Origin of the sequence: Microcoleus sp. CAWBG640, from assembly GCF_020883015.1 — a bacterium.
GTDB classification, from domain to species: Bacteria; Cyanobacteriota; Cyanobacteriia; order Cyanobacteriales; family Microcoleaceae; genus Microcoleus; species Microcoleus anatoxicus.
The window spans coordinates 57,672-115,342 of the sequence record NZ_JAHRFC010000004.1 but is presented as its reverse complement, the minus strand read 5'-3'; the positions used below and the strand labels follow the sequence as shown (position 1 = coordinate 115,342).

Here is a 57,671-nt window from a genome sequence, read left to right as displayed (position 1 = left end):
CGCCGAGAAACAGTCACCGCACTAATACCCAAGCGTTCAGCCGTTTCCTTCTGTGTCAAATCATAAAGAAAAACAAACTCCAATATCTCACGAGTTCGTTGTTCCAACATAGACAAAGCTTGCTGTACGCGAATTTGGTCTTCTTGAGCCAACTGAAAGCTGCGATACTTGCTATCAGGAACTAATGCTCCCAGACAAGTAGTCCCCTCATTTTCATCTTGCACCGGCGCATCCAAGCTCAGAGGTTCGCGGTTGAGGTGGGCTAGCTTAATTTCTCGCCATTCTTCCACAGAAACTTCCAACACCGCGGCGATTTCCGCATCTGTAGGATTTCGGTTGAACTGCACTTGCAAATCCTTAATCACTGATACAGATTTGCGTTCCAGCGATAACCAGTGTCTCGGAACTCGCACCGAAGGGCTTTTATCCCGTAGATAGTGCTGAATTTCCCCCCGGATGTAGGGAATTGCAAAGGAACTAAAGGCGTGTCCCTTGGATAAATCAAACCGCTCAATGGCTCTGATCAAACCAATACACCCAACTTGCTGCAAGTCATCGTAGCTTTCCCCGCACTGGTTGAGCCAGTGGTGAACTTCTTTTCTCACCAATCCAATATTGAGTTTAACTAACTGATTGCGGACTTCGTTGGATGCAGAACTTTGGTACTCGCGCAACAATTGCAAGTTTTCGGTTTTTAGTTCGTTTGGGACTGTGGTAGACATAGTGGCATAGGGGCTGGTAGAGCAGAGCAGTGATTTGACCTTAGATTTGATACTCCCAGGCCTTTAGGCGTGGGGATTCTTACTTCGCAGGGATTCCAATAAATTTACCTTCCGCAAGCATCGTAGATTTCTAATCTAGTCTAAAAAATTCCTATTTAATTGGTGTAATCCTAGCACTTGATAGCTGTGACAGCCGACACATCTGTTTAGCTTGGGGAAGGTGCAGTGATTTGGTGGAGTCCTGCGCGGGTATGATTTTACCCGTAGGGTCTTACAAATATAATTTTTCGGATTTTTTACACTGGATATTGTAAGTCAAAATTTGTTTTAATGCAATACTTTAATTAATTAAAAAATAAAAGTTTACAACCCACAAACAATAATAATTAAATCATAAATTTATTGATTAGTCAACAGTCCTCAGTTACATTCCTTCCTACTGTTGGCTAATCAATAAAGAGTAGTATCTTTAGAGTAAGAAACTACTAAGCGTGCGATCGACCGTCCAGTCAAATTCTAGGATACAGAAGGCTCAATGCGAGCATAAAAGATGCCACGGATTTTTACATCCAAAGCAGGTCTAGCTCCCAAATCTGTATCAGAAGGCTGTATGCTTTCAAAAATACCGCCAACTTCTCCGGTGGTGTTGTCTACTTTAGCAACTTGGAGAGAAATTTTACCCGCCTTGGTGCTGGTATCAGCTAACTTAACATTAGCCCGCACACGCTTGGAATTGTCAGAAGCAGGAAGGGCTACAGCATTGTCATAGCCAGTGGCAACGCCACGACCTTTAGGGTCTAAAAAGCCAGCGCTGCGGTAAGAAGGAACGTTGAAAGTCCCTTGCAAATCTGTGGAAGTATTGATAGCAACTACTCCTGGGTCGGAACTAGCAACTAACTCTTTAATGGTGAACAAGAAAGGTACTTGTTCTCCACCTGGTAGCTGAATCGTAATTGCTTGAAAGTCCAAGCCGTCTTCTTCTGTAAAAGTCAGAGTGCCGTCAGTACCAACCTTGAGAGTACCTTGAACTTGGTCAATGCTAGACGTGAACCGTGTCAGCAATTTACCAGGTACAAATTCTGCCTCTTGGCGTTTATTTGCTGGTTCTTCCTTAACAAAATAAGTGGTGGGCTGCAAACACAAACCAGTGAGCTTATAGGTAGCACCCGCTTCAATGGCGATCGAGCCGCGAGAAGTTTCTGCCAAGCTAGGGCAGTTATTTGCCAATCCAGTACCTCTAATCTGGTCGTAGGTGAGTAACTCCGTAGTCGCTACCGTTGTATCAGGAGCAGAAGAACAAGCCACCAGTGCACTCATGCAAAATGCTAAAAGTGCCACAATTAAAGAACGATATTTCATTCCAAACCTCAATATCCAACATCGGATTATATTAAGAAAAAACCCTACTTCGAGCAAAATATAATTGCTCGCGAGCAGGCTATGCCAGTCCAACCATCCGAAAGCTCTCACCGGCTTTGACTCAAAAAGTCGAGCGAGTACGGCGAAATTAAGCCATAACTTAGGATTTCTCAAAATCTGCGGATCGTAGCACAATACACATGGTACGACGGGTTGTGCTCTTTTCTTGACTTAGACTACAAATTAATATTGCCTAGGTCAACCTACTTAAGTTACGTTGCTTATGACCCCGAATGGCGATCGCGACTAGCTCGATTTAGTCTGCTGATACTCAGGTTGGGCACAAACGCTTTGTAGATTTCAAAGGAAGCAGCGGTATGGACAACGGCAAAGATTTAGAGTCAGGAAAGTTGCAGTCTCAACTGCAATCCCTGACAGAGGCGATTCGGACTTTAGCCGAAAGTTGTCAGGAAGACAGTGTGCTGCTTTTGGCTTTGCTGCGGACACTGGAAAGTTCGCACCGAGAAATTCGGGACGGTTTGTTTCAAGCGTCTTTTCCCGAAAACCGCCAAGCACTGTATAAACTGCTCAGGAATATAGAGGCCAATGGTGGCTGGCCTTACATCCACCGGATGAAACTGCGCGAGCTCTTAGGCTACACGGAAGAACTATCTCTGCTAGAAGATTCTCCAGCCGAGTCTGATGGTGAATCGGCTGAGAATTCGCAAGCTCTTAAATAGTTTTGAGGGTATGAGTTATGAGTTTTAAATTAACTCATAACTCATAACTAGCTCCCGCGATCGCATCTCACCTAAAATCCGAAAGGTGTAGGAGGTACGGGTATCGGACTCGGCAGCATCGAGGGAAATATCGGTGTCTGGCCGGGTATTGGCAAAAGTCCGGGGGTAGGTGTTGGGGCGATCGAACTAATCGTCAGCAAAGGAGAATCGGGCAGGTTAATTGTCGGGGGAGAAGGAATCCTCGAAGCCGTCGGAGTGGGAGTTGTTGTCGTCGGAGTGGGAGTTGTCGTCGTCGGAGTCGGAGTTGTCGTCGTCGGAGTCGGAGTTGTCGCCGTTGTCGGAGTCGGAGTTGTCGCCGTTGTCGGAGTCGGAGTTGTCGTTGTTGTCGGAGTCGGAGTTGTCGCCGTTGTCGGAGTCGGAGTTGTCGGATCTGTAACTGTAGTTGTAACTGTAGTTGTAACTGTAGTTGTAGTTGGTCTGACAGGAACCGTCCCAGTCACAGATACAAAATCAGTAGCCTCAATTAAGCCCGCCGGAGTGTCTGTCAAAATTGCCAACAGCTTCCCGTCCTTCTTCGTCGTAATTACTGTATCCCTCCGGTTTGAACCGTTGCCTTGGGTAATTGCCAAGTCAGTAAAAGATAAATTAGTCGGCAGTCCAAAGAAATCTTCGGCCTCGTTGTAATCAGTAATTAAAGCCAGACTGCCAGGCCCTGCTCCCAGCACAAATATATCACTGCCACTTCCACCAGTCAGGGTATCTGAACCCTCACCTCCGCTCAAACAGTCATTACCCTCTGCCCCAAATAAATTGTCATTGCCAAAACCGCCCAAAAGTGTATCGTCACCCAGGCCACCAGCCAAGGAATCATCCCCAAAACCACCGTCAAGAATATCGCGACCTTTGCCACCAAACAGGAAATCATTATCTTCACCTCCCTGTAGCAAATCTTCGCCTTCATCGCCCCGCATGGTATCGGAACCAGTGCCGCCAACGACTGTATCGTTAGCCTTGCCGCCAAATATCTGGTCATTGCCACCGTCTCCGTAGAGCGAATCGGTACCGGCACCACCGTATAAAGTGTCGTTGCCATCTTCACCTCTGAAGTAGTCCTTGCCATCACCGCCAAATAATTGATCGCTACCACTACCGCCGTTGAGAGAATCATCGCCGGCATCTCCGTAGAGAAAGTCGTCATCACCATTCCCAAATACCGAATCGTCGCCATCACCGCCGGTGAGAGTGTCGTTGCCAGTACCGCCAGCAATCACATCCAAGCCTGCGTTGCCACGAACTAAGTCGTCGCCAGCGTCTCCGAACACGGTGTCGCTACCGTCGTTGCCATCGAGGATGTCGTTGCCCAAACCGCCGCGAATGGAGTCATCGCCGTTGCCACCGCTGACGGTATCACGGCCTTGGCTGCCAATGAGTTCATCGTTTCCTTCACCACCAAAGAGCGAATCGGCTCCATCGCCTCCAATGATTTGGTCGTTGCCACTATCGCCCTCTAGGGTGTCATCTCCTGCGGCACCCAAGAGCGTGTCATCGCCATCTAAGCCACGAATGCGATCGCCTTGGGGAGTTCCGAGCAGAAAATCATTGCTGTCTGTGCCGATTAGGTTTGCCATAGGGGATACACTGCTCCTCAATCAAATAATTTGTTGTGAACAAACCTGACGGTCAACTGAGTACAGTTAGACCGCAGGCTTCTTTTTCCTTTTTTGCAAAGGCTTTTTTGAGTGACGGAGTTCCCCCGCCACTTTCTTAAATTAGGTCGATCGCCTTTAACACCAAGCATTATCGCTTGCCTACGTTAGCATAGATAATTTTTGCCATTGTCGGGAAGTGCGATCGGCAAATACCCAAATCCTCAACTTCCCAGAAGTTGTCTGGGCCCTAAAAGAACATTAGACCTCTAGCAAAAACACTGTTTGTTAAGGGCTAGTTGGATGCCTCACCCCTACCCCCCACAATAATTATGGGATATGTCTATTCAAAACGGAATTTCCTCATCTTCATCTTCCACCGTCTTAGCCCTCATGCGCCAACTGGTAATATACTCAATTTGCACATCAATTTGATTAATAGCTTCCCCTAACCGTTTTTGGATATATTGAGTCAGCGTCACCCTAAAGTCCAACTCAATTCCCACAGATTGTACCAGTCTTGCCAAACTCGCAAAATCTACTTTCATCAAACAAGAACTCGACAGCTTAAAATGAGGAGTGTTTCCCTTGTTTTGCGCCATCATTGCTTTTTTAACACGCTCTTTTAAATGGTCAACTTCGGAATCCAAGAATTTCCATTCAGGTAAAATTTCCTTGTACCTTTCCCCCAACACTATTAAATCATCACTCACAGGTCGTGGCGCAATTTGATTAGTTGATTTTCTTCGCTGCTGTGCGTTAAAAAGCAACCGCCAACTCTGCACCTCTTCTACTTCCAAAGATGGATGCTCAATCAGTTGCCCTAACTGTCTTTGAATTTCCTTCGTCAGTGTCACCGGAAAATGCAACTCAATCCTCTCAGCTTGTGTCAGATTGGTCAGCGTCATAAAATCTACTTTCATCGCGATCGAACTGGATAGCTCAAAATAAGCACTGTCTTTCAGTTTTTGGGACACCATCCCAGTTTTAATTCGTTCTTTCACCTCAGCAAATTCTGAATCTAGCGGTTTCCACCGAGCTTCTATATTCTGATATTTCTCCCCCAATGCAGTCAAGTTTTCACTGGCTGGATCTGGATAAGATTTGTGAAATATTTCTAGCAGGTGGCAATGGACTCTCGCTAAATACACCACATCCATCTTGGCATATTCTACCTGCTTTTCTGTCAGGGGACGCTTTGCCCAATCACCGCCCTGTTCTGTTTTGTCTACATAATTAATATTACAAATCTTTTCTACTAAAGTCTTCAATTTGCGATCGGGCAATGGTAGAATATAATAAGGAATTTTTCTCGCCATATTTAAGGTGCAAGTGATATTTTGGGCATCATCATTTCCCAAAAATCTGATGTCATAGTTAGCATTGTGCATCACTTTTTCAATATTGGGATTGACCATGATTTTGTCTATGAATTCTTTGACTAATTCTGGTCTATCCAAGAGGTCGAGTAGAAAAGTAGCATCGCCAGTCAAGTCTCTGGAGTCAGCTAATACCTGAATCAGAGACAATTTGGGGTTAGATATATAATCTGCTATTTCTGTATCAATCCACAGGATTGTAGATTGGGCAAATTTAGCGATGAGCGCTTTGATGTCGTTAGCTACTGTTAAATAAGGCATTTTTAGAGATTTTAGCTATTAATTTGATGATATGATTATAATATCAAAAAGAGGTCTAATTATTTAGGAGGTGCGATCGTGGTGATTGCTTCAACCAAACCGCCCATTCTTCCAGAACCGACCAAGACTCGCTTCACTCTAGATGAATACCGGGCGATGGAGGAAACTGCTGAAGAACGTCACGAATACTGCAACGGGGAGATTATCACTATGTCAGGAGGTTCAGAAGTCCACAGCGCGATCGCTTGTAACTTGTTAATTTATTTGGGATTTTTGCTCAGAGACACAGATTTTCGCTTGTATAACAGTGATTTGCGGGTTTGGATTCCCGAATATCAGCGCGGAACTTACACTGATTTGATGGTAGTGAATGGCGAACCAGAATTCAATGCTGATCGCACGGATGAAATTCTCAACCCTTTACTGATTGTCGAAGTTCTTTCGCCCTCTACCGAAGCCTACGATCGAACTGAAAAGTTCAGAAAGTATCGCTCTATTCCCAGTTTTTGTGAATATCTGCTGGTTAGTCAGACTGAACCATATATTGAGCAGTATTACAATTGCGATCGCCCGTCGGGCGATCGCTGGCAATGGCAAGTCTATGATGGGCTCGATCGCGCGATCGTCCTGCACAGCTTAAATATAGAACTTCCGATGTCCGAAGTCTACCGCCGCATTAACTTTTAAGGGCGACTGGTTGAAATTTGAAATGAATGATGTTTAACTAGAAATAGAAGTTTAGGAGAAAGCTATGGTTACTCTAAACCAGCAATGCTTCCGCTATAGTCCTGCTTGACCTTCTCAAGTCAAGGCAAGAGACTTGGTTTAGTGAAGCTCAGCCACATTCCCAAAATTTTATCAGTAATTCTGTGCGACATCTTTTCCACGGTCATAAATTACCTCCTATTGGAGAACAGTGTTTGCAAGCAAGATACAGATCGAGTTTTACTTGTTGAAGGAGATAATGATTGCCATGTTGTTATGGCTTTATGCAAAGCTCATAATGTTCCTGAGACTTTTGGTATATATCAATGTGGTTCAGATATCGGGGTTTTGAAACGATTAAATGCGCTGATTATAGGTCCTAATCCTCCTCAAGTAATAGGAGTTATGCTTGATGCTGACAACCCTTCTGTTGAAGGCAGATGGCAAAGTATAAGAGGCAAGTTGCAACATTACAGCTATAGGTTTCCGAGCAAACCTGATGCTGATGGCACGGTAGTCGAGACTTCTTTAGATGAACCTAAACTGGGATTTTGACAGATGCCTAATAATCAAACTTCTGGTATGTTAGAAGACTTCTGCGCGGAACTTGCAGAACCAGAATCTTTGGCTTTTGCGAGAGGATGTGTTGCACAGGCAGAAGATAATCAAGTAACAACATTCAAAGAAGTGCATCGCAGTAAAGCAGTGATTCATACATATCTTGCTTGGCATGATGAACCAGGTTATCCTTTGGGAAAGGCAATTACAAGTCAAGCTCTGCGTCCTCACACAGATGTCGCAGTAAAGTTCACTAATTGGTTAATACGTTTATTTGTGGAAAAATCGCCCGATCAAGTCCATATTTGAAAATTGTGGCTAATTAGGTACTAATATAGATATAGCAATCCTTGCAGGAGTCGTAAAGTTTTTTACCCCACCCCAACCCTCCCCTTATTAAGGGGAGGGAGTCAGAAATTCACAAATGATTTAGGATTGCTATAGATCATAATCTCAAAGGTAAAAACCTATGGATAGACCACCACTACCACAACCTCAACTCGATCCGACACCAATCACCTTCGATCAGTACGATGCCTACACTCCCGAAAAGCTAGAACTATGGAATGGTTTCTATAACTATGGGGGACAAAATTTAACAGGTTTTCATCTCGCAGTATTGGCAAATATGGGCTTACGGAAAGCTGTTCGCAATGTACCGCTGTCATTATGGCTAGAGGCAATTCAAGAGTTAGCTTTGCAAAATTCTAAACTTAACTTTGATAGTGAAATGGGGGAAGCTATGCTTAACCGATTGAACCGAGGATTGGAAGATTTGCAAAGTGTTATAGAGTATTTGGAAGAAGAGAGTTAGTTAAGAGTATTGAATTGCCAATCATATTTTGAATCGTTTTTTAACCAGGGGGCCATTTCATATGTCGTCCGCCCAGAATATGAAGGTGCAAATGATCGACAGTTTGACCACCATCATTCCCATTATTAATCACAACTCGATAGCCATTACTAAGTCCGAGTTGTTCTGCTACCAGTTTGACAGTTAGCAGTAAGTGTCCCATGAGAGCATGATCTCCAGACTCTGCATCGGCTAATTTTGGAATAGGCTTTTTAGGAATTACCAAAATGTGCACCGGTGCTTGGGGATTCACATCTCGGAATGCCAGGGCTAAGTCGTCTTCATAAACGATGTCGGCGGGAATTTCTCGGCTGATGATTTTGCTGAAAATGGTTTCTTTAGTTGTCATGAGTTATGAAAGCAGTTGGTAATTGGCAGTTTGTAATTGACGTACCCTGAGCGAAGTCGAAGGGTCGAAGGGTCAGTTGGCAGTTGTTAGGAGTAAAAGAGAAAAGTTTTTTCTACTGTTCCGAGTTTCTTGCTCCATCATTAATGATAATAGAGAGTGGGGACAAGATAGCCGAACAAGGATAAAAAATAATGCTTGCTAGGGTTTGGAGTGCATCGATTGTTGGAATTGACGCGGTAAAGGTTGGTGTTGAGGCGGATGTGTCGGGAGGGCTACCAAAAATTGTGGTGGTGGGGTTGCCCGATTCTGCGGTCCAAGAAGCTAAGGAAAGAGTTAGGGCGACGCTGAAAAATTCGGGATATGCTTTTCCGATGCGGAGTATTGTGATTAATTTGACTCCGGCGGATTTGCGGAAGGAAGGGCCGAGTTTTGATTTGCCGATCGCCATTGGTATTTTAGCAGCATCGGAACAGGTCAGCGGTGAGCTTTTGGGAGATAATTTGTTTTTAGGAGAACTTTCTTTAGATGGAAGTTTGCGCCCTGTAGCTGGGGTTTTGCCGATCGCCGCTGCTGCTGCCAAAATGGGTATTTCAGGATTGATTGTACCCGCTGGTAATGCACAAGAAGCGGCATTGGTACAGGGAATATCTGTCTATGGTTTTGAGAATATTTTTGCAGTTACTGATTTTTTAAACAATCCTGAAGTTTATTCGCCTGTAGAAGTAAACGGTAGACAAGAGTTAGCAAAAACGCGGATTCCGGGTTTAGATTTAAAAGATGTAAAAGGACAAGTTCACGCGCGGCGGGCTTTGGAAATTGCGGCGGCGGGGGGACACAATTTGATTTTTGTCGGGCCGCCAGGGAGCGGTAAGACTATGTTAGCGAGACGTTTGCCTGGTATTTTGCCGCCGCTGACCTTTGAGGAGGCTTTGGATGTGACTCAAATTCATTCGGTGGCGGGGTTGCTGAAGGATAAGGGTAGTTTGGTGGGCGATCGACCTTTTCGCAGTCCTCACCATTCAGCATCGGGCCCTTCTCTGGTAGGTGGCGGCAGTTTTCCGCGTCCTGGTGAGATTTCTTTAGCACATCGTGGTATCCTTTTTTTGGATGAATTAACTGAGTTTAAAAGAGATGTTTTGGAGTTTTTGCGCCAACCGTTGGAAGATGGTTATGTGACAATTTCTCGAACTAGACAATCGGTGATGTTTCCGGCTCAATTTACTTTAGTTGCGAGTACAAATCCTTGTGCTTGCGGTTATTATGGTGACGCGATTCAACAGTGTACTTGTTCGCCACAAAAGAGGGAGCAATATTGGGCAAAACTTTCTGGACCTTTGATGGATCGGATTGATTTGCAAGTGGCGGTGAATCGTTTGAAGCCGGAGGAGATTACTCGACAGCCGACGGGGGAGGAGTCGGAACCGGTGCGGGTGAGGGTACAGCGCGCAAGGGCGATCGCAACTCACCGTTTTAGGTCAGAATCTAGTTTGCGGTGTAATGCGGAAATGCAAAGCAGCCACATTAACACCTGGTGTCAGTTGGATGATGCTTCTCGAAATTTATTGGAGATGGCGATTCGGAAATTGGGGCTTTCGGCTAGGGCTAGCGATCGCATTTTGAAGGTTGCTAGGACTATTGCGGATTTGTCGGGGGATGAAAGTTTGAAAACCAATCATGTGGCGGAGGCGGTGCAGTATCGGACGATCGATCGGATGCAGTAAGTGAGCTGATTGCTAGTCAACATCATTTGTTGCTAATTCTTGTTCTAAACGTTGAGCAAATATTTGGAATGATTTGACATCTTCTGATGATATATTACCCTTAACTTCCATATTTTGAACTCGCAGGATTTCGCCACGGCTATCTTTAGCAGTAATTGTTAGAGTTTGCCCTTTCATCCAGAGTCGATATCGATCTCCTTCATAAGATCGACCCCCTTCTACTGCTGGAGTTCCCAAGACAGTTAATGCTTGTTTCGCAGTGTCAATTACCAAATCGCAGTATTCGTATAAACGAACCCTACTAGCAAATTCTGGGACTCTATTATTTTTTTCTAATTTTTCAATAATTTCAGCAACAGTCTGAGGAGGGTTCTTTAGATCCTCAGCCTGCTGCCGAATTACCTCAACCATTGATTCTGGGTCATTATCAAAAAGTTGAGTCAGAAATACATCAGGGTGCTGGACTTCAATCCCATAAGGTTCTAAAGCCTCTTGCGGGAAGTGTTTGAGATTATCTGTGACGATGATATTGGCTTTTGCTATTATGGCAGCAGCTAAAACATGACGATCGCCTGGATGATTTGTCATTGCTTCCACCAAACTTGCAGGCACTTCGACCATTGCTTCAGGAAAGGTGTTTTTGATCATTTCCTGAAAACGAGCTGCTTTGAACTCTGTCATTCTTCCTTTTTTTACAAGATTGCGAGTAGCACCATCTAGAATTTCTTGTGAAAAATGAACGCAGTACAACTCAGCCTCAGCAGCACACAGCAACGTATCGCATAGAGGCATAGGGAAAATAACACAGGAGTCTACAATAACAGATAGAGTTTCCATTCTACTCCTGAGCTATTTCGCATACTCCTTCTTCGTAAAACCCCTCCTCTTGAAGAAATTGGCTTAATTCCTTCATTCCTTGGCGACGCTTCACTTGACGCTGTTCCTTGTAGGTAATTACATCTTGAAAAAGGACGCGCCGATGTTTTCCTACTTCGATATAAGGAATTGCTCCCTCCTTTAATAACTTGACAAAAAAGGGTCGCGATACCTTCAGTATCTCAGCAGCCTCCTGCGTTGTCAGTTCGGGATTATGAAGTTCTACCGAGACAGATTGACCTGATGCCATTGCATGCACAATTTGACGCAGAAGGCTGTAAACTGATTCGGGAATCAGTATCTCTTCTCCGTTACTTCCGACTAATTTCGGCTGTGCAGATTCTCTGCTCAGTATTTGCTCTAATTTGTCTATTGATGCTTTTTCGGGTTCTTTAACTAAAACTGACTCTGGCGACGCTTTTTGCCTCGACATAATAAATCTCTCTTTTGATGTGTTTTTCTGGGAGGTAGAAAACCAATCGGCTATAATCAGGAGTTTAAACCCTTGATTTTAGCCACTCACTCTACTGCTCAACACGTTGAGGCTGCAATCAGGCAAAACCTGTGCAGCATGACTGGCAAAGGTTTGTAAGTATTTGTTAGACATGATACTTGGCTTTTCAATTCAATATAACACTACACTTGTTGTAAGTGCAATATCCGCAATAAACGAAATATTCAAAATGTAAATAAAAATAAGTGTACAAATTAGATGCGCGCCAGTTTAGTCCCGGACGCACGGGTGGTCAGGGTTTCGACGCAGTTTATCCTGCGCAGCCGAAGGGTTCAACCACCGGGGGTTTTTTTACGAAAATACTCGGTTAAAACCCTCAGTCTTGGTTAAAAAACCCGGTTTCTCGGTTCGTAGGGCGTCAAAGCATCGATCGCCTTCTGACAATTGGATAACAAATGTATATTTCATGGTTCTGTGTCCTCTGCTTCGATTTGCTTAATTCACCTTGTATAGGGCTTACTCATAAATATTATTCAACATTATTCAACAAAATTATAGTAATCGAAAATCACCAAAATTATAAGTTGTCTTCCGCTTTTCAATGAGGAAAAAATGTGAAAGCATCCACTAGATAAATCCAGCTCAGTCAAACAAGGCGATCGCACTCGATCGCCTTATCTCAAATCATAAAAATTGCCATTTGTCAATAGCCAGTAGCTATTTTTTTTTCCGTTTAGCCTCATCTAACCGTCTGCGATCGCCCCACTCAACCGCAGTCAAATAGGCAACCCCGCCCGTAACCATCAGCAGCAGTAAAAAGGCGACTACAACCAGAACATTAGCAATAGAAAATTCCACAACCCCTCCGACAAACTTCTACTTCACATTAAACCTCTGCCAAAATTACTGTGAAACAGGCCTCAACAGTCTGTTCCAGACAAGCTTTTTAACAGAAGTCTCTTTTAGATTTTAGATCAACTCAGGTTAATTGCTCCTAAATCCCGTACCGGGGAGCGAAGCTGTGGGATCGGGCATCGAACCTGGGTTAGTTGTTATTTGTGATTAGTGATTATCACCAAAAAATAACAACTAACAGTTAACAGTTAACTAAAAACTTCAAATTGCTGGCAACTCTGACAAAATTGTAAACCTCACATGATTAATTGCCAGACTCCCCACAGAAACATTCTCTTTTTTCACAGGAAGACCCTCACTTGTCAGACTTTGAAAGCGAATTCCCTTGCCAATTTCGACATGGTACCAAGCTAAACCCATAAAAAAGCGCAAAGGATAAGGCCCTCTTTCTTGGATGTCATCAGGATTCGATTCCATCGGCACCCAGCCAAAGCCCGGAATGTAAAACTCCAGCCAAACGTGATTGAAATCCGGTTCCAGTGGCAAACCTTTTCTGTCAGCAAAAGCCGGACACTTGTACCGTCCAATTGTGCGACAAGCAATGCCATTTAACCGGGCTAAAGCCAACAAAACCCCCACGTATTCGCCACAGGAACCAATACCACGGCGCAGCACAATATCTGGTGTGTCGATATGTGGTCTAATTCCGTAAGCAAGTTGGTCATAAACAAAATTACGAATGCTCAGCAATTTTCTGAGAATGTTTGTTTCTGAGCCAATAGCAGCCGTTGCAGCCGATCGCACAATCTCCGTATCCATCGCCAAATTATCATTATCCACCAAATACTTAGCTTCAAACTCCGGCGACAGTTTAGGAATCTTTTCCACATCCCTAGGCGACAACTGATACTTAATTGCTCGAACTTCCAACAAAGCCTTCCAGCCAAAAATTCGCCGTTCTCCAGCATGAAGCCGATCGAACTTAAACACCGCTACCCGTTCCCCTTCCTGAATTTCCTCAGTAAAAGGCATCCCAATCGGGGTAATTTGCCTCACCTTTTGCCGATGAGTTTCCGAAGGTAAAGCAATCCGCCACTCCAAATTATCAATTGCTACCTCCTCCAGGGGAGACAGTTCCTCGACATAGGACATTTCCATCAAAAAACCGTTGGAAAGAGCGTAGCCTTCGGCTTGATTGTAGTGAAAATATAAAGGGTGAACAAAAGTGCGATCGCGCTTAGTCAACTGAAAAGGATCTGCCGAATTCGGGTCATCCCGGATATAAAGTTCATCTCCAGCATAGGCCACATAAAGAACTTCTTCCCCAGTTGCCGCATCCTGATGAAAAGCCAAGCCCGAAGGATTTTCAAAGGGTGTCAAAACGCTAAATTTAACATCCCCATTTGCCCGTTCTAAACAGTAAACAGTTTGCTCAGTCTTGTCGCAAACCCAAAGTTCCTCATTCCGCACAGTAATATTTTCCACCCCAATACCAGGAGCGTAAAATCGAGTAATTTCGCGCCCTGTATTGCAGTCAAAAACCAGAATATAGCCCAGTCTCTGACAGGTAACATAAAGTGTAGATTGCCACACAGCAATCCCGTCAGCCGGATAAGAAAGGGAAACAAAATGTTCCGGTTTCAGTTCCCCGACTTTTCCATCCCGAATGGCACCGCGACAGCAACAAATATCCTCATCGCTTGCAAACCAAAGAGTATCTTCCCAGATAGCCAGGCCAGTGGCACCGGCAAACTTAGCTGTTTGACAAGGATTTAAAACAGTAGTGTTGTCAGTTTCTCGATCGATCTCCAATAGTAGCCCTTCTGTCCGATCGACAGCGAACAATCTATTGCCTAAAAACGTAATGCCGTGCAGTGCGTAGACTCCGATGGGTCTGACCATCCGCAGTCGCGAAGGCTCTTGGTCACAGAGAATTGGTGAATCGAGATTCATGCTAAATATATTGCCGATACTTTACAGAAAACCAAAACAGAAAACTAAATTTGTTACTGGTAGCCAAACTCCGAGAGTCCATCTGCAAAATTGCTGACTAAGAGGAGGCCGAATTGCCATCAAAGCGATCGGACTCTGAGAGTTCCACTCCTGTTTAGTGACACCGCAGAGTGAGTTAAATTTGGGTTTAGCTCAGATGATGCCTGATATCAGATTTAACTCCCTCAACTCAACCTGTTGTGATGAATCCAACTCAGTATAAATACTAAGCTACCACGGTCGATCGCCACACAGGATTATATATGTGTCAGATCCTCAAAATTAATAGTATCTACCTGAAGATATAAATTAAGTACAACAGATTACTATATCTAGACAAACTTTGGGTAGAATAAAATCATACGATAAAGTTCCTAGGTTTATCAGAAGGCTGGTCAATCATGGCTTGGACAAAGTGTCATCTAAATACCGTGGCCCTTTCCTTAATTCTGTCTTTGGAGGCAGTTGCCACCGTTAATTTCTCTCTACCAGCAAAAGCTCTTAACAGTCCCACAAACAGCGTCAGTCGCCCTGAGATCCAAGATCAACCCTTACAGTGGCAAACAGTTCAATTATCTTCCCAAACCGGAACGAGACTCAACAGCCAGTCCATAGGAATGACTTGGAATAATTTTCAACCACCCGAACAGGGAGTACCTGGGCGGCGCGAAGGCGGAGGAACACGGGGTTCAAATTGCCCTTCTTCCACCACAGCCTTGATTCCAAAATCAACTATGGGGCGAACCCTTTCACCCAAACCGACTTTTTTTTACTATGTTCCGGTAGCTGTGGACAAAAAAGTCGAATTTGAGTTGGCTGACGAAAAAGACAAGACAATTTACAAAAAAAGTTTTCACATGGTAACTAGCCGTGCTGGTATCGTTAGTGTGAGCCTTGCCAAAGACGGCACTTCGCCAGTCTTGGAAGTGGGCAAAAACTATCATTGGTACTTTTCGATCAAATGCAACCCCCAAAACTCTCAAGAAGATGTTCTCGTTTCCGGGTGGATCAACCGTACTGCACTCGCCCCAAGTTTGAAAACCGAGTTGGATCGATCGTCCGGGCACGATCGTCTCAGCATTTTTACCCAACAAGGTATCTGGTACGAATACCTCGCAACTCTAGCCCAACTGCGCGTCTCCTCTCCCAGCGATGCCAACTTAGCACTCCAGTGGTCAGAAATGTTGAGTTCGGTAGAATTAGGCACAATTTCCCAAGCACCATTAGTCCCAACTAATTTAAATTTTGAAAAGCCAAAATAAACCCAACTTTTTGTTCAAAAGGTGAAACTTGTAGAACTCTCAAATAAGTCCTGACTGTGAGTTGCCAGATTGAAGTGAAATCCGAGCAGTTGCCCAAAATTGGTGCAACGCTATATTCCACCAGATCCTCCTCCCCAAGCACCTAAAGCCACTGACAAGATTTTAGGTGTAGACTTGGGGGTGAAAAGTGAGAACAGATATTTCAGTAACGTCTTTTTGAAAGATGGGCTGGTGCGATCTAGCAGCAAACAAAGTTATTTAACAGCAACAATTAATTATGCGTCGCACTGTCAATATTGTTATGTTTCGGGTTGGGGCCTCACTGCTAAGTGCAGTCTCGATAATTCCCTCCTATGCCCATCCAGCTAGATCCCAAACTGCCGATATTTCTCAGTTGCCCGCCATAAAACCACAGACTGACAATAATTTACCGCCCCAAAATCAGCCAAATTATAATTTTTTAGCCCAGAATTCACCGACAGAGCCAAGAAATCTGCCAGCGCCACCGACAGGGGCAGATCCAAATCGCGATCGCTTTCTGCAACCCACACAGCCACCTTCCCCAGAACCTCCCCCAGCACCGCCACAAATTCAGCCACCATCACCACAGCCACTTCCCCAGCCACTACCTTCGGATCTGATTCAAGTTCAAAAAATTCAAGTAGTTGGGAGTACGATTTTAAACGCCGACGAAATTAAAGCCTTAGTCAATCCGTTAGAGGGGCGTTCTGCCACCCTAGAACAACTCAAACAAGTCGCCGACAAAATTACTGAAATTTACCTGAATCGAGGCTACATCACATCCAGAGCGGTCTTACCGCCCCAAACTATCACCGCAGGGGTAGTCCAGATTCAAGTAATCGAAGGTAAACTCAGCAAAATTGAGGTAGAAGGAACTAAAAGATTGCATCCAGCTTACATCCGCAACCGGATTAGACTCGGTGCCGGAATGCCTTTAAGCACAGCTTCCTTAGAAGACCAACTGCGCCTGCTGCGAGTCGATCCTTTATTTGACAATGTAGAAGCTAGACTGCGGGCGGGTGATAATGAGGGGGAGAGCATTCTCATCGTTCGCGTCTCGGAAGCTAATCCGTTTCAAGCTAGTGTGAGTATTGACAATTACTCGCCTCCGAGCGTCGGTTCTGAAAGATTGGGAGTCAGTTTACGCCACCGGAATATCACCGGAAATGGCGATGAACTGGCGGCAGCTTATTACCGATCGATCGGCGATTCAGACGTATTTGATTTTAGCTACCGCATCCCGCTGAATGCGATGAATGGTACTTTGCAACTGAGGGCTGCACCGAATCGGAATAGTATCGTGCAAGCACCTTTTGACGCTTTTGATATATCGGGAAAATCCCATTTATTTGAAGTTAGCTATCGCCAGCCCTTAGTGCGATCGCCCATCGAAGAATTTGCCTTATCTGGGGGTTTAACTTATCAAACAGGCCGCACTTTCGTGGCGGGGAAACCGACTCCTTTTGGTATGGGCCCGGACTCCAACGGTGTCAGCACTACGACAGCAATTAAACTGGGACAAGACTACATTCGGCGCGACCCCCAAGGTGCCTGGGCCCTGCGATCGCAATTTACGATCGGCACTAGCTTGCTTGACGCCACCAGCAACGAAGGTTCTGTGCCCGACGGGCAATTTTTGAGTTGGCTAGGTCAAGTGCAGCGGGTACAGCGATTGAACAACCAACATTTATTAATTGTGCAAGCAGACTTGCAGTTATCAGCTAATAGTTTGTTATCTTCCCAGCAATTTGTAATTGGTGGAGGACAATCTTTGCGAGGCTATCGCCAAAATGTCCGTTCTGGCGATAATGGCGTTCGATTTTCCATTGAAGATCGGATTACTTTAAAGAGGGATGCTTCGGGTATTCCCAAACTTCAATTAGCACCGTTTTTTGATGCTGGGACAGTGTGGAATGTTCCCAATAATCCTAATAAATTAACCAATCAGACATTTTTAGCTGGTTTGGGTTTGGGTGTACTTTGGGAACCGATACCGCGAGTGAATGTCCGCTTAGAATACGCTTTGCCTTTGGTGAGAATTAGCGATCGCGGAGACAATCTTCAAGATTCAGGGATTTACTTCAATATCATTTATACACCGTGATGGGCAGGGCTGTAACATTGCTATTGTAGAGGCAGCGCATAGTGGCTGCCCCAATCCCTGAAACACATCCAAAATCCTGGATGATATCAATTCCGGTTGTATCGGAATGATTTAACCGCGAAGGCGCGTTCGGCGAAGCCGTTCCCGTAGGGTAGGGCGCGAAGGAAGAGAAGAGAGGATTTTATATGAGGAGGGCCGACAAAGAAAGGCACGGCCCCTGAACAATCATCGTTTGTAGGTTTAACAGAGCGAATTCTGCCTTTAATTTCAATCGCCGACTTCCTCGACAATCGAATTAACAGGTTGAGTTTCCAGCCAGAGTTTGAGTAACAAGAACTCCGCACGATCGCCCAGAACAGTCACAAACACCCCATCAGCGTCCTCAGACTCTGTTCCAATCCATGTACCGCGCAAACTTACTTCTACATATTCAGCATCAGCAACACAAAGGGCGATCGTACCACTGCCGTCGGCGCGGACTTCCGATTCTAGCAAAGACAGCGCTGGTAAATTTGCCGGCAGCAAAAACGCCGCAGTGCTCGGTTCGACGCTAATGCTTTGACCAACTCGCATAGCCAGCACAACTCGCAGCGCCACCAACTGTTCGGGAGATTGAGCCAAACGCTCTAGGTTAAAGCCCGTTTCAGTGTAAGTCAACTTCAGCATATTGACAGCCTTAAAATTTGGAATTGAAAATTTGAAATCGGGAATCGGGAACCCCCCTGACCCCCCGGCCCATTGCCCTATTCACCTATTTGATGTTCATGCCAAAACATTTCGGCAAAAGCAACAGTAGGGTGCATGGGAGCCTTTGGCTTAGCCCGCAGAGGCATTCCAGCTTCTATGGGAGTTCGATCGCCCTTACGAGAATTACACCCTTCGCAAGCAGCCACCACGTTGTCCCAGGTATGCAAACCACCCTTGGAGCGAGGCATCACATGGTCCAAGGTCAAACGCTTGTTACTACCACAGTATTGGCAACAATGACCATCCCGGCGCAATACTTCCCGGCGATTCACCGGGGGCACTTTCCAAAGACGTTCCCTGTCTGCCAAAGTTAAACGGATGTGTTCGGGTACATGAATCGCTGTGCTGGGCGATCGCACCAACCAGCCATTGCCAGTAGTAAAATCGAGAGGTTCAGCTTTGCCAGTGACTAAAAGTACGATCGCCCGTTTGATGTTGACACGGCTCATCGGCAGATAATTTTTAGAAAAAACCACTACAGATTGCCTTAATACATCAGTTGCTACAGTCATGGCTTGCTTCTCCTCATCAATTTTGGATGTTGGATTGGGATATGAGATTTATCGCCAATGGTGGCGAAATCTCATTTCTGGCTAGTTCCCGAAGTCAGTCAATTTAAGATTTGAGACATCATATCAATTCCGGTTGTATCGGAATGATTTAACCGCGAAGGCGCTAAGGACGCGAAGGAAGAGAAGAGAGAGTTTAATACAGGACGATGAAAAGAGGATTTGATATCAGGGAATCTGTCACATTTCTCATCAAAAGCCCCCGCTTCTCTTAGTGGAAAGCGGGGGCTAGAAAAACTGCTAAAGGCAAATTTTCATCCTATCCTGGTACTGTCGTTTAGCAGTACCTCCCGCTTCGCACATTTCCCTGTGGCTGTGCCACTTCCAGACCGTCTCGGCCTAGGTCTTTATGATTAATTTCTGCAACTTGTCCTAATCCAATATAACTGCCTTTAAACAGGCTCTCGCCAGTCAACGACGTTTCTGTTACCACCACAAATCCAGTCCTGACGTGGCACCGTGAGGATTGGGGACGATCTTCGGGGCGATCGCACTTGGGTTGATAGTTGGAGTAGGGGGGGAGAAATTTCACAGAAGGCGGAAAGTCCTAAGAGAGGTTTAAATCTAGCTGTAAACATACTACACTGATATTACACATATGTCCACCCCGTCACGGAGAAAAAAATATGCATACCCTACCTAGAACTTCAACCACCGAAATGGAAGTTACCAGCATTCGACTGGAGAGGGATCTCAAAGAAAGACTCAAAGAACTCGCAGGAAATCAAGGCTATCAAGCGTTGATTCGAGATTTGCTCTGGAATTACGTGCAGCAGAAGTCTGGAGAGTATCGCCAGATGTTTTCGCGATCGGATATTCGAGCCAGCATTGATGCCACAGCACAGCAGGAGGAGCGCTGCGCCCTTACAGGAAAATTGATCCGACCCAATGAGCCGATGTTATTAGGACTGACCACCCACGGCGAGATGGTACCCTTAAGTATAGGTAGTTTGGCTGGATAGACCAGTCGATCGAGAAATTTCACAAATTTTGGTAGGGGCAATCCCACACCCGGTTGCCCCTACACAGCCTTCAACTAGGAGTAAACAACCCGGTTTCTTTGATATTTATATGTAAGTCCTATTAAAAAAAGCAGATGCAAATTCAAATAATCCTGAAAACGCGCTATTTAAAGTCGATCACGCTAATGACACTGATGAGTGGATGTGCAGCCACTCCATCCCCCGAACTTTCATCTCCCACTCCTGTCACCGCAGCTTCGCCATCGCCGATTAAAGTCGATCGACCATTAATAGTCTCTGCCGAAAATCCGCCAACCACCACAAACAGCAAAATCCAACAGTACCTCAACAGCTTAACATCCCAAGGATTTGCCAAAGAAAACCAAGGAATTTGGATACAATCCGGCAACACCTTACTAGCAAATCATCAAGGCACAAAACCTCTGCCCGCCGCTTCAATTACCAAAGTAGCAACATCCCTCGCAGCCCTACAAAAATTCGGACCAGAACATGAATTTATCACCTTAATTGGCACTACCGGAAACATCGAAAACGGCGTATTAAAAGGCGACTTAATTATCCAAGGAAGCCAAGATCCATTTTTTGTGTGGGAAGAGGCGATCGCCCTAGGAAATACCCTAAATCAAAAAGGCATCAAACGAGTAACTGGCAACCTCATCATAGCCGATAAATTTTACATGAACTTTGAATCAAACCCTCTGAAATCAGGAGAACTGCTCAAAGAAGGATTGAACAGCCAAATATGGTCTGCCGAACCAGCAGCCCAGCATCAAACACTGCCTCCCAACACCCCCAAACCGCAAGTAACAATTGAGGGCACAGTCAAAGTTTTGCCCGCAGTCCCCGACAGCGTAAAACCTTTAGTTAAACATTATTCTTTGCCCCTAGCTGAACTCATCAAAAAAATGAACCAGTACAGCAACAATTTGATGGCAGATATGTTAGCCGATAGTGTCGGTGGCGCAAAAATAGTCGCCCAACAAGCAGCAGCAGCAACAGGAGTTCCCCCCGCAGAAATTCAACTTGTCAACGGTTCCGGCTTAAGCGAAGACAACCGGATTTCGCCTCGCGCCGCCTGCGGTTTATTTTTAGCATTAGAACGCTATCTTCAACCTTATAATATGACAGTTGCCGATGTTTTAACCGTAGTAGGAAAAGACAAAGGGATACTGTCAGAAAGGCCGTTACCAAAACTAGCAGTAATCAAATCAGGAACTTTGGATAATGTCAGTGCTTTAGGGGGAGCATTACCAACCCAGAAACAACAAACTGTCTGGTTTGTAATTATGAATGGGGGCGCTAATGTCGAAGTATTTCGCACTCAACAAGAAGTATTGTTAAAAGGCTTTTTGAGTGAATGGGGAACAGTTCCAGCCTCACCGCCCGAATTAACAGCAAATCCTGCGAGAAATAGTAAAGTATCTCGTAGCGAAATTGTCAATTGACATCAAATTTGAGGAGTCAACTGCAAACACCATCATAACGCGAAGCAAGAACAACATCTTAATCTGTCTCTTCTCTCTCTTCCTTCGCGTTCTTAGCGCCTTCGCGGTTCGTTTAATCTAACTCCATTGTGCCTAGGATCGATCGCCCTATCGCGCGAAGAAAGAACAACATCTTAATCTGTCTCTTCTCTCTCTTCCTTCGCGTTCTTAGCGCCTTCGCGGTTCGTTTAATCTGACTCCATTTTGCCTCGGATCGATCGCCCTAGCCACCACAATCCCGATCGCACTTTCAACCCGGCCAATATATCGGTGTAAGTCATAAGCAACAACCACCTGTCCCGCCGGCGAAGCATGAATCAAACCCAGATTCCCGTCCGCATTTCGATAAACCAAGCCAGTATGGGTGACATCCAATCCTTTCACATCCGTAGCTACCGCCACAATATCCCCTGGTTTTAAATCAGAATAAATATTTTTAATCTGATTTTTTGGTATGTAATTAACTGTAGATTTAGCCAAATCAGTTTCAATGTTAACAATGCACTGATAAGTAGCTTCATCCTGCCGCATTTGGGGATAACTGCTGCGGTGCTGACTCATAAAATTGAGTTTTTTATCAAGAGGTACTCCTCCCAACTTGGCTGTGATATTTTCTACATTTGCGCGTTTTTGATTGTCATTTATCCATTCCGAAAAATAGTGCAACCGGCTGCAATAACCGTTAATTTTACCGTTTAAATAGCGCTGAGACTCAATCCTATTTACAAAATTTGGATAATCGTAATCTTGGGCGGCCACACCCCGTGCGATCGCCAGTACAGTTTCGACAAATAAGACGCAATCAAACTTGTCTAAAGTGATGACTAATTTTTCGGTCCCGGATTTATCTAACAAACCCTCAGCGTAGGGTTGACCGAGAAAATAATCGCCGATCGCCTGTACAATTTCTCCCATGGGGCGAGCCTGCAAATTTTGTTGTTTTGCATACTTTACAACCCGCTCAAAACGTGCTATTTGTTCAGGATCTGCAACGGTTTCTGTAGTAATATGATTGGCATCAGGTTGTCTGACCAACAAGTCAAGCAATTGAGTGTAGGAAATTTGGGGTAAATTTTTTAATTCCCAAAACCAACTACTGCTACTGAAAATAGTTGGCTGGTTTGTTACCTCCACATTTGGGCTTGCTTCTGTAAACTCTGGCGACAGATCCGCGTTGCGTCTGGCTGTTTGTAGATGGACAATAGGTTCAGCAGCAGCAGATTGGGGGACAAATACCACAACCGAAGGTATCAAAGAATTACTAACGCCAACTATTGTTAATCCCAAAACAGCCAGCCCCCAAAAATTTCTCATATTTTTCAATGGATGTTGTTTCAACGGAGTGCTATCCTGAGATTTTTACAATTACCAGAACTATCAATCAGCCCATAAAACATTGAAAACTGGCAAAAACTGAGTCGATCGACACAGTTGTCATTTAGAGGCCGCTTCATTATACACTAATCCTGCGAGTTTGATACCACACCACTGTAATGCAAGTAGACCGACGCCGCCGCCCTATCTCCCCCAGACGCCCAACCACCAAAGGACGTACCAGCCCAGGACGCCCAACTAATCAGCGTCCATTCAAGTCCCGTCGCCGACGGAGAACGACTTGGGCTCGGTTAAAATATCGCAATATTCTGTATTTAATTCTAGGGGCGATCGCGATCGGTTGGATCGTCACACTACCATTTAGAGGTCGTCGTCCCATGGAACCGCCTATAATCTCGCCTCAAGAGATGATCGCCCCACCGACAATTTCCACACCAGAAAATGTAGTAGACTCCAATTCCGATAGTAGCTTCACCTATAATATCAAAACACCGCCCAATCCAGTTTATTCTCAAGAATTGCAAGTTATTGTTGATGAAGCAGTGCAGATTGCGGTCTCCAAAGGATTACCCGTAGAACCACTATCAATTAGCTTGGTGGATGTCAGCAATTCCCAAGCCCACACCTTCGCCGGATATCAAAATCAAACCCTGAGATTTCCCGCTAGCGTGGCTAAATTATTTTGGATGGCGGCCTTTTACTCAGCCATGGAAAAAGGCATGATCGCTGAAAAAGAATCGGCTTTTACTTCCGATTTAGAACAAATGATTCGTGTTTCCAACAACGACGCAGCTAGCCGAATTTTAGACAATATTACCGATACAGAATCCGGGGACAAACTAGCAGGAGAAAGCTGGGAAAATTGGCTAAAAAAAAGGAATCAAATTAATACATTTTTTCAATCATCTGGTTATGAAAATATTAGTTTAACCACCAAAAATTATCCAATATATTATTTAAATCAAGAACAGCCTACAGGTCGGGAATTGCAGTTGCAAGGAGACCTGGCTCAGCCAATTCGGAATCAAGTAACTACCGATCAAGGAGCCAGATTAATGTATGAAATTTATACCAGACAAGCTGTTTCCAGCATCGCCAGTCGCAAAATGGCTTACTTGCTGACGCGAGATTTAGACCCCAAGGCTTGGAAAAATGACCCTAGTAACTCAATACAGGGATTTCTTGGGGAATCTTTGCCAACTAATATTTATTTTGGTTCTAAAGTGGGTTATACTTCCAAGTGTCGCAGCGAAGTGGCGTTTGTCAGGACTTTAGACGATCGAGCGATTTATATCTTAGTCGTTTTCGCTGACGATGCGGCCTATGCCAAGGATGAAACCATATTTCCGGCAATTTCGCGATCGATTTTCGATCGCCTGAATACTCGTAATCCCCAAAAATAATATTCAGCAATAAAATCATTGTGGGGTAGGCATGGTGTCTGCCCTTGAAAAGTTATGTACTTTTCATTCTGCTTCTTTATTGTTTATTTATGATTTAACTGGGGCGAAAGGATTCGAACCTCTGAATGGCTGGACCAAAACCAGCTGCCTTACCACTTGGCGACGCCCCAATGTCTTAACCTTTATTATCTTACCATTGGGATGCCGGAATTTGTCAAGGGGTTTGACAAAAAAATTTGAAAATTTGTCTGGAAGACGATCGCCCGCTCTTGTTCAAGTCTTGCTCACAGAGGGGAGAGCGATCGGGATTTTAATCCTGAACTCCGCTCCCTGTCCTGTTTGTGAGATACACTCCAAGCTCCCGGAGTGTTTTTCTACCACAATTTGATAACTGATCGACAAGCCCAGTCCAGTTCCCTTACCCACAGGCTTTGTGGTAAAAAATGGGTCAAACAAGCGACCTTTGGCTTTTTCTGTCAATCCTGGGCCATTGTCCCGAATCCGAATCAGCACAAATTGACCGCTGGATTTGACCCAGGATGTTTCCTGGGAGTCGGTTCCCACTATCGCCGTCGAAATTTCGATCTTCTTGGGTGTGGGCTGATGTTCCAAGGCGTCGATCGCATTGCCGATCACGTTCATAAATACTTGGTTGAGTTGACTGGGGTAACACTCCACCTTTGGCAACTCGCCGTAATTTTTGACTACTTCAATGGGAGAAATCTGCCCGTTGGATTTCAAGCGGCTGTTCAAAATCAGCAAGGTGCTATCTATGCCTTCGTGAATGTCCACGGGCTTCATCTCGCCTTCGTCGTGTCGCGAGAAGTTCCGCAAAGAAACGACTATTTTACGGATGCGTTCGACTCCCATTTCCATGGAAGACAAAATTTTCAGCAAGTCGGGGATGACGAAATCCACATCAATTTCTTCGCTCTTGTGGAGAATTTCGGCGCAGGGTTCGGGGTAGTGTTTTTGGTACAAGCGCAGCAAATCCAGCAGATCTTTCATGTACTGCTCGCAGTAAGTCAAGTTGCCGTAAATAAAGTTTACCGGATTGTTAATTTCGTGGGCGACACCGGCCACCATTTGACCGAGAGAGGACATTTTTTCGTTTTGGATGAGTTGAGCTTCTTTTTGCTGCAAATTCAGCAATGTTTCGCTTAGTTGGCGGGCTTGAGTTTGAGCGGCTAAGGCAGTGGCGCGACTTTGGGCATAAAGTTCGGCTTGGTCGATCGCGATCGCCAGTTGGTCTACCACCGCTTGCAGCAATTCTACTTCGCTCCAGGACCACTCCCGGCGGTTGCTGTAGTGATTGCAAACAATTGCTCCCATTTGACCGGCGCGAGTCTTGAGCGGTAGCAGCAGCTTGGACGCAATCCCCAAATCTGCCAAAAAAGCTTGGGTGGGCGGCTCAATGCAGGTGGTATTTGCCACATCGCCGATCCTCAGCGGTTGGCGGTGACGAATTTTTTCACCCAGGAGCGTGATTTGGGCGATCGGGTAATCTGCTAGTCTGTCCTTCAACTCTGGATTTGCCGCCTCGTGGGTCATCGCAAAGCTCTCCTGGTTCTGGGGTGAGACTGAGTACCATAAAAAGTAGCATTGGTCAATCTGTAATAAGTTACGAATTTGGTTGACGGCAGTATCTAAAATTTTGTCGAGGTCCAGGGAGTTTCGCATTTGGCTGGCGAGACCAAACAGCAAACCTTCGGGCCTACTCAACAATTCTTCGCGAGCTTTCACCCGATCGATCCCCACAGCAATCACGTTAGCCATGGAGGCGATCGCCTCTAGGGTTCCCTCCGTGGTTGCATGGCGGCAGCACAGGGCCATCACTCCCACCAGTCGCTTCTCCACAATCAGACCGCTTGCGATCGCAGATGGCATCGACAGCAGCCACAGGGGGGCTGTGGACAGTTTTCCTGGTTCTGTTCGCATCCACTCCTCTATTTCCAATTCCCAGGCTGGATTGCTCAGTCCTGAAGCAGCTTGCAATTCTAGTCGATCGGTCTGCCGGTTCAAGGTCCAGATGCTCGCCGCTGTGGCGTCTAGGTGTTTGACTATGGCGTCGATGCAGCCCTTGAGCATCGTCGGTATAGTCCCACCTTGTCCCAGGGTCGTACCCACTTGAGCTTGCAACGTGGACAGGCGCGATCGCTCTTGGCTTTCTCGGAGCGCTATTTCTACTTGCTGCTGGTCGATGATGGCCGTTTCCCACGGATAAATTGATGTCCCACCCTCACCAAACACAGAGAGATTTTTGGTGCCAAATATCTTTGTAGCTTCCTCTGGCTTCTGTACGCCAGAGAAGAATTCGTCCACAGACGATCGCTCTAATTCCGGTAATTCTCCTGAATCCTCCTTGGTTGGTTCTAGCTTAGTGCCATGTTCCTGGGCTTGGGCTAGTTGGCAACGCAGTTCCACCAGAGTAGCAATTTGCCGACTCAAAGCTTCCACAGCATTTATTGCTTCTTTTGTCAAGTCTTTCGGTACGGTATCCATGACCGAGAGGATTCCCAGCATTTCTCCGTCCTTGGTGACGATCGGCACTCCGGCGTAAAATTTCACAAAAGGGTCAGAGGCGACTAGATGATGACTGGCAAATCGGGGATCGGTGGCAGCGTCTCGGATGATGCTAACTTCGGAGTGAGATGCGGAGAGTCGATCGAACTCTTGAGGGTTTTGACTGATCGCGAGGGCACAAAAATTGAGGTAGTGGTGGGTAAAAGTGCGATCGAGACCTACCTGAGACTTGAGCCAGTGGCCGTTAGAGTCATTCAAACTCACAACAGCCATAGAACTCTGAGTCATCTGAGCAGCTAAGCCCGCCAAATCATCGAAACAAGCCTCCGAAGCAGATCCCAGGATCTGATACAGGTCTATATTTTGGAGCTTTAACACTTTTTTCGTAAAAGGCAAGGGTGCTTTCATGTGTAACTGCCCGTTGAGTTGCTTTTGCTAAGAATTATCAATAGAGAACAGAATTAAAAGGCATAGATTGTGGTTTGGGCAGACTGTAGCCTAGTGGCATCTAGGATCATTGTGCCTGGTTTAGAGATATGTGGGAAATTGGGAGTTGGGGGACTGAGATCGTTACTTAGATTTAGTTTATTCATTCAGTATAAATTTTTTCTAACGTATTTATATCAGCGATCGGCGTTGTCACACTGGTAGATTAAAATCCTGAGAGTGTGTCACAATACCAGTGTCCTACTCCTAGCCATGATGCCTGCTGAAGTACAGCTAGAAAATTCAGTGGAAAAATTTTAACGTGTTAAATTTAGTAACAATAGTTGGTAAAATTCGTTGGAAGCGATATCATTCACCCTCTGGTGCATCGGTCGAAATTAGGGCTGGCGGTGAAGGCGAGTCAGTCGCACAAGGCGGATGAATGCTCCCAAGCCACATTGGCGCATCCGACGCGCCAGTAGCGGTAACAACTCACAAGTAATCGGGATAGCAAAGCATTGGCAGTTAGTCCCTCTGGGGAAAACTCAAAAATGAAACAGTGAAATTATGTTGCATACTTCTTGAAAGAAGTATAAATAGATTATAGATTGGGGAGAAGAATATGTCTGCAAGTAGCAGCTTACCAACTATTCTGGCTGTTGATGATAGCGCGGTAATGCAAGGATTGGTCAAACAGGCTTTAAGCAAAGAGTTTCGGGTGCTGGTGACTGACAATGCGGTGGATGCTTTGTCAACTATTTATCACGAACAAGTTGCGGTTTTGCTACTGGATGTTTCAATGCCCGGTATTGACGGATTGGAACTCTGCCGCACCGTGCGTAGTTTACCTCAGTTTCAGAACTTGCCCATCGTCATGCTGACAGGGCGAGATGGAGCTTTTGATAAGGTACAGGGGCGCTTGGCTGGAGCAACGGAGTATTTAACTAAGCCCTTTGATGCCGATATGTTACGCGAGGTAATTCATAAATTTATCAAGCAATAAGTTCTAAATTTTAAATTTAGCCAACAGGAAAGGAGCGATGGCGCTAATGGGCAGAATCTGTTGGACAGCACCTAGGGCGATCGCCTCCTTGGGCATCCCGAAGACAACAGAGGTAGCTTCGTCTTGGGCTATTGTCAAACCACCAACTTTGGCGATCGCCAACATTCCGTCAGCACCATCTCTGCCCATACCTGTCAGCAACACCGCCGCAGCAGCGCGATTATAAAAATTAGCTACTGACTTAAATGTCACTGTTACAGAAGGGCAGTGTCCACCGACAGGAGGAGCTTCTGAATAAACAAATCGCCCTTTAGAGTCCAATTCTAAATGAACTTTTTCCGGTGAAAAATAAATATTCCCCGCCAGCGGCAATTCCCCAAAAGCAGCTATCTTAACAGGTAGTTTCGATTCATGGCCCAGCCAATCAACTAATCCTTGCAAAAAACCTTCACTAATGTGCTGGATACAAATTATAGGCACGGGGAAATTAGCCGGAAGCTTAGAAATAATCCCGTGCAATGCCTGTGGCCCGCCTGTAGAAGCCCCTATAGCCAATAGTTTAATAGTGGGAGATTTGACATTTTCTGGGGAAAATTGGTAAAGAGAAACTGGTAATGGGTTAATTTTTTTGAAATTTTTGTTAATAGGTTCGGTGGGTACGAGTTTTTGATGCCGCGTAAATACTTTCACTCCTGACAGGATTTTAATTTTAGCGATTAATTGATTAGTAAGGCGATCGTAATCTGACGCTAACCCGCCCATCGGTTTGGGAAAAACATCCAATGCACCTGCTTTTAACAGTTGAAATACATTATGAGTATCATCGGCTTGCACGGAAGCACTGATGACTAAAATTGGTAGAGGATATTTCTTCATTACTTCTTGGGTAAATTCTAACCCGTTCATCGGTGCCATATTTAAATCGGTACAGATGACTTGTGGCTGAAGTTTTGGGATTAATTCTAGTGCTTCTAATCCGTTGCAAGCAGTACCGACAACTTTGATTTCTGGGGAGGAGTCAAAAATTCGTTTGAGGATGATCGTCACTACTGGAGAATCTTCAACTAATAATACTTTAATAGGCGATAACATCAGTTTTTAGGGGAATGGGGAATTAATTGGGCCTAGGGCGTTGACTGTTAACTGTTAACTGTTAACTGTTGACTGTTAACTGTTAACTGTGAACTGTTAACTGTTAACTGTTGACTAATGACTAATAATTAATGACTAATAATTAATAACTGTTGACTACTAACTAATAACTAATGACTAATGACTAATGACTAAACTAACCTTTTTAAAGTCTCTACCAACACATCTTGATTAAAAGTACCTTTAGGAATATAAGCATTTGCCCCGGCATCAGCACCTCTCTTTCTATCTTCATCCGAAGCCAAAGAAGTCACTAAAATTATCGGCAAATCACTGTATTTTTGTTGCTGACGAATCTTAACAGTCAGTCCCAAACCATCCAAATTTGGCATTTGCACATCAGAAATCACCGCATCAAAATTGCGAGTTTTTAATTTATTGAACGCATCCAATCCATCTACGGCTGTCACCACTTCATAACCTGCACTTTCCAGGATGCGTTTTTCTTGAGTGCGGGTGGCGATCGAGTCTTCTGCTAAAAGTATAACTTGTTTTCGGCTGGCAGTCTCCATGGGCGATCGCAAACCAGCAATAGTACGCGACAAAACTTGCTTGCGTACCGATTTTATCAAATCCTGGGGATTCAGTACCATACAAACTTCCCCGTTACCAAGAATTGTTGCACCGGAAACATTTCGCACCCTTTTTAGTAATTTACTTTGAGGTTTAATCACCACATCCTGTTCGTCTATTAAAGCATCTACAAATAATCCCAATCTTTCCTCTCCTATCTTTAAAATAATACAAGGAATTTTTCCCGAATTTGAACCCATAAATTCCTTGGGTGTATGGGGGTAAATTTCGTTCCAATTTTCCTCTTTACCAGCCCGATTTTGCATCCAGGTTTGATTATTTAATTCCAGTAAATCTCTCAGGTGAGACACTGACAGAGGCTGACCTTTTAAAAGTACAGTTTCCCTACCTTCCATAGCAAAAATATCAGAAAAAGAAACTAATTGTGCTGTTTCTACAAACTCTAGTGGCAGACCATAAGCAATGTCTTCAACTACGACAATCAATACATTCGCTGTAGCTAAAGACGTACTTAGTTGCAATCTAAAAGTGCATCCTTGTCCCGGCAAAGAATCCACTTGAATAGTACCTTTCAAGGCTTCAACATTAGTACGGACTACATCTAAACCAACCCCACGTCCCGATACTTCAGTCACAAATGTTCTGGTCGAAAAACCAGGAGCAAAAATCAAAGATTGCACTTGACTTGTGGTCATAACTGCCAGTTGTTCTAAGGTACAAATATTACGTTTGATTGCCGTTTGTTTAATACGCTCAAGATTTAGTCCTCGACCATCATCAGCCACTTCAATAATCACGTTACTGGCTATAGAATAACCTTTTATACGGAGAGTTGCCACAGGAGGTTTGCCAACTTTTTTGCGTTCTGCAACAGTTTCAATTCCGTGGTCGATCGAATTCCGAATCATGTGCATCAAAGGGTCTTTCATTTCCTCTAAAATGCGTTTGTCTGCTGTAGTTTCGCCTCCTTCAATCACTAAGGCAACTTCTTTACCTTCCCGTTTTGCTAAGTCTCTTACAGTTCTAGAAAATAAATTAAAAATAGTAGATAAAGGCAGCAGTCTGAGAGTGCGAATTCCTGATTCTAGTTCCTCGGCAATTATTTCAAGTCTCGCCGTATCTTCATACACTAAATTTTTCAAGCGGTTGACTAAAATGCCAAGCCGTTCTAAACGTTCTTGGGTACGTTGACAGTAATTCTGCAATTGCATGAATTTATCATTTTCTTTCATCCTGTTTTCATCTATTTGTATCTGATGAAAAGTCAAGCTAGTGACAAAATATTCTCGACTCCACTCTTCCCACAAAGTCGTAATTTGTTCGATATCTGCCACTCGGTGTCCCAGTCGAGTTTTGGTGACAGTAAGTTCCCCAGCTTGAGTCATTAAATCATCTAAATTTTGGGTAGCAACGCGAATGGTTTCTATACGATAAGATGAGGTGGATAAGGCGGTGGCAGGGGATGGTGAATCCGAAGCATTTGACACCGAAGGGGTAGGCAAGTTTTGAGCTTGCAGCAGCAATTCTTGCTCGGATTGTAGAGGTAAAAAAGAATAATTATTTTCTAAATTAACGACTTCTGAAGTTTCAATACTTGTTTCTATTTCTGTGGTAGAATGCTCAGTAATTGGGGTTTCTACCAAGGGGTTTTCTGATTCTGGTGATTTTGAAGATGCTGCTTCTACTATGGGGCTAGTAACTTGTGGTTGTGGTTGACTAGAAGCACCCATCATGCTAGCGAGGATGTAAAATGTATTAACTCCCGAATCTTCGCCCGTTACAGCTTCGTCAACTAGCTTGCGGATGGCTTCTAAACCTTGGGAAAGTCGATCGCTAATATCTGAAGTTAGTTGAGTTTCTCCGCGCTTGACACCTCCCAAAATATGTTCCATTTGATGAGCTAAAGATGCCACACTTTTTACTCCTAGCATCCCCGCATCACCTTTGAGAGAATGGGTTTCTCTCAGTAATTCTTCTAATTTAGCGGCATCCCCTGGGTGTTCTTCCAAATACAGCAATCCGTCATCGAGTTTCTGCAAGTGTTCTTCACTAGCAATTTTAAATACATCTCGGAGTTCTTCATCTTCAATTATCATAGCTATTTTTAAGAATTGGGAATGGGGAATGGGGAATGGGGAATTGAGAATTGGGAATTGACAACTTACTACACTACAGACTTGAGATTTAATGCAGCTTCATTAAGTTTTTGAGTGCCAATTTTGACTTGAGAAATCCCACTGACTGTTTGAGATGCTGCTTGATTGAGAGCATTCATGGTATCACCTACTTGCTGAATCGCGATCGCCTGCTGTTTAATATTAAAAGAAATTTGCTGGTTGCTCGTAAACACGAGATTGCAAGCTTCCCTGACACCCGTAAAAGCTTCTGCCGTATCTCGTGCTGTTTTCACCCCTGCTGCTGCGGTTTTTTTGCCATCTTCCGTGGCTTTCACCGTCGAGGCGATCGCGCTCTTAATTTCTGGAATAATACCATTAATCTTCTGCGCTGCTTGTTGACTTTCATCTGCTAACTTACGAATTTCGCTGGCTACCACTGCAAAACCTTTACCGTACTCGCCGGCTCTGACTGCTTCGACGGCTGCGTTGAGAGCTAAAATATTGGTTTGGCTAGCTAAATCGCTCACCAAACTTGCTAAACTAGAAATATTTCCAATCTGACTTGTACTGTCATCGAGTCGATGATTATGCTGGGAAATTACCACCACAGCTTCTTTAAGATGTAGCATTTGATCGAGAGTTTGCTCTACCATTTCCGTACCTTGTTCCACGAGATTTAAAGCTTGGCGAGCAGCAGTCGCAACCGCCTCAGCTTGCTCCACCGTTTGGTAAGAAGACAGGGCCAAATTTTCTAAAGTTGTAGTGCTTTCTTTCACTGAGACAAATTGACGACCAACTATTTGTTCTTGTTCATTCATATTAGATACTATTTCTAGGGAAAATGAAGATATTTGGTATACCAAAACCTGAATTAATTTCACCAGATTTTGTAGTATTAAAAGTCCTAAAGGCAGCACAGTACCTAGGGATAATATAGTAACTAGCGTTCCTATTATTTTGAACCATAAAATAGAATCAAATAGGGAATTTTTGTCTACCTGATGGACAATTACAAAAAATCTTTGCTTGTTGTCTTTGATGGGAAATATTGTATAATAACTAACTACTCTATCGCTGAGTTCGACATTGCCTTGACCCCCGGAAAGTATTTGATTAACTATATCTTCTGAATAATCTTTGTGCAAATTCTCATCGGTTTTTATTTCCGAACCCCATTCTTTCTCAGGATTTGAATGGTGGATATAGTAACCATCTTGATTTAACATAAAAACTTGGTCTGCATCTTGATGCTTGAGTTCTTTAGCAATATCAATCAGACTTTGACCCAGAGCATTAGCAATCAAAATGCCTTTTCTTTGTCCTTTGGTATCAAAAATTGGAGTAGCGTAGCGAATTGTTGGTTTGTAAGGAATTTCTATTTTGCCGTATTCCTGATTGAGATTAAGTTGGGAGACATATATTTCTCCTGGTTTGAGTTTCATAGTTAAATAAAAGTAATCTCTCTCTGCTTTATTTTGTAATTGGTTATCCGGAAGAATTTTAATATTTTTACCATCAGAATCTACACGAACAAGTTCGTTACCTTTTTCGTCTATGTAACGCAATTGCATATAATAGGGCTTGACTTCCATCAGTGATGAAAAGATGATTTGCATTCGCTCGACCCAATTTTGATAAGTTGAATTACTTTCTCTGTCTACTCCATTGCCCTCCCTCGCTCTAATAATACCCTGGATCGGGGAAGATTTGCCGATAAATAAAATATCATAACTAAAATTTTCAAATTTATTAATCATTTGATTACCGCTAGATTTAACACTTTCATCAAGACTTAATAATGCTAAAGATTTCAGGGCGGCAGTGGAGGAATAAACCCCATAAAAACCCACAATCAATAAGGGAATTAAGGTACTTAAAATTAAGAGTATTAGCAGTCGGTACTGGAGTTTTGTGAAAAGTTTTTTAATCATTAGTAATGGGGAATATGAAAGGGCTAATTGGTTGGAAATGACGGGTGAATTTTGACTACTGATTACACTGATGATTTGAGATTTTGGGCGGCTTTATTAAGCTGTTCGATTCCGAGTTTGACTTGAGAAATGCCGGTGGCATTTTCCTGGGCGGCGAGGTTGAGAGAATTAACGGCATGAACTACATCCTGAATGGCGATCGCCTGGTCTTTCGCAGTAAAAGAAATTTGTTGGCTATTCAAAACAATGCGATCGATCGCCTGTGCTACACCAGCAAAGGCATCGGCAGTTTTTCGCGCAATTTTTACTCCACTATCCACGGTTTTTGCTCCATCATCCGTCACCATGGTTGTGGAACTAATTGATGTCTGGATGTCGGCAACTAAAGCATTAATTTTGCTAGCAGATTCCTTGCTTAAATCTGCCAATTGCCGAATTTCTGTAGCAACAACTGCAAATCCTTTGCCACTTTCACCAGCCCTCCAGGCTTCGATGGCAGCATTAATCGCTAACATATTTGTTTGATTGGCTAAATCGCTAACTAAACTAGAGATATTACCAATGCGACTTGTTTGCTCGCTCAAAAGCAAAATTTGCTTTTCAATTGCTGCAACATTTTGTTTCAAATTTGCCATTTCTTTGAGGGTATTCTGTACTGCTTGACTACCTCCGGTGGTGAGCGCGAGAGCTTGTTTGGCTCCCAGAGCAGCGGCTTCTGCTTGGGAAGCACAAGCCCTGCTTGATTCACCCAATTCATCCATTGTACTAACAGTTCGCTCCACAGCATATAGTTGTTGACTGGCGATACGTTCTTGTTGTTCGACGGTGACAGCAATCTGTGAGGAAGAATAGGCGATCGTCCGCACAATTTTATTCACTGATCTGGTAGTTCGACTAGCGACAAAAGTTGCCATGGCGCTGACAACAGCAGCAGTTAGTCCAACTCCTCCTATCAGAGCAAATAGCAATTGTTTTTGGGGAGCAAATACGTTGTCTGTATCATTGGCAATCAGGACACTCCAACCCAATTTCGGCATATTGGTTGATTTTTCAATTTCAATAGGAGCATAAGTCAGCAGTTGTTGTCCTCCGCGAATCTTATCGATGTCTATGAGACTGTTGATTTTATTGGCGGCCTGCATTGTCGCAAAAACACTATAGTCTGAACGTGCCTCTCTGCCCAGATGTTCGATTTCGGTGGCAGAAAAAAACTTGCCATTGCCATCAATTAAATGATACTCATCTGCTTCTAGTCCTTCGGAGTCTCTGATTAATTTTTCTTTGTTTTCCTGAAAAGCCTGTTCTAAATATGTTATGGGCGTGCGACTTCTCAGAATTGCGATAGTTTTTCCTGTATTAATTTCGACTACAGGAGCCGCAGCAAAAATAGAGTATTTGCCAGTGATAAATGATTCTCTCGGTTGCACTATCGTGGGAAGATTAGTTTTAACTACTTCCTGAAAATAATCCCGTTTTCCCAAATCTATAATTGGCTCTCCGCTGGATTGTAAAATAGTATTTCCCTGAAGATCGGCGATGGCAATGCTGTCGTAACCTTCCCCTTTTTTTACATATTTATCTAACAGAGCTTGTTTTTGGCTCTTGGAAGTAGTTTCGCTGACTCTGGGATCGTTCAGTATACTTAAATTAGCTAGCTCCTGAACATCTAAGTACCTTTCAAAAACAAAATTACTGAGATCGTGGGCTATGGCCACGGCTCGTGACTCTTGATATTTAATTACATAATTATTTAGGTTCTGATTGGCAAAGAAAAAAGTTATGGCTCCCGTTAAGATAGCTGGAAGTGTACCGAGGGCGAGAGCAAATGCAATCGCTTTAATTCTTAAGGATATATTTGGCATTTTTTTGAATTTCTCATAATTAAAAAATATCATGAATTACACAGGGTCAGGGTGGGGCATAAATTAGAAATATCTTACACAACTGCTTTCAAGTCTAAGGCTGCTTCATTCAATTTTTTAGTCCCGATTTTAGTTTGACTGATACCGCAAGCTGTTTGAGCTGCGGCTTGATTCAGGGAGTTCATAGCTTCCACCACTTGTTCGATCGCGATCGCTTGTTGTTTGGCATTCAATGAAATCTGCTGAGAACTCATGACTACATTGTTAATTGCATTGGCAACCCCGGCGAATGCAGCGGCGGTTTCTGAGGCAATATTCACCCCAAATTCTACTGTTTTAGTCCCTTCTTCTGTGACCATTACTGTTGAATTAATCGCTCTTTGAATATCTGCAACTAATAGATTAATTTGGGCTGCTGATTTTTTACTGCGCTCGGCCAGTTTGCGAATTTCTGAGGCCACAACACCAAACCCCTTGCCATTGTCCCCCGCCCGCACGGCTTCCACGGCGGCATTGAGTGCTAACATATTAGTCTGATTAGCCAAATCGCTCACTAAAGTTGAAATATTACCAATGCGATCGGTTTGTTCGCTCAATTGCATAATTTGTCCTTGCATATCCTCCACTTTGGTTTTGAGAGTTGCCATTGCTTCTAAAGTTTGTGCTACAGCTTTTGTGCCACCTCCAGCTAAATTCAAAGCTTGCATTGCTTGCATCGCTGCTGTTTCTACCTGCTGTGCTGTCGCCCTGGAAGACGCACCCAGTTCGTCCATTGTAGTCGTAGTTTGATTGACTGAAGCGGCTTGTTGACTAGCCATCCGTTCCTGTTCTTCGATGGTGGCTGCAATCTCGCTGGAAGAAATGGCGATCGAGCTAATTGCGCGATCGATAGTTCTGGCAATTCCTGACGAAATCACCCAAGCTATAACCCCACCTAACAGGACTAAAAACCCACAACTAACTACCAATACCGATATTAAAAATATCAAAGAGTCCTTCGTTTTATTTGTCTCTTTTTTAATTAAGTCTGATTCTAGTTCGCTAAACTGTCTATGTATTTCGACAAATTCATTCACAAATTTTGTGTGTTTTCCTGTGTTAAATATTACCAGGGCTTCAGTTTTTTTATTGGCTTGCAATAAATTAATTATCTGGTTAGAATTATTATAATATTCGTTGCTGAGACTTAGCATCTTCTGTAGACGAGTTTTCTGTTGAGGGTTTTTAATGATGGGCTCCACATTATTAGCAGACTGACGAGCCAATTCTGCACCTGTTTTAAAATCATTTAAAAACAGCGGATTTTGATTAATTAAATACCCCCGTAATCCCCGTACCATTTGCTCTGTTCCTGCGGAAATATTGTTGGTTAGTCCGATCACATTTTCTATTCTTTCTACTTCTTGAAAACTATTCAATACCTGATTGGTGGTTTGATAAACTAGGATGGGTAGACCTAAGTAGATAGCTGCGGGCGCTACATAGGCTATCAACATTTTATTTCTAATATTTAATTTTTTTAAGATAGCAAACATATTTTTCTCCGGGATTTAACAGCACTTACGCAGTATTAATGCTGACGGGGCAATAGTAGGGGGAAGACCCCCGATTACACCCTTGGGCAGAAGTTTTGCGTAAGTCTTAATCAATATTTATAATACCAAATTATCTTCTTTAGTGAAATATAGTTTTTAAAACCGATTTGGGAGATTTTTTTAATTCAAACCTCTTCGTCAACAATGACTCCTCCTTTGCTGAGGAGTTTTTCCAAATTCAGAATCGCCATCATTTTTCCTCCGTAAAGAGCTGTACCTCGTAGATATTCGCGGTTAGCTGAATGCAGTGCCGCGGGAACAGTTGCAATTTCTGAGACTCTTAAATATACAATATCTAAGATTTCGTCTACAACTATACCAGTCACTAAATCTGCTACTTGCACAACGATCGCCTGAGATGGATAATTGGTGGGATCAGGCATATTTAAAGAAATATTTAAAACATTGCGAATATCCATTATGGTTAAAATTTCTCCCCGTAAATTCATATTGCCAATTATGCGATCTGGGGTGCAAGGAATCGGGGTTACTTGGCGAATGTCAGTAAATTCGCGGACTACATCTAGCTCCATACCAAAGTATTCACCATTCAAAGTAAACACGGCCACGGATATATTAATTACGGCTGAATTGTCCCCCTCGCCTTGTCGCCTCAAATTGTCAGCCCGTGATTTAAAAATTGCCCTTTCTTCCGGCGTAGCCTGGGGGCAAAAAATCTGATGCTTGCTTAAAAATTTCGCATTTTCACTCAATAATTTTGCCTTGATATACCAGGGTAGATTTTCAGTTTCTGCCTCTGGTGCTGTTTCTTCACCATCTGCATCGCTAACAGAAATAGGTAAGCTTTCTTCTGTTTTTTCAGCAGAATATCGAATTAGGCGATCGAGATTGAGTAGCATGATAATATCGGCTTCGCAGCGGGCAAATCCAGCGACAAAATGATGGGAGGCGACGCCTTCGTCTCGCCCATAAGATAGCTGGGGAGTGGTGGTATGTTCTGAGATTTCTTTAACTTCGCGAACTTGATTGACAATGATACCGACTTTCCATTCTTGCCACTCTATGACGATCGCACTATCTGTCACAGTATACTCCTGCCAAACGTATCCAAAACGGAGATTCAGATCCATCACAGGCAGAATTTCACCCCGAAGGTCGATCGCCCCAACAATATCTTGAGGCGCTTCTGCAATTGGCGTCAACTCCGGCAGAAAGAAAATTTCTTGAACACAGCAGGCTTCTACACCGTAGAGAAAACCGTTCTGTTCAAAAATAAGATACGGTTTAGTTTCCATATTGAACTATTTGGGACAAAGGTATAGGGCACAGCGAAGGAGAGGGATCGAGCATTATAAATATTCCACGGGACTAGATATTAGGGAAGGACTGGTTTATAGAGGAACCCTGTTGTTAGCTACCAGTGCATAAATTTTGTTGACCGTACAATCTTACCAATTTTTTTTTAAGTTGTAACAAAACTTGGCTCGCCGTCATTTTGCCCTGCTGGTCGATCGGAGTATTGGGCGGTAATTTTCCAAGAATTTCACAGGATGAATTATACATTTTCATGGCTCTGGTTATCTGGCCTTCTTTATGGTATATATTGCCCAGGTCTAAATAAGCGGAAATAAAAGATGGACAAAGATAAATTATTCTCTTAAGAAACTGCTTAGCTGTTTCTAATTTTCCCTGTTCTTCGGCAATTTGAGCTTGTAAATAATAAGGAAAAACCGACATTGCATCAACTTTACTAGCTCGTTGGCAGTGTTCGATCGCCTGAGAATACTTACCTAGATTTGCATAAATTTGAGCTAATAAATAATCTGCATCAAAATTATAAGACTGCATTTTAAGAGATTCTTTGGCTTGAGAAATGGCTGCTGCATAAGCTTTATTTTTAAAATTTTTCTTGGCTTCTTCAATCAATATTGAAGCGGTTTTTTCCTGGGGTTGATTCAATTCCTTATTGGGTGCTTTTGCCGCTTTTCTTTCGGTTAAATCTCCGACTAAATAGCGATTTCTCAGCATTTTTCCCAGGGGACTAGATTCTGTTAACAGGGGAGTGAGTTCTGAAAAAGACCCCTGAGCAAAATTAGCTGATTTCGTTGCTCGTCCTAGGAAATTGCGATCGTCAACGAATCCAGAATTTCCTGATCTCTCAAGGGAGGACTTGAGTTGCTGTAAGTTCCAAGATTCATTTTGAGAGCCTTCCCCCGGTAATGGATCTCGACGCTGATAAACAATGGACTCCGGAAAAACCTTGGGTAGAAACTCGTTCATAATTTGACCGTGCACTTCAGCGTGACCGGTCATTAAATATCCTCCGGGTCTCAAAGTCTTGGCAAATTTTTTCAGTACCAGTGAAATATACTGATGCTCAAAATAAACAAAAACGTTTCTACACAAAATTAAATCAATATTATAAATATTTTTGTAAATATTAGGAAATTCGTCGGCGATTAAATTTACACAGTTAAAATTTACACTTTGACGCAATTCTCGACTTATTTCCCATTCAATTTGTCGCTGATTAAAATACTGTTTTTGTACTTGGGGGTCTACCAAGCGAAAGGACCAAGGGCTGTATACTCCCTGTTGGGCTTTTTCGATTACTTTTTCATTTATATCAGTCCCTAAAATTAATATTTTCCATTGAGGCCAATCGCTAATCAATTGTTTTAACAAAATAGCTAAAGAATAAGGTTCTTCACCAGTGGAACATCCCGCACTCCATAGTCGGAGTGTCGGCACAATTCCCAAGGTATTTTGCAAGTTTCTTTTCTGAGCTATTAATTCAGGCAAAATCACTCTTTTCAATAAATCAAATTGTCCCCGATCGCGCATAAAATAACTTTCTACCGTTGTCAAAAGCAATACTAATTCGCGCCATTCCTTTTGACTATCAAAGCTTTTAGAATTTAAAATTTGATAATATTTATCGGGTTTTTCTATTTGTAAAAGTTTCATTCTGTCCACAAGTTTTTGACACACAGTACCTCGGTCTTGTGACCGAATTTGTAAGCCAATTTGAGAACTAATTAATTGAATAAATAGTTGAAGTAGTGAATCATTCATATTAAATATGTAGATTTATTCTAAAATTTGTGTGAATTAGTGATGCTTATTTATTAGTTGTTATTTTTTATGGGTATTTTAGCCGATCGCCCTGAAAAAAGCTATACCAAGAACATCATATCAGAAAATTGTCTCCTGGAGGCATTGTAATATAAATTTAGGCTGCACCGGACAGAATTACCTGATCTGCGCGTCAAGGACTAAAATAGTCAGCAACTCCAAGGCAAAAGGCAGAAAACAGAAAAAATTCTGCCTTCTGCCTTCTGCGTGCAACCGCCTCAATCCCCAACTTTAAGCTGGATAAATCCGCAGGCGGCGATTCGGTTCTTCACCAAAACTGTCGGATTTTAGGTGATAGTGTTCCACAAGTTCATGCTGCATTTTGCGAACATTAGGAGAACGGGGTAAGAGCTCCACAGGCTGTCCCTTGGGAATCACAATTTGCTCCACAGCTAAGCGGGTTTCTTCGAGAGCTTCGAGTTCGTCAGAAGAACCACTGCGGGCAAATAAGCTGAGGTCAGCGATTTCCGGGGTGGCGGGGTCCTCCATGTCCAACAAGCGTCGCAAAGCTCTCGCTACGTGAGGCAGAGTGCTAGCCTTAATGGTGTGCAGAGGAACTTGGCGAGTTTTTGCCAAATGACGCAGTTTCGACTGGTTCCGAACATTAGAGCGCAAAGCTAAAACCACGTCAGCAGTGTCAATATCCTTAGTCAGCACCACGGGCAGATTCAAAGTCGAAATTACCTGTTCGAGGTGATGACGAGCTATGCCATAAGGATAAACGTGGAGTGGCAAATCTTCCCCATTGGGCCCGACATTCTGAGAAAAGCGTCCGGGCCGGGCGACTGGTTCCACTGACAACGACTCTTCCAGCAGTTGCTCAAAATATCTAGTTTCAGACACTGGGGCACTGTTGGCAGGGAATTTGTCAGCGGGAGGGGGCATGGGTACCATTTTCCCAGCACTGCGCCACCCGGATAGGGGGGTGACTGGCCGGATTGCCGATACCGAAGCCGACGATGACGACGACGCAGTACCTGAGTTCCCCGGAAACCGGCCGGGAGGAGTGCCTGCTTCGTGAGCGATGATGACTTCTCCAGTCTCGCTGATGCTTCTGATTTGTTGGTTCGGTTGTTTTCCCCGTAGTAGAGTGTCGATGGCCTCTGCAACTTGCTCGTGTACCACCCACTTCTGGCGTTCGAGCATTTCGATGGCAATGGCAAAGGTTGGGGGTGCTTTGCGCTCCAAAACCGTCTTTTGAGAACCGCGACGCCTAGCCTCATCATCTCCCAGCGTCACCGCTTGAATCCCTCCAATTAAATCAGCTAGAGTCGGGTTTTTCATCAAGTTTTCGATCCGGTTCCCGTGGGCGGTACCGACTAACTGCACGCCCCTTTCGGCGATGGTTCGGGCAGCCAAAGCTTCCAATTCCGTGCCGATTTCGTCAATCACGATCACTTCTGGCATATGGTTTTCCACTGCTTCGATCATGACTTGGTGTTGGAGTTCGGGACGGGAAACTTGCATTCTACGAGCTCTGCCGATCGCTGGGTGAGGAATATCTCCATCTCCGGCAATTTCATTGGAGGTATCAATAATCACCACTCGTTTTTCCAAATCATCAGCTAACACGCGGGCAATTTCCCGCAGCGCCGTTGTTTTGCCGACTCCGGGGCGGCCGAGCATCAGAATCGATTGGCCGGTTTCCACCAAATCCCGGATAATCTTGATCGTCCCAAACACAGCACGGCCAACCCTCAAAGTCAAGCCAATAATCTCACCGCTGCGGTTGCGAAGGGCGCTGATCCGGTGCAGGGTTTGCTCGATGCCGGCTCGGTTGTCCCCACCGAAATGACCGACTCGCTCAATGCAGTAATTCAGGTCTGCCTTGGAAATCGGCTTCTGGGAAAGGTGTTCGGCCTTGGATGGAAAACGAGCTTCGGGAAGGCGCCCCAAATCCATGACAATCTCAATCAGATTGTTACGTTGGGGGTGCTGTTCTAGGGGTTGCCGGATGTCATCTGGCACGATGTCGAGTAATTTATTGAGGTCGTCTGTAATCTGCATTCGCCGTCCATCTGTTCGGGTGACGTTTTCAACCTTTTTAGTCATTAGTCATTAGTCATTAGTCATTGGTTATTAGTCAGTAGTCATTAGTCATTAGTCATTGGTTATTAGTTATGAGTTATTGGTCATTAGTTATTGGTTATTAGTTATTGGAACTAACTACCAACGACTAACCACTAACTACCAACGACTACTGACTACTGACTAATGACTACTGACTACTGACTACTGACTACTAACTAATCTTCTTTCAGTTGCGAAACTAGAGAATCAGCTAAACTCACGGCCTGCCTGAGCAGTGCTGGGAAGGCTTCTAGTTGAGTTAGTCCTGGTATTTGAGTTCCGGCTACTGGTGGCGTGATGGCGTTTGGAATCGCCAATGCTCGATCGATTTGCATTGTTTCTAATTGCTCTAAAATTGGTGACAGCAGAACACGGGCATAGCTGCCATAAGCTACACCTGCAATATATGGGGTTTGGGAATTTGACAAATTTTTCCTTCCCTCCCTCATCAGCCCAGATGCTCTGAGTTTGCTGACAGTATGAGCATTAGTGCCACCAGCAAGTTGCACGTATCCTGGTAAGCCGGCCGCTAAGACTTTTTGGCCTAGTTTGACGGCTGCTCTAGTAGCTCCGGTTCCAATATCTCCACTCATTGGCCTACCGTCGGTTTGCCAAATTAGGGGACAAGGAAGGGGGGAAATTATTTGATAAAGTGTTCGCAAATAATCAATCAAACCTTCTCCATCGGGGCAACTAATGGCAATTAACTTGATTCGATCGACCCAGGGATTTATGCTTGACCAAAGTCTTGCAAAATCTGTTTCTCTGCCTATTTGGGTGTGGATTTCTAGGGCGTCCACACCGGATTGCAGGATTAAAGGTGCGATCGCGGCAGGGGCCGACACGTAGGAACGGGTGTAAATTAGTTGGCTGGGACAAACCGGGAGACAGCGACCGCAGCCATAGCATTGCTCGTCTATGACCCCGGAAACACCTTCGCCACCACCCTGAAAAACGATGGCTGTGGCTGGACAAATTTTTTCGCAAGGTCGCCAGCAGTCCACCGGACACTCGGCTGGGTTGAATTCGGCCTTACGAAAATGCGGGTCTTCCCCATCATTTAAACTTACCATCAGCCAGGGCAAACCTTGTCGGTCAAACCTGGGGTTTTGGGCTTGAGTCTGTATGGTGCGCGCCACCTGTAGGGCTTCTTTCGCTGCTGCGATCGCCGCGGGGTCTGCCGCGACGTCGATACAGTCAGCACCTGCTAAGGTGTAAGCCAAGGTCAGGTTGCGGACCGCAGGCAGGTGTTGAAAGCTGGCCCCACAGATCAGCTTGAACCAATGGCCACTTTTTAATGAGTTTAGGGGCTGATAATGTTCTGTCACCTTTATATGCTAACGTTTTGGGTTTAAAATTGCGAGGTCTAAATTTCTAATTAATTTTAAGGTTTAATGTCATACAAGCTGAAAACACTACTGATAGTAGTATGTCACCTACTCTCAGCCCTATATGTAGAGTTTGCTCCTAGCTTTTGTGGATGAATTTAATTTTTTTCAAAATAGCGAATCCGGGCACGAGTTTAATTTTTGGGAATATGTTTTAATTAGATAAAGACTTTTTATCATATCATGTCCGGGCGATCGCTGCCGAGAAAAGCAGCGGTTAAGTTTTTTTAAAGTTTTTGTAAAAGTTACAATTGGCATTGTTATGATCAAACCGCACAGAACACACAGGACGCTGAGGAAGAGGAGAGTCCCAACTCTCAATGCGTCCTGGACTAATAGACATCTCCAATAATTCCTGTGGAACAGGCTGGAGTGCCTGTTCTGTGAAGATATTTTGGGGAGATATCTAATAGTCTGGGATATTTGAATATCAAAGTAATATCAATTCCGGTTGTATCGGAATGATTTAACCTTACTAGAACGCAGAGAACACAGAGGGAGATAAGAGAGATGAATACAGGACGATGTTACCGGATTTGATATAACCGGGTTTTTCAGTGGAATTCCAGGCTAGGAGACTGTAATTTTGTGCAAAAACCCGGTTGATACCGACCGGATTGTATAGCAGTCATTGCAGGAGTCGTAAAGTTTTTTACCCAACCCCAACCCGGACCTTATGAAGGGGAGGGAGTAAGAAATTCACAAATGATTTAGGATTGCTATATTACTTGCTCAGTCGTTGGTAAGCCGTGGCTAAAGCATTACTATCTCCGACATTTCCGGGAAACAAAACTACTGGTAAATTGGGAAATAGAGGATGATTTGACTCGGTTTTTACTACTGAACAACCAGGGATGATTTGACCGAGGAGTCTGACACTTTTGAGGGACAAACCTGTACTCAAAACATCATTGGAAGTAATACCACCTTTGCTGATTAAAAACCCGATATCTCCCGGCAGGCCGCGGACAATATCCATCAATAAAGCCGAAACAGCTTCTCCAAATTTTAACCGGATTTCTGTGTTTTTAAATTGTAGTTCCTGGCGGCTGGTATAAATTACTGGGGTTTTGTCATCGGTGTGAGCATTACGGACTTTTTCTAGGGTTTTATTCAGTAAATTTGTCCGATCCTCTGGGGCTTCTTCTAGTAAATGAGCTACATCTATTTCAATGCTCACTGTGTTGGCTTCTTTTAACAATTGTTCCAATTGTTCTGTGGTTTTTTTAACGTGGGAACCAACTATTACTGCACCGGGTTTGCCATTCCTGACATATTTTGCCATATTGTCGGCGGCGATGGGCTGGGGACCTAGGTCGGCTAAGGATGTTAAAATGCTGGCTGCGCTGCGGAATAAAAACTTTTTCCCTTGACTAGCTGCATCGAGAATGTGTTTAGCAAAGGTGTCTAAATCGCTTTGATTTTCGCAATCTACTACTGCACATTGGTTGTTTGTCATGTGCATGAGTCGATCTAAGTTTCCTTGGCGGATGTCTGCGAGTAAGATGCGATCGACATTCTCGGCCTGAATCCTACCTTTGGTTTTTTCTTCCACGTAGTCTGGGAGGTAACTGTGGCTGTAGCCAAAGACTGAATCTTTGGCAAATTCGGTTTGGTGGACTGGTGTTTCGACGTTGTTAACCATGAGGTAATGTACGCTGTCGCGGGTAATTCTACCTCCTTCAAAAAAGGCGGGAATTAGAAAATGAGCGTCGAAGGGGCCTAGTTCTTCGGCGATCGCGTCGGTTTCGATGGGATAGTGGCCGCGCAGGGTAGAATCGGAACGGCTAACTATTAAAAAATCCTGAATTCCTTCGGCGGCGATCGCAATTTTCAGATTTTGGCAGACTTCGCGGGTGACGGAGGCTGCGTTTTCGGGAGTTAGCGATCGAGTATTTGTCAGTATAAAGAAAATCGGCGATTTGTCCCGCAGTCCCAAACGCAGGGTTGCGTCGTCCCAAGTAGTCAGCAGCAAGCAACTGTGCACGGTTTGAGAACCTGTGGGATCGTCATCAAGAACTATAATCTTAGGTTTAGCAGACATACTGACCTGGTTGTTAACGTCACCTTTCTAAGATATCCTGACCCAGTGACTTCACTGAAAAAATTTTCCGTTCACGTCGCCTCCTTTCGCTGTTGCAACTTTTTCATTTCTGCTTGAACTCCCACGGCTACCTGCAAAGCTTGGTTGAGCAATCGCCCTTGTTCGCTAGCCCGATCGCTAATTTGCAGGGCATTTAAGGCGACTAGGTTAGTGGCGAATAGTTCGGAGTTAGTTCCCACAAATTTTTGGTTTTCCCTGATGATTCTCTCGGTTTTTAAGGCTCTGACTAAATCATTTCTGATCAGATCCAATGCTTGAATGACTTTTGAGCGATCGGCTATTTTGACTCCCGAATTACCAGCATCTTCTATGTCGTCATTAATGGCGATCGCCTTGATGATACCATTGTAGCGATCGACATCACCAAAAAGATTAATTAAATGTTTGTTTTGGTGGCTGCACCTAATTTTCCAGATATCCTCAAAGATTAAACCGGCGATCGCCATCAGGTGAATGGCCAACCAAACCAAATAAGCCCTGGGAAATATCATTACCAGCAGCAAACAACTGATCAGAACTAAAATAATTAAACCGAAGGTTTTCACGCCTTCGCGAACAAACTTAGTTGCTGTTGCGGGTCGATATACGCGATCGGGGCCCGTACCGCTGAGGCGTTTGAGTTCACCCGCAGTAATTTCTAATCCCTGGATGTCAGAGCGCATAAATCTTTACAAATATTTGTTAATTATAAATTTTAGCTATAGAACAAAAGGCTCGTCTACAATAAATCTAACATCTTTTTTCACTAAATTTCCACTATGTCCGCACGTCCTATCTACCTCGACAACCACTCGACAACCCCCGTAGACAAGCGGGTACTTGATGCGATGGTGCCCTATTTCACCGAGCAATTCGGCAACGCAGCCAGCATCAACCACGTCTACGGCTGGGAAGCCGAAGCAGCAGTAAAACAGTCACGACAAATTTTAGCAGAAGCCATCAATGCCTCTCCAGAAGAAATTGTTTTTACCAGCGGTGCAACGGAAGCCAATAACTTAGCGATTAAAGGCATCGCCGAAGCCTATTTCAGCAAAGGAAAGCACATTATAACAGTAAAAACTGAACATAATGCGGTTCTTGACCCCTGTACCTATTTGGAAAAATTGGGATTTGACATTACTGTTCTACCTGTAAAAAGTGACGGATTGATTGATATAGGCGACTTGATCAAAGCGATTCGATCGGAGACGATTTTAGTTTCGGTGATGACTGCTAATAATGAAATTGGAGTGATTCAACCAATTGGAGAAATTGCGGCAATCTGTCGCGGAAATGATATTATTTTCCACACAGATGCAGCCCAGGCGATCGGTAAAATTCCCCTCGACGTACAGGAGATGAATATCGATCTCATGTCCTTGACAGCCCACAAAATTTACGGACCAAAAGGCATTGGAGCTCTCTATGTGCGTCGCCATAAACCGAGAGTGCAGTTAGCACCACAAATGCACGGCGGCGGTCACGAACGGGGAATGCGATCGGGTACACTGTACGCACCGCAAATAGTTGGATTTGCTAAAGCTGTGGAATTAGGAATTGCGGAAATGGAGGAGGAAACAGCACGAGTGGTGAGTTTGCGCGAGCGTTTGTGGCAAAATTTGGCAGAATTAGGAGATGTGTTTCTCAACGGTCACGCGACTAAAAGATTGCCCGGTAATCTTAATATTAGTGTAGGTGGCGTTGACGGTCAAGCATTGCTGTTGGGGTTACAGTCAGCGGCGGCGGTTTCTTCTGGTTCGGCTTGTACTTCTGCCAAAATATCTCCATCTCATGTTTTAGCAGCGATCGGGCGATCGGACAAATTAGCCTACGCTTCGATTCGGTTTGGGATTGGCCGTTTCAATACTGTAGCAGAAATAGATGCAGTCTCTCAACACGCGATCGCCACTATTACATCTCTCCGACAAGCTCAAAAAGTCATGAGTTAAAAAGATCATTCGGCGGTTGAAACCGCGTCTTGTCAAACGAAGTCCGCCTCCGCGGACTAAGAGATCGAGGGGGTTTAAAACCCGGATTTGGTATTAAAACTTTCCTATTTCTTCAGTCCGCGAAGGCGGACTTTGTTTGTGTAGCAGCGATTTCAATCGCCGAGTATAATTGGTATCAACCCCTTACTTAGAACCAAACACTTCGCGTACTCGATAAATTGGTTTACCCTGAGATTCATGATAAGTGCGCATCATCACTTCTGCTAATAAACCAAAACAAAATAACTGCACCCCTGTTAACAGCAAAACCACAGCTAAAATCAGTAAAGGACGATTCCCAATGCTTTGACCAAGACCCAATTTCAGGAATGTTAAATAAATCCCTAAAACAGTTCCCAAAGTCATAGAACTCAGTCCCAAAAGTCCAAAAACGTGCATGGGGCGAGTTAAAAACTTCTTCATAAAAGAAATAGTCAACAAATCCATCAATACCCGAAAAGTCCGCCAAATTCCATACTTGCTTTGACCAAAACGGCGGGCGTGGTGTCGCACCGGCATTTCGGCAATTCTCGCCCCTTCAATAAACGCCAAAGCTGGCAAAAATCGGTGCAATTCACCGTAGAGATTCAAGTCTGCCACCAACTCCGATCGATAAGCTTTCAAAGAACAGCCGTAGTCGTGCAAAGTTACTCCTGTAACGCGGCCAATTAGCCAGTTCGCCATTTTAGAAGGAATTAAGCGACTAATCGTGTTATCCTGACGATTTTTTCGCCAACCGCTGACCAAATCGTAGCCTTCATCTAACTTAGCCAACAATAACGGAATATCAGCCGGGTCATTTTGCAAATCGCCGTCTAGGGTGACAATAGCACGACCGCGAGCGCGATCGAAACCCGCCGACATGGCGGCAGTTTGACCATAATTGCGGCGTAAAATTACAGCACAAAGGTCATCGCGACTGCTAGCTAACTGTTTGAGAAGTTCAGCGGAACCATCCTTAGAACCATCATCTACGCAAATAATTTCATAGCTGAGTCCAGAGGCTTGAATCGAAGTGGCGATCGCCTCAATCAAATGAGGTAAACTTTCCACTTCATTATACACCGGGACTACCGCCGAAACATCAAGTATCACCTCTGCTTCAGCCTTTTTCCCCGCCAATTTTTCCAAAAATAATGCAGCGTCCATTTCTTTATGCTATAACATCAACCGTCAACTCAACTATCAACAACTTTCATCCCACACTAACCGAGGCGGTATAGTGTGGGGATTCCCGTCTGTCTAGCTAACTATAGCAGTCCTTACAGGAGTCGTAAAGTTTTTTACCCCACCCCAACCCTCCCCTTCATAAGGGGAGGGAGTAAGAAATTCACAAATGATTTAGGATTACTATAGGTTGATAACTTGCCACCACTTTACCATATCCTCGCAATTGCCGATAATAAGCTTGACTAACTCGATCGCCATCTTCCGACAAAATATCGATCCCGATACCATTGCGACCTTGTTCAGTGCCGGAACTGTGAATATAGCGATCGCCTCCCAGATATAGTCCCACATGAGTAGCCTTTTCTGGTGTTCCAAAAAAAACCAAATCTCCCGGTTCTAAACAAGTTATACTCATAGGCTTAGTAAAAGATTCCTGCTGATAAGCATCCCTCGGCAACCAGATACCCGCCGACCTGAAAGCAGCCTGCATTAATCCAGAACAATCATAATTTGGCCCCACAGTGCCGCCCCAAAGATATTCATTAGATTGGTCCATCGCCTGATGAGCAAAATTAATTACTTTTGGTAATTTTTCTCTAATTTTGGTCTCCGATAAAATCACAGGATGATAGGGTATTTGTGCCACTGAGATCGACTCAACATCTCGCAGATCCAGCCATCCCGGATAATCATCTTCGCACAGCCGCACCATCACAGCCCTGGTATCAAAATTTACACCTATCCCAGCATTAACCAGGGGTAATTCGACAACTCGCAAGTGTCGCCCAGCCATCGCCTGAGTCGCCAGTCGATCGCACCTGGGGGAATCGTAAATATTTATGTGCGATCGGGCCCGATACTCCACAACATCAGATAATTGATAATTAGTCATTTAATTTTTTCTAGTTTATAGTTGATAACTGATAACCGATAACTCCTATAGCAAGCCCTCATAACCCCCTAAAATTACCATGACATTTTTTCGTAAAGACGAACAACTAGAAACCCTCGGCAAGAGCATTATAGATGCAGTTCACGCAGAATTTACAGAATTAGGAGGCGATCGTCTCGCCCTCACCTGGATAGTCTACGATCCGCCCGTGCGAGTCAACACCGGCGGAGCTCTCAGCCCCGAAGAATTTTGGAAATATCAAGCCAGAGGTTATAGCCATCGGGCTTCAGAACGAGTGTATCCAGCCAGCATCGTCAAATTATTCTACCTTGTTGCCGTCTGGGAATGGGCAGAAAAAGGGATGATTAAAACATCAAAAGAATTAGAACGCGCTGTCAGAGACATGATAGTAGATTCCAGCAACGACGCCACCAGTTTAGTAGTAGATGTACTAACCGGCACCACCAGTGGTCCAGAATTGCCCTCCGGCCCCTTTGAAACCTGGAAACAGCAGCGAAACATCATCAACCGTTACTTTCAATCATTAAATTGGCTAGACTTACAAGACATTAACCTCAATCAAAAAACATGGTGCGACGGCCCCTACGGTCGGGAGCGAGAATTTTTGGGAGAATTAATGGAAAATAGAAATATGCTAACCACCAATGCCACAGCGATTTTGTTGCATAGTATCATCGGTGGTGTAGCTGTTTCCGCCAAAGCATCCCAAGAGATGATGGGTTTAATGAAACGTAGCTTAGAACCAGCCGAATTAGAAGCAGATCCCGAAAATCAAGTTACAGGTTTTTTAGGTAGCGGATTACCATTAGAAGCGAAACTGTGGTCAAAAGCAGGGCTCACAAGTCAAGTGCGTCACGATGCGGCCTACATTGAAATACCGAATTTGCGCCCTTACTTGTTAGTGGTATTTACCGAAGGAAAACACAATAGTAAAAACGAACAAATTTTGCCTTTTGTATCGCAGCAAGTCGTCGCAGCCATGAAAGCACTGAATTAAATTAAAATTATTGATTGCAGCCCATGTTGAGCCTTCGGGGTTTTGTTGTCACAAACCCGCTATTGGTGACAACTTCAGTTCAAACCCAGCCACAGAGTGCTGTTTGACTATTAAGCTTAGATCCCCCCTAGGGCGTGTTTTCAAACTACTCCTTAAGATTTAGATACCCCTAAATCCCCCTTAAAAAGGGGGACTTAAAGACTCTTTCCCCCCCCTTTTTAAGGGGGGCTGGGGGGGATCTTTGGGTTTGAAAACACGCCCTAGCCCCCAGGGCTGTTTCATTCTCGGAAAAGCCCCGATTTTGTAGGAATAGTGTCCCCCTCCCTACCCCATCCACTTAAGTACATCGCACAGCAGAAAGTGTGTATTACTCTGCCATAGATTTGAGCAGACGGCCAACTACAGGGTCAATCTGCCAATAATCCTTACCGTCTTGCTTCTGATTTCCTAAATGCGAGACGAGACTGAGGAGATCCGCCCATCTGAGAGTCTGCTTGACAATTTCAGGCGATACATCATCAAGAAACTCAATTAATTCCTCAACCGCTGCTGCTTCTCCCCATTGAGCTAAAGTTCTCATCACCAGTTTTCTTTGAGGTTCGCAGCCGTCAAAACCCATTGAATTAATTAATTTGTCAGATTTATTAAATTGATTCTTCAGTTGGGCCAAGGAATCTTGCCAGCAATGCGGATTAGCTTGAGCAAATTGATAGAATTCTTGCAGCAGGTTTGACCAATTCCCTGTCACTTCCGTAATCTTATTCATAACTTCTTTTTCCCTGGGCAACTTAGCATCTTCCAACCAATGTCTCAGCGCCGCCTCGTGCCAAGGTTTAAGACTGAAATATCTCAGTTCTTTAAAGTAATCAAAACCTGTGGAACTATAATTAACTAACTGCCAAGCCTTCTGAGGATCGGCGACAAAAACAAGCTGGATAAACGAGTCTTCCTTCTTCAATCTTTTGATTTTCTTAATTGCCTCATCAACCCAATCCTTACTCCAAGAAGTAGTGGCTGATACAACAACGAGCGTCGTGGTATCTTTCTTGCGACGGTTACTAATTTCTGTCAAACGCTGGCTGAAATCCGATCTGTCTGAGAGGTTTTCTAAATAGTGGAATTGCAAAAATTCCTGACTAAATGCTAATTTCATAAAAACCCTCAAATCGTCAAGTCCTGCGGCTTGACAGCCAAATAGAATGGAGACGCAGTTATTGCGGATTTGAAGTTGAGATTCCTGTTGAACAGTTAAAGGACTTCGCCTGAAATCAGCTCGATTTCCGATGCGAAGAGGAGACCGAAAAGTAGTAGGTTCGTATTCAGGTTGAGGTTCGCGGTGTCTCAGAAGTTCTGCTTCAATTTCTCGCTGCGTACCCATAAGCAAGGCTAAATTAGAACTTCTCAGAGTGAAGTAACCTGCATCGGTTTCTCGCAAAACTCCTAATCCGACCATTTCTTCTAGTAAAGCAAGAATTTCATCTTCCGATGACCTTCCCGCGAATCCCTCAGACCACCAATACAAGACTTGCTCGCGAATCCAAGATACAGGAAACCCATCCTCCATACCTGTTTCATTCTCCTGAGAACCATCAGCAATCGAGTAGGCAATTACTTCGTAGCGCGGATCGAGTCCCAGTGTCAACTTAAAGCGATCGCGAATATTGTTGCGAAGGTCTTGACTTTGATAAGCTTCTTCTACATGGCGAGAAGCGATCGCGTAAGGCGGACTAATTTTAGGATCGAAAGTAGGGACATCTGGGTTAGTAATGTGCTTGAGTAACTGCTCGCAATAAAGTTGAATCAAGCTCGGATAATAGTTAGTTTGCCAAAGAATACGCTGGATTAAATCTGACGGTTCAAAACAATAGCCAAGACTAGCCAGCGGACGTTTTACCAAAGCTGTTGCCGCACGCATTTCACCATTATTCAGCAGAGGCCCAATGCAGATCGGCTTGCCAAAGTGAGCCAGGGGATGGTTTGCTTGTCTAGTGGTTCTCAGAACGTTGTGCAATCCGGCAAAGACCACCTTAAAACGTCGGTTAGTTTCCGTCATTAATTTTCTGAACTCATCGCAGCGCGGGAAATCCTCCTTACCATCAGCTTCCAGGAAATTATCTGCCTCATCCAACAACAGCAAAAAGCGCCGCTGCGTGTCGAATTCCAGCCAACTTTTAATCCGCTGCAAACTGCTCTCGCGGACGGAATTGCGCCGGTTAGTATCGGGAATTTGCAATTTATCCAATTCTTCGTTTAGTAGATGCCAAATCTTATCTAACAGTTGCTTGCGCCCAATTTCTTTGATATCTAAAAATAGGGCGTTCCTTCCCGCGTCGGTTGCGTGAAAATTCCGGTGTACATACTTAAGCAAAACCGTTTTACCTAACTGGCGGCCTCCATAAATTAAACAAGAACCTTTGGGATCGATTATAGATTCCCGTTCTCGTACTCGCCCGTAAAACATTTCAGGCGGAACTTCTCCTGCTGCGGTTTTATAAGGTTCTAGGAAAGTAAAGGGTAAGGTACAGTCAAACAATACAGGTAAGCGTGTTTTTTGTTCTCCGCAAAGGTAGAGCATCAGCACATCATCTATAACAATGAAAGTGCTCCGACGCTGGTGGCACAAATCAGCCAAATCTCGGCGTCTCTTGACGGTCATTCGCCCAAAATGAAAGACGAAGACCGGCCCTCCCAGAGCAGTTTCTCCAACTGCATTGAGGAGATCCTGTTCGTTCGGTCTATCCCATACGCAAAGAATGCGGTAATGACCGTTCGCGGCTGAACCATAGGCAGACACAGGACAGCGATTTTGGTCAGATATCGGCTCAGAATTAACGTCAATCCAGGTATAGTTCCCTAATTTTTTGACGGTAACAGATTTGATGTTAAAACCGAGGTTGCTGAGAATTTGGTTAGCATCTTTCTCTGTGACTTGATTTCTGCCCTTAGCTGCCAACCAAGCGTCGAGCATTTCAGCGGCTTTTTTGGCTTGGGCCCCCTGCGGCATCTGGATTTTGGCGATATTTTTCCCTTTGGAAATGTCTGCAATTAGCTCTTGCTTTTTGTAATCCTGAAGGACTTTTTCGATCGCAGTATACTGATCATGCTCGAAGAAGTCTTTAAAAGCATCTCTCTTTTCCTCTGGTTCAGGAAGCGATCGCCCCTGTTGCAGCATATATATATATTCATTAGCCGTCAGGATATCGCCTTGATCCAATACACTGCAAATTCTGGTACGATCGGCATCTGCTATACCTGTTTGCTGAAGACTCTCTAATTCCTCGGATACTCGATCGATCTGTTCCTGGCGCTTGGCGTTAATTGCTTGACCGATCGCCCGAAGCAGCTCAATTTTTGCGGAAAACCGCCTGGTAGTTTCCAGAGCATTTTTAATGCTTTCAATCTGTGCTGCATAAGCAGTTCTATCTGTTTCTCTTAGCAAACCAAAAGCTACCGCACTTTCGAGCTGTTTGCTAGTAGTTTCTACCTGCTCCTGCAAAATCTTTTGACACTCTTCAATCCGATTATTGCGTTCGTCCTTTAGCTGAGCGAGGTCTAATTTTGGTTCGGGGTTGTGTTCAAGGTATTCGATGATTTGCGCCGTAGCTTCGTGATTTCCCACAGTTGTTGAACTACAGACATAACTCTGCATATCGAATGCTTGTTGCCAATCCCAAATGTCATTTTTTACTAACTCCAAAATTCCCTTTATACCCGCTTCAGGATTAGCGATATCCAGTTCCCAGTCATCGTCGATCGGGATAGATGGCATTCTCAACAGATCCGCGTGCAGGATATGTTTTAGGTAAGGTTCTGCGGTTGACAATTCGGTATCTGGATCGAATATATTGCCGATGTCTTCCACAGCTTTTCGGCAACAGGCAATACCAGCTAAAATAAACACTGGAGGTTTTTTCGCCTCAAAGGTATCTAATTCTTGGAGAACAGTATCTTGAAGATTCTCAATATCTTGTTTTAACTGTTTGGCTTCTTTCTGAAGATAATTTTCGCTTTCAGCTAAGCGCGATTCCTGCTCCTTAACCCAGCGACCCACCCAATTCAAAAATTGCCGAGCGCGAGAGCGAAGCTGAATGAGGGCTTTACCTGTAATGATACCAGCACCTTTAGGGCGACGAATTTTGCGCTCTGTTCGCTGAATTTCCCCGTCTAGATTGGTCTCATTAGATAATCTCTCGATCTGCTTCTTGAGGAAGGGAAGTTGACTCAAATCTTTTTGCTTGATGGGAAGCCACAGAGTGTAAAAAAGTTCACCGGGATTCAACCACTCGACCCAAACTTTCTTTGCATGACCGTAAATCAAATCTTGTTGCGGTGCCTGAGACCACCAATCCTCGATTTTTATATACAAATCGTCTAAATCTTTTTGCAAGGCTGCCAGAGTTTTTGCTTTTTTGATGGCTTTTGTATCTAGGGCCCGCTGCCGATCGCCGTGTCTGGCGATAATTTGGCAATAATCGTACAGTTTGTCGAGTCCAGCTTTACCGAATTGAAGCTCCTGGAAAAGGTGCGAAGCACCTGTATTTGGGGCTAGTAAAGACGGTCGCAGTGCTGCTGCGGCTAAGAGCAAGCTTACGGCTTGATTCCATTCACTTTTTTCGGGTAATGAATAGCTGGCAGTGTAACTTGTGAAGTCGTCTTTAAGCAGATTTGCAAGTTTTCCATATCCTACATCATCGCGCAGGTTTTGTCCTAGTAATACTGCTCTAATTAAATGCGGTGGCAGGTGCGGTTCAAAGTTGGAGTATTGTTTTTCAAAGCAGCGAGCTAAATGAAAGGCAAGGCTGAGTTTTTGTTCAAGAATCAGCCGCCAAACTAAGTCGCGCAAAACTGCTGGGCGTTCTAGATCGGGGTCATCCAAGATGGATTTAGCAATTTTTTGAGCGGTATCATTGTGCGATGAGCTGTAAAGAGGCTGTTTTTGTTCTCTTTTTTTATTTCCCTGATTTTCAACTTCTTTTCCTTGCTTATTTTCAGAGTCTTGCCGATCGATCTGAATTGTGGTTGGCGGTTCTCTTGGTAGAATATATGGGATATTTTCAGTGGTTGGCTGCGCGATCGCCTCCTCTGTCAATACCGCGTTCAACTCTGCTACTGGTGGTTGTTCGACAACAGGAACAGTTTCAGATTCCGGCTCATCAACTAAGGAAGTTTCGTCTAAGTTATTGTTAGTATAAACAGCAGGCAAATCTGGTATTGTTTCCGACTGAATAATCAGTTTACCTCTGACTGCTGCCATCGCCAGAGTTCTTCCAAATGATTCAGATACGGCATCATGTAAGGAATCTAAACGCTCTTCATCTGATTCTTCCAATTCTGCAATTAGTGTTAGCAGTTTGCAGAATGGATGATTACCGTCAGCCAAGAGTTGGGTGTAGGGATGCAAGTCAGACTCCTGGGATTCGGAGATGGCGCGTTGAAGTTCGCGGGCTTTTTCCTGACATTCCAGCAATGACTGAAAATTGCTCTCTACTCGATGGGCGATCGCTAAAATTCGTTCCAGCACCCTCAAAGCAGAGTCGCGGACAAGAGCGATCGCACTTTTTTGCTTTTCCGCCAAATCCACACGCTCAAGTACAGACTTGATATCTGCTAAAGAACCAATTTCCTCAACTTTCAGCGTTGGCGATACTGCCAAATATTCAGCCAGTTCTAGCACCTTGTCGCGAAGCTGAATAAAGTTTTTCCGGGACTCGTCAAGTTCTTGAATCAGCTTTTTAGATATAGGTATACCAGGGTTTAGCAACTTTCGACTCGCCTCTGACAGCCGTTTCTCTAATTGGGAAAAAACATCTTCTAGTGCGGTGAGTTGTTTGAGTAAATCTGCTGAATTTTGTTTCATCGGTTTAATCGCTCCATTCAAGTCGTTTTCTGTCCGTTCGGCAATGTGGAAATTATGCTCGTTTAAATTTGCATAAGTGAGATTGTTTTCATTTTGATCGTCCCTCGACAGGTGAGCCTGAGCCAACTTTGTTTGTTCTATATTTGATTCTTCTATGAAATTGTTAAAAGGAATTAATAGTTCAGTCGTATTAGCTGTTTCAACTATTTTATCACGAACAGGCTCCTGTAAGAAAGTGTCGCAATGGCTGGGAGACAAGTTTTCTGAGATATTGAACTGTCTGTGCTGCATCGGTTGGGCGATCGATCTTTTTGTCTCAATTTGGTCAATTGCTGTAGGGCGAATATAATCTTCTAGCAATGTGCTGCGACGCTGCTTTCGCAATTTTCTCAAAGCCTCACCCTCAATTTGCCGAATCCGTTCGCGGGTAAGATTAAATCTATTGCCAATTTCCTCTAGAGTCTTCTCGCGCCCATCATCCAATCCGAATCGCATCCGAATAACGTCACGTTGTCGAGGGCCCAGAGTATCTAAAACGCTTTCTAAATCTTCGCAAAACAAATTTTTATATACTTTTTCTTCTGGTGT

Annotated in this window: 40 protein-coding genes, 1 tRNA gene and 2 pseudogenes (2 of these 43 cut by a window edge); 13 read left to right on the top strand and 30 right to left on the bottom strand. The window is 44.2% G+C overall.

The genetic code is table 11. The features are described from left to right. On the bottom strand, positions 1-722 hold the 5' portion of the coding sequence (locus tag AAFP11_RS03625) for an RNA polymerase sigma factor SigF (RefSeq protein WP_341735792.1). Its footprint begins 52 nt before the window's first position; the window shows 722 of its 774 coding nt (coding positions 1-722); its start codon is at positions 720-722; the stop codon falls past the left edge of the window. A gap of 516 nt (positions 723-1,238) precedes the next feature. After that, positions 1,239-2,081, bottom strand: coding sequence for a photosystem II manganese-stabilizing polypeptide (locus AAFP11_RS03620; RefSeq protein ID WP_341735791.1), 843 nt, complete (start codon positions 2,079-2,081; stop codon positions 1,239-1,241). A 377-nt stretch (positions 2,082-2,458) separates the two neighbouring features. On the opposite strand from AAFP11_RS03620, the gene AAFP11_RS03615 reads away from it, so the two are divergent. Continuing rightward, complete coding sequence (locus AAFP11_RS03615) at positions 2,459-2,821, top strand: hypothetical protein (RefSeq protein WP_341735790.1); 363 nt, start codon at positions 2,459-2,461, stop codon at positions 2,819-2,821. Between the two features lie 71 nt (positions 2,822-2,892). Here AAFP11_RS03615 and AAFP11_RS03610 read toward each other — a convergent pair whose 3' ends face one another. Both AAFP11_RS03610 and AAFP11_RS03605 read right to left on the bottom strand, forming a co-directional pair. Then, positions 2,893-4,449 (bottom strand): calcium-binding protein, encoded by a 1,557-nt coding sequence (locus AAFP11_RS03610; protein WP_341735789.1) that lies wholly within the window; start codon positions 4,447-4,449, stop codon positions 2,893-2,895. 365 nt (positions 4,450-4,814) lie between these two features. Beyond that, on the bottom strand, positions 4,815-6,107 hold the full coding sequence (locus AAFP11_RS03605; RefSeq protein ID WP_341735788.1) for a ribonuclease D: 1,293 nt from the start codon (positions 6,105-6,107) through the stop codon (positions 4,815-4,817). 78 nt (positions 6,108-6,185) lie between these two features. On the opposite strand from AAFP11_RS03605, the gene AAFP11_RS03600 reads away from it, so the two are divergent. The 3 genes and pseudogenes from AAFP11_RS03600 to AAFP11_RS03590 all read left to right on the top strand — a co-directional run bounded on the left by AAFP11_RS03600 (position 6,186) and on the right by AAFP11_RS03590 (position 8,184). Continuing rightward, positions 6,186-6,794, top strand: a complete 609-nt coding sequence (locus tag AAFP11_RS03600) for a Uma2 family endonuclease (RefSeq protein ID WP_341735787.1) — start codon at positions 6,186-6,188, stop codon at positions 6,792-6,794. Between the two features lie 141 nt (positions 6,795-6,935). Further along, positions 6,936-7,679: pseudogene (locus AAFP11_RS03595) on the top strand (DUF3226 domain-containing protein). 160 nt (positions 7,680-7,839) lie between these two features. Next, positions 7,840-8,184 (top strand): hypothetical protein, encoded by a 345-nt coding sequence (locus AAFP11_RS03590; RefSeq protein WP_341735786.1) that lies wholly within the window; start codon positions 7,840-7,842, stop codon positions 8,182-8,184. A gap of 40 nt (positions 8,185-8,224) precedes the next feature. On the opposite strand, the gene AAFP11_RS03585 is transcribed toward AAFP11_RS03590, so the two are convergent. Continuing rightward, on the bottom strand, positions 8,225-8,572 hold the full coding sequence (locus AAFP11_RS03585) for a histidine triad nucleotide-binding protein (RefSeq protein WP_341735785.1): 348 nt from the start codon (positions 8,570-8,572) through the stop codon (positions 8,225-8,227). A gap of 191 nt (positions 8,573-8,763) precedes the next feature. On the opposite strand from AAFP11_RS03585, the gene AAFP11_RS03580 reads away from it, so the two are divergent. Next, positions 8,764-10,293: a YifB family Mg chelatase-like AAA ATPase gene (locus AAFP11_RS03580; protein ID WP_341735784.1), complete on the top strand. Its 1,530-nt coding sequence runs from the start codon at positions 8,764-8,766 to the stop codon at positions 10,291-10,293. Positions 10,294-10,305: 12 nt separating this feature from the next. On the opposite strand, the gene AAFP11_RS03575 is transcribed toward AAFP11_RS03580, so the two are convergent. The 4 genes from AAFP11_RS03575 to AAFP11_RS03560 form a co-directional block, all read right to left on the bottom strand. After that, on the bottom strand, positions 10,306-11,130 hold the full coding sequence (locus AAFP11_RS03575; protein ID WP_341735783.1) for a hypothetical protein: 825 nt from the start codon (positions 11,128-11,130) through the stop codon (positions 10,306-10,308). Position 11,131: 1 nt separating this feature from the next. Further along, positions 11,132-11,602, bottom strand: coding sequence for a helix-turn-helix domain-containing protein (locus AAFP11_RS03570; RefSeq protein ID WP_341735782.1), 471 nt, complete (start codon positions 11,600-11,602; stop codon positions 11,132-11,134). Between the two features lie 738 nt (positions 11,603-12,340). Then, positions 12,341-12,481: a hypothetical protein gene (locus tag AAFP11_RS03565; protein WP_341735781.1), complete on the bottom strand. Its 141-nt coding sequence runs from the start codon at positions 12,479-12,481 to the stop codon at positions 12,341-12,343. Positions 12,482-12,739: 258 nt separating this feature from the next. Further along, on the bottom strand, positions 12,740-14,431 hold the full coding sequence (locus tag AAFP11_RS03560; protein WP_341735780.1) for a transglutaminase domain-containing protein: 1,692 nt from the start codon (positions 14,429-14,431) through the stop codon (positions 12,740-12,742). Between the two features lie 440 nt (positions 14,432-14,871). Here AAFP11_RS03560 and AAFP11_RS03555 point away from each other — a divergent pair, with 440 nt between their 5' ends. Both AAFP11_RS03555 and AAFP11_RS03550 read left to right on the top strand, forming a co-directional pair. Further along, positions 14,872-15,732 carry a DUF928 domain-containing protein gene (locus AAFP11_RS03555; RefSeq protein WP_341735779.1) on the top strand — a complete coding sequence of 287 codons (861 nt, stop codon included), beginning with the start codon at positions 14,872-14,874 and terminating at the stop codon, positions 15,730-15,732. A gap of 301 nt (positions 15,733-16,033) precedes the next feature. Further along, a complete protein-coding gene (locus AAFP11_RS03550) occupies positions 16,034-17,857 on the top strand; it encodes a ShlB/FhaC/HecB family hemolysin secretion/activation protein (RefSeq protein WP_341735858.1) in 1,824 nt (607 codons plus the stop codon). 267 nt (positions 17,858-18,124) lie between these two features. On the opposite strand, the gene AAFP11_RS03545 is transcribed toward AAFP11_RS03550, so the two are convergent. From AAFP11_RS03545 to AAFP11_RS03535, 3 genes are all read right to left on the bottom strand, one after another. Next, complete coding sequence (locus tag AAFP11_RS03545) at positions 18,125-18,523, bottom strand: alr0857 family protein (RefSeq protein ID WP_340519884.1); 399 nt, start codon at positions 18,521-18,523, stop codon at positions 18,125-18,127. 77 nt (positions 18,524-18,600) lie between these two features. Then, positions 18,601-19,116 (bottom strand): HNH endonuclease, encoded by a 516-nt coding sequence (locus AAFP11_RS03540; RefSeq protein WP_341735778.1) that lies wholly within the window; start codon positions 19,114-19,116, stop codon positions 18,601-18,603. A 334-nt stretch (positions 19,117-19,450) separates the two neighbouring features. Beyond that, positions 19,451-19,705, bottom strand: a complete 255-nt coding sequence (locus AAFP11_RS03535; protein WP_341735777.1) for a hypothetical protein — start codon at positions 19,703-19,705, stop codon at positions 19,451-19,453. Between the two features lie 94 nt (positions 19,706-19,799). On the opposite strand from AAFP11_RS03535, the gene AAFP11_RS03530 reads away from it, so the two are divergent. Continuing rightward, entirely contained in the window at positions 19,800-20,135 is a 336-nt protein-coding gene (locus tag AAFP11_RS03530) for a hypothetical protein (RefSeq protein ID WP_341735776.1), read from the top strand. A 134-nt stretch (positions 20,136-20,269) separates the two neighbouring features. Continuing rightward, entirely contained in the window at positions 20,270-21,601 is a 1,332-nt protein-coding gene (locus AAFP11_RS03525; RefSeq protein WP_341735775.1) for a D-alanyl-D-alanine carboxypeptidase, read from the top strand. A 207-nt stretch (positions 21,602-21,808) separates the two neighbouring features. On the opposite strand, the gene AAFP11_RS03520 is transcribed toward AAFP11_RS03525, so the two are convergent. Then, the gene (locus tag AAFP11_RS03520) at positions 21,809-22,954 is read right to left on the bottom strand and encodes an N-acetylmuramoyl-L-alanine amidase-like domain-containing protein (RefSeq protein WP_341735774.1); all 1,146 of its coding nucleotides are present in this window, start codon (positions 22,952-22,954) and stop codon (positions 21,809-21,811) included. Between the two features lie 179 nt (positions 22,955-23,133). On the opposite strand from AAFP11_RS03520, the gene AAFP11_RS03515 reads away from it, so the two are divergent. After that, positions 23,134-24,378, top strand: a complete 1,245-nt coding sequence (locus AAFP11_RS03515) for a serine hydrolase (RefSeq protein WP_341735773.1) — start codon at positions 23,134-23,136, stop codon at positions 24,376-24,378. 98 nt (positions 24,379-24,476) lie between these two features. On the opposite strand, the gene AAFP11_RS03510 is transcribed toward AAFP11_RS03515, so the two are convergent. Together AAFP11_RS03510 and AAFP11_RS03505 are read right to left on the bottom strand one after the other, a co-directional pair. Next, positions 24,477-24,548 (bottom strand) — tRNA-Gln (locus AAFP11_RS03510). 103 nt (positions 24,549-24,651) lie between these two features. Then, entirely contained in the window at positions 24,652-27,309 is a 2,658-nt protein-coding gene (locus tag AAFP11_RS03505) for a GAF domain-containing protein (RefSeq protein WP_341735772.1), read from the bottom strand. Between the two features lie 640 nt (positions 27,310-27,949). Between AAFP11_RS03505 and AAFP11_RS03500 the strand changes: the two genes are divergently transcribed. Continuing rightward, on the top strand, positions 27,950-28,330 hold the full coding sequence (locus AAFP11_RS03500) for a response regulator (RefSeq protein WP_341735771.1): 381 nt from the start codon (positions 27,950-27,952) through the stop codon (positions 28,328-28,330). A gap of 3 nt (positions 28,331-28,333) precedes the next feature. On the opposite strand, the gene cheB is transcribed toward AAFP11_RS03500, so the two are convergent. From cheB to AAFP11_RS03445, 11 genes are all read right to left on the bottom strand, one after another. Then, on the bottom strand, positions 28,334-29,422 hold the full coding sequence (cheB, locus tag AAFP11_RS03495; RefSeq protein WP_341735770.1) for a chemotaxis-specific protein-glutamate methyltransferase CheB: 1,089 nt from the start codon (positions 29,420-29,422) through the stop codon (positions 28,334-28,336). A gap of 191 nt (positions 29,423-29,613) precedes the next feature. Further along, entirely contained in the window at positions 29,614-32,112 is a 2,499-nt protein-coding gene (locus tag AAFP11_RS03490; protein ID WP_341735769.1) for a hybrid sensor histidine kinase/response regulator, read from the bottom strand. A 68-nt stretch (positions 32,113-32,180) separates the two neighbouring features. Then, a complete protein-coding gene (locus tag AAFP11_RS03485; RefSeq protein ID WP_341735768.1) occupies positions 32,181-34,064 on the bottom strand; it encodes a methyl-accepting chemotaxis protein in 1,884 nt (627 codons plus the stop codon). A gap of 62 nt (positions 34,065-34,126) precedes the next feature. Beyond that, positions 34,127-35,926, bottom strand: coding sequence for a methyl-accepting chemotaxis protein (locus AAFP11_RS03480; RefSeq protein WP_341735767.1), 1,800 nt, complete (start codon positions 35,924-35,926; stop codon positions 34,127-34,129). Between the two features lie 74 nt (positions 35,927-36,000). Continuing rightward, a complete protein-coding gene (locus AAFP11_RS03475; protein WP_341735766.1) occupies positions 36,001-37,461 on the bottom strand; it encodes a methyl-accepting chemotaxis protein in 1,461 nt (486 codons plus the stop codon). A gap of 185 nt (positions 37,462-37,646) precedes the next feature. Further along, positions 37,647-38,777, bottom strand: a complete 1,131-nt coding sequence (locus tag AAFP11_RS03470; RefSeq protein ID WP_341735765.1) for a chemotaxis protein CheW — start codon at positions 38,775-38,777, stop codon at positions 37,647-37,649. Between the two features lie 115 nt (positions 38,778-38,892). Beyond that, positions 38,893-40,557 (bottom strand): CheR family methyltransferase, encoded by a 1,665-nt coding sequence (locus AAFP11_RS03465; RefSeq protein ID WP_341735764.1) that lies wholly within the window; start codon positions 40,555-40,557, stop codon positions 38,893-38,895. Positions 40,558-40,848: 291 nt separating this feature from the next. Continuing rightward, positions 40,849-42,624, bottom strand: coding sequence for a R3H domain-containing nucleic acid-binding protein (locus AAFP11_RS03460; protein ID WP_341735857.1), 1,776 nt, complete (start codon positions 42,622-42,624; stop codon positions 40,849-40,851). Between the two features lie 239 nt (positions 42,625-42,863). Next, entirely contained in the window at positions 42,864-44,015 is a 1,152-nt protein-coding gene (locus AAFP11_RS03455) for an LdpA C-terminal domain-containing domain (RefSeq protein WP_341735763.1), read from the bottom strand. A 784-nt stretch (positions 44,016-44,799) separates the two neighbouring features. Beyond that, positions 44,800-46,119 (bottom strand): four-carbon acid sugar kinase family protein, encoded by a 1,320-nt coding sequence (locus AAFP11_RS03450; protein ID WP_341735762.1) that lies wholly within the window; start codon positions 46,117-46,119, stop codon positions 44,800-44,802. A gap of 71 nt (positions 46,120-46,190) precedes the next feature. Further along, positions 46,191-46,841, bottom strand: coding sequence for a hypothetical protein (locus AAFP11_RS03445; RefSeq protein ID WP_341735761.1), 651 nt, complete (start codon positions 46,839-46,841; stop codon positions 46,191-46,193). Between the two features lie 96 nt (positions 46,842-46,937). Here AAFP11_RS03445 and AAFP11_RS03440 point away from each other — a divergent pair, with 96 nt between their 5' ends. Next, a complete protein-coding gene (locus AAFP11_RS03440) occupies positions 46,938-48,107 on the top strand; it encodes an IscS subfamily cysteine desulfurase (RefSeq protein WP_341735760.1) in 1,170 nt (389 codons plus the stop codon). 183 nt (positions 48,108-48,290) lie between these two features. Here the strand turns inward: AAFP11_RS03440 and AAFP11_RS03435 are convergent, their stop codons facing one another. Beyond that, a complete protein-coding gene (locus AAFP11_RS03435) occupies positions 48,291-49,295 on the bottom strand; it encodes a glycosyltransferase family 2 protein (RefSeq protein WP_341735759.1) in 1,005 nt (334 codons plus the stop codon). 181 nt (positions 49,296-49,476) lie between these two features. Beyond that, a complete protein-coding gene (locus tag AAFP11_RS03430) occupies positions 49,477-50,208 on the bottom strand; it encodes a C40 family peptidase (protein WP_341735758.1) in 732 nt (243 codons plus the stop codon). Positions 50,209-50,287: 79 nt separating this feature from the next. Here AAFP11_RS03430 and AAFP11_RS03425 point away from each other — a divergent pair, with 79 nt between their 5' ends. Next, positions 50,288-51,226: a serine hydrolase gene (locus tag AAFP11_RS03425; RefSeq protein WP_341735757.1), complete on the top strand. Its 939-nt coding sequence runs from the start codon at positions 50,288-50,290 to the stop codon at positions 51,224-51,226. Between the two features lie 367 nt (positions 51,227-51,593). Here AAFP11_RS03425 and AAFP11_RS03420 read toward each other — a convergent pair whose 3' ends face one another. Next, positions 51,594-57,083: an AAA family ATPase gene (locus AAFP11_RS03420; protein WP_341735856.1), complete on the bottom strand. Its 5,490-nt coding sequence runs from the start codon at positions 57,081-57,083 to the stop codon at positions 51,594-51,596. Positions 57,084-57,422: 339 nt separating this feature from the next. Continuing rightward, positions 57,423-57,671 (bottom strand): annotated as a pseudogene (locus AAFP11_RS03415) (sigma-70 family RNA polymerase sigma factor) (its annotated part continues 576 nt past the right edge of the window); the annotation flags it as partial.

Excerpts from the sequence above, each read along its gene's own strand:
- AAFP11_RS03620 (WP_341735791.1), bottom strand. The coding sequence starts at position 2,081 with ATGAAATATCGTTCTTTAATTGTGGCACTTTTAGCATTTTGCATGAGT.
- AAFP11_RS03615 (WP_341735790.1), top strand. The coding sequence starts at position 2,459 with ATGGACAACGGCAAAGATTTAGAGTCAGGAAAGTTGCAGTCTCAACTG.
- AAFP11_RS03610 (WP_341735789.1), bottom strand. The coding sequence starts at position 4,449 with ATGGCAAACCTAATCGGCACAGACAGCAATGATTTTCTGCTCGGAACT.
- AAFP11_RS03605 (WP_341735788.1), bottom strand. The coding sequence starts at position 6,107 with ATGCCTTATTTAACAGTAGCTAACGACATCAAAGCGCTCATCGCTAAA.
- AAFP11_RS03590 (WP_341735786.1), top strand. The coding sequence starts at position 7,840 with ATGGATAGACCACCACTACCACAACCTCAACTCGATCCGACACCAATC.
- AAFP11_RS03585 (WP_341735785.1), bottom strand. The coding sequence starts at position 8,572 with ATGACAACTAAAGAAACCATTTTCAGCAAAATCATCAGCCGAGAAATT.
- AAFP11_RS03580 (WP_341735784.1), top strand. The coding sequence starts at position 8,764 with ATGCTTGCTAGGGTTTGGAGTGCATCGATTGTTGGAATTGACGCGGTA.
- AAFP11_RS03575 (WP_341735783.1), bottom strand. The coding sequence starts at position 11,130 with ATGGAAACTCTATCTGTTATTGTAGACTCCTGTGTTATTTTCCCTATG.
- AAFP11_RS03570 (WP_341735782.1), bottom strand. The coding sequence starts at position 11,602 with ATGTCGAGGCAAAAAGCGTCGCCAGAGTCAGTTTTAGTTAAAGAACCC.
- AAFP11_RS03560 (WP_341735780.1), bottom strand. The coding sequence starts at position 14,431 with ATGAATCTCGATTCACCAATTCTCTGTGACCAAGAGCCTTCGCGACTG.
- AAFP11_RS03555 (WP_341735779.1), top strand. The coding sequence starts at position 14,872 with ATGGCTTGGACAAAGTGTCATCTAAATACCGTGGCCCTTTCCTTAATT.
- AAFP11_RS03550 (WP_341735858.1), top strand. The coding sequence starts at position 16,034 with ATGTTTCGGGTTGGGGCCTCACTGCTAAGTGCAGTCTCGATAATTCCC.
- AAFP11_RS03545 (WP_340519884.1), bottom strand. The coding sequence starts at position 18,523 with ATGCTGAAGTTGACTTACACTGAAACGGGCTTTAACCTAGAGCGTTTG.
- AAFP11_RS03540 (WP_341735778.1), bottom strand. The coding sequence starts at position 19,116 with ATGACTGTAGCAACTGATGTATTAAGGCAATCTGTAGTGGTTTTTTCT.
- AAFP11_RS03530 (WP_341735776.1), top strand. The coding sequence starts at position 19,800 with ATGCATACCCTACCTAGAACTTCAACCACCGAAATGGAAGTTACCAGC.
- AAFP11_RS03525 (WP_341735775.1), top strand. The coding sequence starts at position 20,270 with ATGCAAATTCAAATAATCCTGAAAACGCGCTATTTAAAGTCGATCACG.
- AAFP11_RS03520 (WP_341735774.1), bottom strand. The coding sequence starts at position 22,954 with ATGAGAAATTTTTGGGGGCTGGCTGTTTTGGGATTAACAATAGTTGGC.
- AAFP11_RS03515 (WP_341735773.1), top strand. The coding sequence starts at position 23,134 with ATGCAAGTAGACCGACGCCGCCGCCCTATCTCCCCCAGACGCCCAACC.
- AAFP11_RS03505 (WP_341735772.1), bottom strand. The coding sequence starts at position 27,309 with ATGAAAGCACCCTTGCCTTTTACGAAAAAAGTGTTAAAGCTCCAAAAT.
- AAFP11_RS03500 (WP_341735771.1), top strand. The coding sequence starts at position 27,950 with ATGTCTGCAAGTAGCAGCTTACCAACTATTCTGGCTGTTGATGATAGC.
- cheB (WP_341735770.1), bottom strand. The coding sequence starts at position 29,422 with ATGTTATCGCCTATTAAAGTATTATTAGTTGAAGATTCTCCAGTAGTG.
- AAFP11_RS03490 (WP_341735769.1), bottom strand. The coding sequence starts at position 32,112 with ATGATAATTGAAGATGAAGAACTCCGAGATGTATTTAAAATTGCTAGT.
- AAFP11_RS03485 (WP_341735768.1), bottom strand. The coding sequence starts at position 34,064 with ATGATTAAAAAACTTTTCACAAAACTCCAGTACCGACTGCTAATACTC.
- AAFP11_RS03480 (WP_341735767.1), bottom strand. The coding sequence starts at position 35,926 with ATGCCAAATATATCCTTAAGAATTAAAGCGATTGCATTTGCTCTCGCC.
- AAFP11_RS03475 (WP_341735766.1), bottom strand. The coding sequence starts at position 37,461 with ATGTTTGCTATCTTAAAAAAATTAAATATTAGAAATAAAATGTTGATA.
- AAFP11_RS03470 (WP_341735765.1), bottom strand. The coding sequence starts at position 38,777 with ATGGAAACTAAACCGTATCTTATTTTTGAACAGAACGGTTTTCTCTAC.
- AAFP11_RS03465 (WP_341735764.1), bottom strand. The coding sequence starts at position 40,557 with ATGAATGATTCACTACTTCAACTATTTATTCAATTAATTAGTTCTCAA.
- AAFP11_RS03460 (WP_341735857.1), bottom strand. The coding sequence starts at position 42,624 with ATGCAGATTACAGACGACCTCAATAAATTACTCGACATCGTGCCAGAT.
- AAFP11_RS03450 (WP_341735762.1), bottom strand. The coding sequence starts at position 46,119 with ATGTCTGCTAAACCTAAGATTATAGTTCTTGATGACGATCCCACAGGT.
- AAFP11_RS03445 (WP_341735761.1), bottom strand. The coding sequence starts at position 46,841 with ATGCGCTCTGACATCCAGGGATTAGAAATTACTGCGGGTGAACTCAAA.
- AAFP11_RS03440 (WP_341735760.1), top strand. The coding sequence starts at position 46,938 with ATGTCCGCACGTCCTATCTACCTCGACAACCACTCGACAACCCCCGTA.
- AAFP11_RS03435 (WP_341735759.1), bottom strand. The coding sequence starts at position 49,295 with ATGGACGCTGCATTATTTTTGGAAAAATTGGCGGGGAAAAAGGCTGAA.
- AAFP11_RS03430 (WP_341735758.1), bottom strand. The coding sequence starts at position 50,208 with ATGACTAATTATCAATTATCTGATGTTGTGGAGTATCGGGCCCGATCG.
- AAFP11_RS03425 (WP_341735757.1), top strand. The coding sequence starts at position 50,288 with ATGACATTTTTTCGTAAAGACGAACAACTAGAAACCCTCGGCAAGAGC.
- AAFP11_RS03420 (WP_341735856.1), bottom strand. The coding sequence starts at position 57,083 with ATGAAACAAAATTCAGCAGATTTACTCAAACAACTCACCGCACTAGAA.